The organism is Bradyrhizobium embrapense (genome assembly GCF_001189235.2).
GTDB lineage: Bacteria > Pseudomonadota > Alphaproteobacteria > Rhizobiales > Xanthobacteraceae > Bradyrhizobium > Bradyrhizobium embrapense.
Genome location: NZ_LFIP02000010.1, coordinates 225,516 through 268,598, shown reverse-complemented (window position 1 = coordinate 268,598; position 43,083 = coordinate 225,516). Strand labels below are relative to the sequence as shown.

Below are 43,083 nucleotides of genomic sequence, written 5' to 3'. Positions count from 1 at the left end.
CCTTTAGGCTCGGCACAACGGCATCGCTTTTGCGCGGGCGGCCGATCGGCCGCAGCGCTGCCGCCCCGCCTGCCCGAAATAGATCGCGCCAGGCGTAGAGATCCTTGCGCAGCACCTTCAGCTCGTCTGAAAGCGCCCTTATCCGCTCGCCCGCCAGAATGCGGCGAACCGCCTCAAGCTTGAACTCTCGGCTGAAAACACGGGGTGATTTGTTGGGCATAGGTTCTCCGTTAGAGAACTGTCCCTAATTTCCCGTGTCTCACTTTTGGGGTGCACTCCACGCCATCGGTGAAAGCTGCCCCGGATTACGCTTACGCTGCATCCGGGCTACGTACCGCGCCTGCATTCACGCTCAGACCGTCATCCCCCGCGAAAGCGGGGGACCCTGTACGCCGCGGCTTATCGGCTGAATACAAATGCCTCTGGAATACTGGATCGCGCGCTTTCGCGGGTGATGACAGCGGAGGTCGGATTGGAGAGCTTGCCTACTCCTGAATCCCGTAGCGGTGCAGGTCGTTGCCGTGGGTGTCGAGCCAGTTCTTGGCGCGCGTGACCGACGCGCAGACCCTGTCGACCACCCGCCAGAACCGCGCCGAGTGGTTCATCTCGACGAGATGGGCTACTTCATGCGCGGCGAGGTAATCGAGCACGAAGGGCGGCGCCAGGATCAACCGCCACGAGAACGACAGCGAACCCGCCGAGGTGCACGAGCCCCAGCGGCTGGACTGGTCGCGGATCGAGATCCGCCGCACCCGTACACCGAGTTCCGCTGCGTGAAGTGCAGCCGCCTTCTGCAGGTCCTTGCGCGCCTCGCGCTTGAGGAAGTCGTGCACCCGGCGGTCCATGTGCTCGACGCCGCCGGCGACGCAAAGGATCTTCTCGCCGCTGTCGCGCGTCTCGGTCCAGACCGTGCCGCGTTCGCCCGAGCGATGCACCAGCCGATGCGGCACGCCGCGGAGCGGCACCACGGTGCCGGGCTGGAACGGCGCGGCCTTCGGCAAACGGCCGAGGCGGGCGGCGATCCAGCCGCCATGAATGTTGGCGAACTCCTTCGCCTCCACGATCGTGCCGCGTGGCGGCATGGTCAGGATCGCTTCGCGGTCAGTCGGATGTATCCTGAGGGTGTAGCGGCGCGCGCGCCTGTGCCGGCGCAGCCTGACGGTGAAGAACTGGGAGCCGTGTCTGACCAATACGGTCGCGGGTTCGGCAGGCCGCCGATAGAGGAGGGCGCGAGTAGCCATTTCTGAGAGTCCGGGGAGCAGGAGTTCGCCCGAACTTTGCCATATCCGCCGCCAGGGAAAGCGCTCGGCGCAAAAACAAATCATTTGCCCAATATACAGGGGCTGGCCGTTAATTGACCTCTACAGGCTGGGGTCGGAACCGGTATTTTTGCGATGAATCAGAGTCGCAAAAAAGACCCAAGGAATGAAAATAAATTCATCACTTGAGCCTTCGCTGATTTGAGATTCTTTTAGTTAAATCAGTGACTTGCGCGACCGCAGCAATCACGGCCGGGGTGATACCTATTCGGCCGCGGCAACCAGCGAAAGCCGGGTATTGGCCGCCGAAACCATGAAATCGGAGATCCGAGGCACGATTTCGGAGCGGAAACGCGAGCCGTTGAACACGCCGTAGTGGCCGACGCCCTTCTGCACATAGTGCACGCGGCGATGGTTCGGAATCGCGGTGCAGAGCGCGTGCGTTGCCTCTGTCTGACCGAGACCGGAGATGTCGTCCTTCTCGCCTTCGACCGTCATCAGCGCGACGCGGCGGATCTTCGACGGATCGACCGGCTTGCCGCGATGAGTCATCTCGCCCTTCGGCAGCGCATGCTTGACGAACACGAGGTCGACGGTCTGCAGGTAATACTCGGCAGTGAGGTCCATCACCGCGAGATATTCGTCATAGAATTCACGGTGCTTGTCGACGAGATCGCCGTCACCCTTCACCAGATTGGCGAACAGCGCCTTGTGCGCGTCCATGTGCCGATCCAGGTTCATGCTGATGAAGCCGTTGAGCTGCAGGAAGCCCGGATAGACGTCGCGCATCACACCCGGATGCGGGAACGGCACCTTGGTGATGACATTGTTGCGGAACCATTCGATGCCGCGCTCCGCAGCCAGATCGTTGACCGCGGTCGGATTGCGTCTGGTGTCGATCGGACCACCCATCAGCGTCATCGACAGCGGCACGAACGGGTCGTGATTCGCCTCCATTACGGAGACCGCCGCAACCACCGGCACCGAGGGCTGGCACACCGCGATGACATGCATGTTGCCGCCGAGCGCATGCAGCATCTCGATCACGTAATCGACATAGTCATCGAGATCGAACCGGCCTTCCGCGAGCGGCACCATGCGCGCGTCGGCCCAGTCGGTGATGTAGACTTCATGCGTCGGCAGGAACGCTTCGACCGTGCCGCGCAGCAGCGTCGCATAGTGGCCCGACATCGGCGCCACGATCAGCACCCGCGGTTGCGGCGCGCGCAACGGGCGCGTCAGCTTGCGATCGAAATGCAGCAGGCGGCAGAACGGCCTTTCCCAGACCGTGCGAACCTCGACCGCGGTGCGGATACCGTTGACCTCGGTGGTCGGCAGGTTCCAATCCGGCTTGCCGTAGCGGCGCGTGGTGCGCTCGAACAACTCGCAGCCGGCGGCGATCGACTTGCCGAACTCGGTGTGCGTCCACGGATTGAGCGGGTTCTGAAACAGGATCTTGGTGGCGTCCGTCACGGCGCGTACCGGATTGAGCGACGCATGCGCCATCTCATACATCCAGTATAGCGGCGTCGTGAGTGCCGGGCTGCCTTCCGCCGCTAGTGGCGGGGCACCGCCAAATTCACCGATGGGCATAGTATTTTCAGACCCCTGTTTTGCGCCGCAGCAGAATGACCGCTGCGTAACAATGCGTCAATGCGCTGCGAGCCGAATCTGGGGCCGATATCGGGCTAAAACACCGAGAATCCACGTGAAAGTGACATTTATTCACCACCCGCGAGCAGCGATCCGTTGCGCTTGGCGCTCTGCAAAAGGGCAAGGAAGACCGCAAAAGAGGCAACGAACAGGATGGCATTGATGGCCAGCGCCCAGGCCATCAGGTCGGCGCGGAAGACGTGGTCGATCAGCAGCGACCGCATGCCTTCGAACACATAGGTCGGCGGCAGCGTCCAGGCGACATATTGCAGCCAAGTGGGCAGCACCTCGACCGGATAGTAGATGCAGGCGAGTGGCATCACCGCGAACATCAGCGTCCAGACGATGCTTTCCGCCCCTAACCCGTTGCGCAGCACGAGGCCCGAGGCGAATACGCCGACCGACCAGCTGGTGAAGATCAGGTTGCAGAAGAACGCGATCAGCGGCAGCCCGATGGCGTAGAAGTTGAAGCCGAAAAAGAACAGCGCCAGCAGCGTCATCGGGATCACGCCGATGGCAAGCCGGATCAGGCTCATGATCATCAGCGAGAGCAGGAATTCGATCGGCTTCAGCGGGCTCATCATCAGGTTGCCGAGATTGCGCGCCCACATCTCTTCCAGGAACGAGATCGAGAAGCCGAGCTGGCCGCGAAACAGGATATCCCACAGGATCACGGCGCCGATCAGCGTGCCGCCCGCCCTGGCGAAGAAGCCGGACGCCTGCGAGATGTAGTTCTGCAGGAAACCCCAGGTGATGATCTGCAAGGCCGGCCAGTAGACCAATTCCAGCAGCCGCGGCCACGACGACATCAGCAAATACCAATAGCGCAGCACCATCGCATTGATGCGTTGCAGTGAAATGCCGCGCGGCTGATGGCTGACGATCTCGCTCATGGTGTCCCCTCTGGCGCGCCCTCCCGGAGGCGACCGCGCGCCACGTCGAGAAACACCTCTTCCAGCGTGTCGCGGTTGTAGCGCGCCATGATCGCCTCGGGGCTGTCGTCGTCCTCGATCTTGCCGCGCTTCATGATGATGACGCGGTCGCAGAGGCGCTCGACCTCCAGCATGTTGTGCGAGGCCAGCAGGATGGTCGCGTTGTGGGTCTTGCGGTAGGTCTCGAGATGCTGCCGCACCCAGTCGGCGGTATCCGGGTCGAGCGATGCGGTCGGCTCGTCGAGCAGCAACAGATCCGGCTCGTTGATCAGCGCCTTGGCCAGCGCGACGCGGGTCTTCTGCCCGGCGGAGAGCTTGCCGTTGGAGCGGTCCAAGAATTCCTTGAGATCGAGATCGGCGGCGAGCTGGTCGATCCGCTCGCGCAGATGTTTCACGGCATAAAGTCGCCCGAAGATGGTCAGGTTCTGCCGCACCGTGAGCCGCATCGGCATGTCGACATAGGGGCTCTCGAAATTCATCCGGCCCAGCACCTCGTAGCGCTGTTCCGGAATTTTTGCGCCCAGCACCGCGACGCTGCCCGAGGTCGGCAGCACCAGCCCCATGATCATCGCGATCGTCGTGGTCTTGCCGGCGCCGTTGCCGCCGAGCAGGCCGGTGATGCTGCCGCGCGCGATGCGGAAGGAAATGTCGTCGACCGCGCGGGTGGCCTTGTAGACCTTGACCAGATGCGCAACGTCGATCGCGGCCGATCCGCCCTGATCGGCCGCGGGCGCGTGTCCCTGACCCGTCCCGCTCTGTTGCATATGGCCGTCATTGAGCCATTGCGACAATAAGCGCAAGGCTTGCCTCGCGTGCTTGCGCTAAGTCGCGAATTTGTGCGCCGCCCACGGCACAGCTAAGGTCCCTGACATGACCGACGTCGCTTCTGATTTCCGCCAACCTCGCCGCTACGTCCGCCTGGATACGATCCTGCGGCTGCGCTGGCTTGCCGCGCTAGGCCAGCTCGTCGCGATCTTTATCGTGGCCCAGGGACTGGAGTTCGACGTTCCGATCGTCCCCTGCGTCATCATCGTGGCGTTCTCGGCGCTGCTCAATCTGGCGCTGCAGATCGCCTTCAACCCGATGCAGCGGCTGGAGCCGGCCTATGCCGCGGCCCTGCTCGCCATCAACATCGTCGAGCTCGGCGGCCTGCTGTACTTCACCGGCGGATTGCAGAACCCGTTCTCGTTCCTGTTCCTGGCGCCGGTGCTGATCTCGGCCACGGTGCTGCCGATCCGGCTGACAATCGCGCTCGGCTGCCTTGCAGTCGCCTGCGCCTCGGCGCTGTTCTTCTACCATCTGCCGCTGCCCTGGGATGGCGACGATCCGCTGGTGCTGCCGCCGATCTATCTGGTCGGCGTCTGGCTCTCGATCCTGCTCGCGATCGGTGTCACCAGCCTTTACGCATTCCAGGTGACCGAGGAGGCCCGCCAGCTCTCCGATGCGCTCGCCGCGACCGAGCTGGTGCTGACGCGCGAGCAACATCTGACCCAGCTCGACGGCCTCGCCGCCGCCGCCGCGCACGAGCTCGGCACGCCACTGTCGACAATCTTCCTGATCTCGCGCGAGCTCGAGAAGACGGTGCATGATCCAGCGATCGCCGGCGACCTCAAGACGGTGCGCGAACAGGCGCAGCGCTGCCGCGACATCCTGAGCAAGATTGCGCAATTGTCATCGAGCGGCGCGCCGTTCGACACCATGAAGCTGTCGACCCTGATCGAGGAGGCGGTGGCGCCGCATCGCGATTTCGGCATCAACATCAAGGTGCGGCTTGCTGTCGCAGCAACGCGCGAACCGGTCGCGGCGCGCAATCCCGCGATCCTTTACGGCGTCGGAAACATTCTGGAAAATGCGGTCGATTTCGCGCACCAGACCGTCGAGGTGAACGCGTGGTGGAACGCCGAAACCATCGAGATCGTCGTCTCCGACGACGGCCCGGGCATCGCACCTGACATGCTGAAGCGGATCGGCGAGCCGTATTTGTCGCGCCGCCGGGGCGCAGATGAGGCCCAAAACGCCCGTGGCGGCCTGGGCTTGGGCGTTTTCATCGCAAGAACGCTGCTGGAACGTACCGGAGCCAAGGTGTCGTTTACCAATCGGCCGTTCCCCGATCACGGCGCCGTGGTGCAGATCGTCTGGCCCCGCGAGCGCTTCGAGGAAGCCGCACTGGCGACGAAGCCGAGTCCTGAGAAAGGTTCTTAATCGCACCTCCTGGCATACCGGATGCAGCGCTCTTTCCAGAGCTGCACGCGACTTTCGGCTGCCTTGGCAGCGCCGCAGTAGGCCCCCATATATTGGATGTCTGCCACAGGGAAAAATGGATCGTGAACGCCATCGCTGAACTGAATGACCATGCCGACCGCTCGCTCCTCATTGTCGAGGACGACAAGCCGTTCCTGGAACGCCTGTCGCGCGCGATGGAGACGCGCGGGTTCGCAGTGAAGTCATGCGACACGGTGTCTGATGGTCTCGCCGAGATCGGCCGCGCCGCGCCCGCTTTCGCGGTCGTCGACCTCCGCCTCGGCGACGGCAACGGCCTCGACGTCGTCTCGGCGTTGAAGCGCAAGCGTCCCGAGGCGCGCGCGATCGTTCTCACCGGCTACGGCAACATCGCGACCGCCGTCACCGCGGTGAAGATGGGCGCCGTCGACTATCTCTCGAAGCCTGCCGACGCCGATGACGTCGTTGCTGCGTTGCTTGCGACCGGCACCGAGAAGTCCGAGCTGCCGGCCAATCCGATGTCGGCGGACCGGGTGCGCTGGGAGCACATCCAGCGCATCTACGAGATGTGCAACCGCAACGTCTCGGAGACCGCGCGCCGCCTCAACATGCACCGCCGGACCCTGCAGCGCATCCTCGCCAAGCGCGCGCCGCGCTAAGCGGCATTGATATTGTTTTGCGATGGCCGGGTTACTGCCCGGCCATTTGCTTTTGCAGGATGGGTGGAAGCGGAGCGAGACCGCTTCGCTCCAGCCATCCTACGGAACCGCGCTTCTAAAATTCGTGCCCCTGCGGATCGACCAGGCGATTGATCCGCTGCGCCGCCGCCATCGCAAACCGCACCGTCATCGCCTTGCGGGTGGCCGCAGGCAGGCGATGCTCCGGCGCCTCGCAATGCAGATGCGCCCCGTAGGCGTCGGCGATGATCAGGCCGGTGTCGGCGGGGAAGATCTCGCATGGCAGATCCTGCGTGAATGCGAAGAACAGCCGGTCGCAATGCATCCGGTAGTCCTGCCATTTCTGGTCGGCGCGCAGATCCTCGAGCGATGACTTGATCTCGACGATCCAGATCTCGCCGCGTTCGTTGAGCGCGACCAGATCGGCGCGGCGGCCGGACGGCAGAGGCAATTCGCTGATGCAGGAAAAACCCAGCGATCTCAAAAGCCGCGCGGTGCCGCGCGCGATCGCAAGCGCGGTCTCCGACTGGCGTCGGTCGGGCGCGGGCACGAGCGCGATCTGGCGGGCCGATAACTCCATTCGACGAGATTAGCCGATTCCGCGCGAGCATGATCCGGAAAAGTGGAGCCGGCGCGACAAATACGTCGCCGACCACCGCAGGAGCGCGCCGAAGGCATCATCGTTCGACCGCTGGTCGAGGATACGCTGCACGGCTCATGGTGTCGGCTCATGGTGTCGGCCTGCACCTTGCGGGACGACACTTCGGGCAGGAACCCGTTGCCGCCTCGCCGCTTATCTCCGAACCGCCACGGCGGACCGGAGAGGATAGCCTCGTGATCGACGACCTCTGGTACAAGAATGGCGTGATCTACTGCCTGTCTGTAGGCACCTATATGGATGCCAATGGCGATGGCATTGGCGATTTCAGCGGCCTGCTGCGGCGTCTGGATTATCTGGATGGGCTGGGCATCACCACGATCTGGCTGATGCCATTTCAGACTTCGCCCAACAGGGACGGCGGCTACGACATCTCGGACTATTACGGCGTCGATCCGCGCTACGGCACGCTGGGCGATTTCGTCGAGTTCACCCATGGCTGCCAGCAACGCGGCATCCGCGTGATCATCGACCTCGTCGTCAATCACACCTCGGATCAGCACGCCTGGTTCAAATCCGCACGGAGCTCAAAGGACTCGCCCTTTCGCAACTGGTACGTCTGGTCGGACAAGAAGCCGGCCAACGCCAACACGGGCATGGTGTTTCCCGGCGTTCAGAAATCGACCTGGACGCGCGACAAGCAGGCAGGCGCCTGGTATTTCCATCGCTTCTACGATTTCCAGCCGGACCTCAACACATCGAATCCGCACGTGCAGGCCGAGATCCTCAAGATCATGGGGTTCTGGATTCAGCTCGGCGTCTCCGGCTTCCGCATGGACGCCGTGCCCTTCGTGATCGCGACCAAGGGCGCATCGGTCCGCAAGCCGGTCGAGCAATACGACATGCTGCGATCGTTCCGCGAATTCCTGCAATGGCGCCAGGGCAACGCGATCATCCTCGCCGAGGCCAATGTACTGCCCGAGACCGACATGGAGTATTTCGGGCGCGACGGCGACCGCATGCAGATGATGTTCAATTTCCACGTCAATCAGCATCTGTTCTACGCGCTGGCATCGGCCGATACGAAGCCGCTGGCGAAGGCATTGACGGCGACCAAGCCACGGCCTCCAACGGCGCAATGGGGCCTGTTCCTGCGCAACCACGACGAGCTCGACCTCGGCCGCCTGACCAAGGCGCAGCGCGAGACAGTGTTCAAGGCGTTCGGTCCCGAGAAGAGCATGCAGCTCTATGACCGCGGCATTCGTCGACGCCTCGCGCCCATGCTGGGCGGCGACCGGCGGCGCCTGGAGCTCGCCTACAGTCTGATGTGCACGCTGCCCGGCACGCCCGTGATCCGCTACGGCGATGAACTCGGCATGGGTGACAATCTCGATTTGCCCGAGCGCACTTGCGCGCGCACGCCGATGCAATGGTCGACCGAGCCGCATGGCGGCTTTACCGAGAGCGATCGGCCATGTGTGCCCGTGATCGACCAAGGTCCGTATGGCTATGAACACGTCAACGCCGCCAAGCAGCGACGCGACCCGAATTCGATGCTGAACTGGACCGAACGCATCATTCGCATGCGCAAGGAAGTCCCCGAGATCGGCTGGGGGGACTTCAAGGTTATCAGCACCCGAAATCCTGCCGTTCTGGTCATTCGTTACGACTGGCGCAACAACTCGGTGCTGTTCGTGCACAATTTCGCGGAGAAGCCGCTCGAGATTTCTTTCGACGTTGGGCTACCCGACGACGCCGGTAATCTCCTGGTCAACCTGCTGACCGAGGATCACAGCCGCGGCGGCGATGGCCGTCACAAGCTTCTGATCGAGGCCTACGGCTATCGCTGGTACCGGGTCGGCGGGCTCGACTACCTGCTCAAGCGCAGCGATATCGATACCAAGACGCCCCGCACATCCCGCTAATCATCCTGGTGCGGGCCGAGGATCACGCCCTCATTGCCGCGCAGGTCGAGCACGCCTTCGATCTTCTCGCCCTGCCGGTCCATGAAGGTCGAGAGCAGCACCTCGTTGCTGAAGCCGATGGCGCTGGAGGAGACCGACGCGGGCGCCGCGCCGAAATTCAGCGCAATTACGACGACGCCCTCGGCGCTGCGCCGCCGGTAGAGCAGGACATCGCCATGCGCCGCTGCCGGCTCGTAGCTGCCATGGACGAGCTGCGGCAGCTTTCGCCGCAGCGCGATCAGCGCCTTGTAGAAATTGAGGATCGACGCCCGGTCCGCCTCGAGGCTCGCGACATTGTCGCGGGCGAAATCCTGCGCCAGCGGCAGCCACGGCCGCGCGGTCGAGAAACCGGCATAGCGCTCGGCGCTCCATTGCATCGGGGTGCGGCAGCCGTCGCGGCCGACGCCAATGCCAGGCACGTTCTTCTCGAAGGGATCGCGCACCTCGTGCGGCGCGATCGCAAGCTGACGCATGCCGATCTCGTCGCCGTAATACAGCGTCGGGGTGCCGCGCAGCGTCAGCAGCAGCATCGCCGCGACCGGCGCCTGCGCAGGTCCGACCCGGCTCGCCACCCGCGGCCGGTCGTGATTGCCGAGCACCCAGTTCGGCCACGCCCCCGGCGGCAGCGCCTTCTCATAGTCGGCGATGATCTGCTCGACCGCGCGCGCACTCCACAAGGTCGACAGCAGCGCGAAATTGAACGGCATCTGCGCGCCGCGCAGATCATTGCCGTAATAGGCGACCAGCCGGTGCAGCGGCAGGTAGATTTCGCCGATCAGCACGCGGTTGTCGAACTCCTCGGTGACGCGGCGCATCTCGGTGATCACGGCGTGCACTTCGAGCTGATCGGTCGAATATTGCGTCAGCACCTTCTCGTGCGGTGGCCGGCCCTCGCGATAATGCGGGTTCGGCGGATTGTCGCGGAATTCGGCATCCTTGATCAGGTGCCAGATCACGTCGACGCGAAAGCCGTCGACGCCCTTGCGCAGCCAGAATCGCATCACATCGTAGATCGCGTCCCTGACCTCGCGATTGCGCCAGTTGAGATCGGGCTGCTGCGCGAGGAAGGCGTGATAGTAGTATTGGCCGGAGGCCTCGTCATACGTCCAGGCGCTGCCGCCGAACTCCGACAGCCAGTTGTTGGGTGGACCGCCATCCGGCGCCGGATCGCGCCAGATGTACCAGTCGCGCTTCGGGTTATCGCGCGAGCTCTTCGCCTCGATGAACCAAGGATGCTGATCCGATGTATGGTTCGGCACCAGATCGAGGATCAGCTTGAGGCCGGAATCGTGCGCGGCCGCGACCAGCGCGTCGAAATCCTCCATCGTCCCGAACAGCGGATCGATGCCGGTGTAGTCGGAGATGTCGTAACCGAAATCGGCCATCGGCGAGGTGAAGATCGGCGACAGCCAGACCGCGTCGACGCCAAGTCGCCTCAGATAAGGCAGCCGCGCGATGATCCCCCTGATATCGCCGACGCCATCGCCGTCGCTATCCCCGAACGAGCGCGGATAGACCTGATAGAAGATGCCGCGCCGCCACCAGTCCCTGTCGTCCTGGTCCATCCATTCCCCCTCGCTCGTCGCCCCCGTGTCCCCGGGGTTGTCCGCAAGTTCAGGGATGACGCATAATTCAGGACGGAAAGATGGCGGCGTAGCGCGGAGCCCGGATCGAGCGAAGCGCAATCCGGGGACCACTGGCACAACTGGCGAGATTCCCGGATTTCGCTTCGCTCCATCCGGGCTACGAGCAAGCCTAATGCCGGGCCACCGCCAGCTGATAAATGGTGATCAGCACCTCGAACAGGATCAGGAAGACAATGATCAGCTCGAGCCGCAGCGAGCGGCTGGTGTCGATGATGTCGGTCAGCACCTGCGCGGTCTCGGCGACGACTGCTAGCTTGCGGTTCAGCGATTCCGCACGCTCTTTCAACTCGTACTCGTCCTCGAGCCGGGCATAGAGGCGTTCGAGGTGCGGCTTGTCCCAGAGGATGTCGGGCTTCTCCGACACCTCGACCGGGCCGGCCACACGATGCCGCACCAACAGCGCATTGCCGATGTGCTTGAGGATCGCAACGCGGCCGCCACGGACCTGGCCGCCCTTGGCGAGCTCGCGCGCCAACGGCTCGGTGGTGTCGAACACCGCCCGGACCTCACGCTCATGCCGCGCCAGCACTACGCTCTTGGCCAGCGCTTCGCCGACCAGGATCAGCCGCTCCGGCGACAGGCTTTGCAGATAGATCGGACCGCCCGGCGGAATCTGGTCTTCCTTCTCGGCGGCGAGCTCGATGATTGCGATCTCCTCCTCGCGCCGCGTGAACAGACCGGTCATGCGCGACTGCAGGCTGCGCAGGAATTCATCTTCCTCCAGCGCATTGAGGCCGATCAGGACCACGACGCCATAGCGGAACAGGATCGCCACACCGTTGTCATTGACGCGAAACGCCAACGGCGTCGTGGCCAGCACGTCGCCGCGTTCGAGGCCGGACGTGTTGATGCGGTCCGCGACGAAGAAGGCGCGGGCGGTGGTCCGGGGTCCGCCGAGCGGTGAATTAGGGGCCTGGGTCATGAAGTTCCGGACTGCGAGGACTTAATCGGGATCGAGAGCAACTGCATGCCAGCCTGCTCACGAACCTGTTCGGCTGGAGGTGACCTTATCACGGTCCGTTTTGGGATCACACGCCGGGGCAAGCGCATTTGGCGTTTGTGTTGACGGCATTTCCCGGTAGCCTATGGTGCCCCCATGAACGAGACAACCGACACCAAACCAAAGGCCGGCGCGATCATCGTGCCGGTGACGCTGTTCGAGCAGAACTGCACCATCATCTGGGACGAGCCGACCAAGAAGGCCGTGGTGATCGACCCCGGCGGGGACGTCGCGAAGATCCAGGCCGCGATCAAGCAGACCGGCGTGACAGTCGAGAAGATCTGGCTGACCCACGGCCATATCGACCATGTCGGCGGCGCCGCCGAACTGCGCGATGCGCTACAGGTCAAGATCGAGGGCCCGCATATCGCGGACAAATACCTGCTCGATAACGTGGTCTCGAGCGGCGAGCGCTTCGGCATGACCGGGGTGCGCAATTTTGGACCGGATCGCTGGCTCGACGAGGGCGATCAGGTCTCGATCGGCGACCTCACCTTCGATATCCTGCACTGCCCCGGCCACTCACCGGGCAGCGTGGTGTTCTTCAACAAGGAGCTGCGCTTCGCCCATGTCGGCGACGTGCTGTTCGCCGGCTCGGTCGGGCGCACCGACCTGCCCGGCGGCAGCCATCCGGAACTGATCAAGTCGATCAAGGAGAAGCTGCTGCCGCTCGGCGACGACGTCGGCTTCATCTGCGGCCACGGCGCCGGATCAAGCATCGGCCAGGAGCGGATGACGAACCCGTTCCTGACCGGCGAGATGTAGTTACTTCATCAGGCCTGCGGCGGTCAGCGCCCGCGTGATGACGCCGCCAACGTCGACAGCCCTGCTCCGTCGCTTGCGCGGCCGGTCGCTCTTGCGGCCGGATGCGACCTCGGGCGCTTCGGCAGGCACCGGGATTGTCATCGAGATCGTGTCGGCGCGCTCGCGCGGGACTCCGGTCGGCGCGATATGCGGCTGACGGACCTTGTCGGTCAGGCCGAAGAAGCTCGCGATGTGATACGACGAGGAAATCCCGGCCTCGATCAGGAACGCTCCCTCCACGCCATAGCGCTCGTCATTGTCGGCCAGCCCGAGCGGCGTGCCATGCGCCATGTCGGTGATGGAGAACGATTCGACCAGCGTTTCGCCGTCGGCGTTCCACCAGACCTCGCGGGGATGGCCGTCGACATGCGCCTTCGACATTGCGGTCAGCGGCAAGCCGTGAACGTCGAGCCACTGCCGTACGATCGCATCGGCATTGCCTGGATGCACGGTGCGGTCGGCGCTGCCGTGCCACACCGAGATCTTCGGCCATGCGCCGTCATGCGTGGACGCGTTGCGGACCAGACCACCGAGCTCGGGCGCGGACAGTGCGCTCGCATGCATCATGGCATTGAGCGCCTCGCGCAGATCAGTGGCGACGCCGAACGGCAGGCCGGCGATGATGGCGCCGGCCGCGAACACATCCGGATAGGTCGCGAGCATGACCGAGGCCATCGCGCCACCGGCGGACAGTCCAGTCACATAGATGCGGCGCGGATCGATCTGATGCGCGCCGACCATCTGCGCGATCATCTGCCGGATCGAACAGGCTTCGCCCTGCCCGCGCGCGATGTCCTGCGGATTGAACCAGTTGAAACAAGTGTTGCCGTTATTGATCGCCTGCTGCTCGGGCATCAGCAGCGCAAAGCCGTAATGCTTCGCCAATGTCGACCAACCGGCGCCGAGATCATAGGACGCAGCCGTCTGGCCGCAGCCATGCAGCACCACGACGAGCGCAGGCGACCGCGCCAGTTGCGCGGGCACGAACGAGAACATCTTCAGATCGCCGGGATTGACGCCGAATTCGGTCGTCTCGACGAGCGGCGTCGGCACGGCCGGCGCAAGCGCACTGAGACCGTTGAACGCGTTCATCTTTGGCAGATGACGCAAGAATTCGACGTTGTTGACCAGGGACAACAGCAACTCCTGAGGTGATTCACTCTTCTGTGTCACCCGATCAGATAATTGCTGCACTGCAAAATGAAAAGACCGTGCGCTGTCTTTCCCTGCGGAAATGTGAGAATCGGCATTAACGCGTGATCGCGCGACGGGCTAGCCGAGATAGTTGCCTTAGCACCTTGTTCGGGCACCAACTTTTCGAAAGTCTGCGCCAGATCGCGCGGATCTATGCGCGCGCACGTCGCATCCATGACAGAAATGCGGCTGAAATAATGATCGACAGCACAAACAATGCGCATGCCGCAAACAGCGCCAGACGCGCAGATGCCGCAGTCTCGACGGCGAAGAACACTGCGCCGATCGCGGCAACGCCGGCCGCGTTGCCTATCTGCGTCGTCGTGCCGTACATGCCGGAGCCGGCACCGGCACTTGCAGGCTTCACGCTCGACAGCACCGCGCTCGACAGCGGCGCCATCACCAGACCCTGGCCGTAGCCGAAGATGACGAGCACCAGTGCGAGCAGCGGCGCCGACGGTGATGCGATCGCCTGAACCGTCGCGACCAGCACGGCGAGCCCGACGATCTGCAGCGCGCAGCCCTCGATCAGCACCAGCGTGCCGCGATGCCTCGCGCGCACGCCGCTGTGGCGCGAGGCGATCACGAAGGTCAGCGCCAGCGGCACGAACACCAGCCCGGCCTCCAGCGGCGCGATCCGCAAGCCCTTCTGCATGAACATGGTCATGACCAGGTAGAAGGACAGATTGGCGAAGAAGAAGAAAAACACCGCAACCAGGCCGCGCATGAAGGCGCGATCGGACAGCAGCGACAGATCGATCAGCGGCATGCCGCCGCCGCGGGCGACGCTGCGCTCGAAGCGCACGAAGGCGGCAATGATCGCAACACCTACCGCCATCACCAGCCAGACCCATGCCGTCCAGTCGAGATCGTGACCGAACAGCAGCGGCCCGATCAGGCACAGCAGGCCCGCAAACAGCACGATGGCGCCGGGAAGATCGAGCCGCGTGCCGGATCGGCGCGGCACCGTCGGCATGATCTTCAGCGCGGCAGCGATGATGATGACGCCGAACGGCACGTTGACGAAGAACACCGCGCGCCAGCCGAGGCCGGCGAGATCGAGCGCCACCAGCACGCCGCCAAGCATGAAGCCGGCCGCGCCGGCGAGCCCCAGCACGATGCCGTAGATGCCGAACGCCCGCGCGCGGGCGGCATCGGAGAACAAGAGATGCAGCGTCGCCAAGACCTGCGGCACCATCAGCGCCGCCGTCGCGCCCTGCGCGAGCCGCGCGACGATCAACTCGGGTCCGGACTGCGCCAGACCGCACCACAGCGAGGTCAACGAGAAGCCCGCGACGCCGGCAACGAACACGTTCCTTGTGCCGTAGATATCGCCGAGCCGGCCGCCGGTGACCACCAGCGTCGCGTAAGCGATCAGATAGATCGCGATCACGGCCTCGAGCTGCGCCGGCGTCGCATGCAGCTCCGTCGCAATGGTCGGGATCGCGACGTTGACGATGAAGGCATCCACGCCGAACATGAATTGTGCCGACACCACGATCGCGAGCACCCACCAGCGGCGGGAGGTCTCCGCCCGTGTCGAAACGATCTGGTGCATGCCCGGTCCTGCCCGAAATGACGTTATGGCGGACATCAGCAGATTCCGGTCATCAGCTCGATTACCTCGGACGTAAGCGTTGGTTCACGGGCACGTCATCCATGACCATCCCCCGCTTGCCTGCGCTCCGTCGCGCAATTTGCGTTGATGCGCTGGGAAACATTCCGGAGGACGGCAATCGCCGCCGATTTGCGCAACAACCATGCGGGCGCCGCAACCCCGGAGCATTGCCTTGCCCCGGGCCACCCCGTAGGTTGGCGGAAAGCCCCACGAAAACAATCATCCGGAGAGAACGACCCATGGCGCGCCTCAAGTTCGGAGCCTTCCTCGCCCCGCATCACCCGATCGGCGAGCATCCGATGCTGCAATTCCGCCGCGACCTTGATTTCGTCGAGCAGCTCGACGCGCTCGGTTACGACGAATTCTGGTGCGGCGAGCACCATTCCTCGGGCTGGGAGACCATCGCCTCGCCGGAAATGTTTCTGGCCGCCGCCGGCGAGCGCACCAAGCGGATCAGGCTCGGCACCGGCGTGATCTCACTGCCCTATCATCACCCCTTCAACGTCGCGCAGCGCATGGTGCAACTCGACCACATGACCGGCGGCCGCGCCATCTTCGGCTCCGGCCCCGGCGCGCTCGCCTCCGACGCACATACGCTCGGCATCGACCCGATGACCCAGCGCGACCGCCAGGACGAGGCGATCGCGGTGATCCGCCGCCTGTTCAACGGCGAGCGCGTCACCGCCAAGACCGACTGGTTCGAGATGCATGACGCCGCGCTGCAGATCCTGCCGCTGCAGGAGGACATGCCGTTCGTGGTGGCCTCGCAGATCTCGCCGTCGGGCATGACGCTCGCCGGCAAGTACGGCATCGGCATCATCTCGCTTGGCTCGATGTCGACCCAGGGCCTGATGGCGCTGCCGCAGCAATGGCAATTCGCCGAGGACGCCGCCGCGAAGGCCGGCACCACGGTGAGCCGCGCCAACTGGCGCGTGCTGCTGTCCTGGCACATCGCCGAGACCCGCGAGCAGGCGCGGCGCGAGGCCGGCGCCGGGCTGCTGCGCTGGCACAACGAATATAACGTCGGCACCCTGATGCGGCCGGGCCTGACCGCGTTCGCCTCGGCGGACGAGGCCGTCGACAAGACCGCTTTCGTCGAAGGTGCTGCGTCCACCATCGGCACGCCGGATGACCTGATCAAGATGATCAAGAACCTGGTCGACGTCTCCGGCGGCGTCGGCTCGATCATCGGCTTCGCCCATGACTGGGCCAACCCGGAGAACACGCGCCGCAGCTGGGACATGGTCGCGCGCTATGTCGTGCCCGAGATCAACGGCTATATCGACGGCCTGCGCAAGTCGCGCCAGTTCCTGGTCGACAACCGCGCCGTGTTTGAACGCGCCGGCCAGGCCGTGATGGCCAAGATCATGCAGAACGACAAGGCCGCCGCAGCGCTCCAGCATACCGGCACAGGCCGCGTCGCGATCCCGGCCGTGAATGCGCCCGATCTCGCGAAGGAAGCGGCGAAGCAGAAGGCGTGAGGGAAGAGCCGTCCTGATGTTCGTCCCGTCATCCCGGCGAGCGCGAAGCGCGTCGCGAAGGAGGCACGGCCACGGTCGGGCCGTCGTGCTTCGAGGCTCGCTTCGCTCGCACCTCAGCATGACGGAGATCGGTAGCGCGCGCGACCGCCTCCAGACGTCGTCCCGGCCTTCGCCGGGACACCGATGAGGATGGGGGCGCAGCCCAAACAGCGCGATGTCATCCGCCGACATTCCGAGACGAGCCCGCTCTCCCGACGCTAGCTCCCCTCGTGGCTCAGCGCCTGAAACTTGATCTCATCGACCCGCGAAAGCACGAACTGCAGCAACGGAGAGCGGTTCGTCTCGTTGTAGCCGATCACCAGATCGACCATCGGCGGCGCGCCCTGGATTGGGCGGGAGACGATGGTTTTCGGGATCAAGTTCTGCGCATAGAGCGGAAGCAGGCTGATGCCCCCGGTGGAGGCGATCAGTGAAACAGCCATCGCCAGATTTTCGGCCTGGTGCGCTGCCTCGATCGCCAGCCCGTGACGCTTGAAGAAGTCCTCGATCGCCGCGCGCAGCGTTGGCGCCCTTGCCAGGGAGACCCCGATGTAGGTCTGTCCCATCAGATCCTTCGGACGCACCGCGGAGCGTGCCGCAAGCGGATGATCTCGTGGCATCATGGCCAGAATCGGATCATGGCGGAGCAACTTGAACTGAAGACCCGCCGCACTCTTCTCCGGACGCATGAACGCAAGGTCGATCTTGCCCCGCGTGAGTGCCGCAGCGAGCTCAGGAGAGTCCTCGCTACGGATCGTGATTTCCGTGCTGGGCAGCTTGCCGCGCAGGATATTCATGACCGCCGGAAGCCAGTCCATCTCGTAGCCAGTGAGAAACCCGATCGAGAACGCCGATTTCGCCGGCTGGGCGGCACGCCTCGCGGCTTCCGCGGCGGCCTCGACCTGCAGCAGAGCCACCCGCGCGTGGTCGAGAAAGACGCGCCCCGACGGCGTCAGTTCGATGCCGCGCGGTCCGCGCACGAACAACTGCACGCCAAGCTCCAGTTCGAGATCGTGGATCTGACGGCTCAATGATGGCTGCGCGGTGTGCAGGCGCTTTTCGGCTGCAACCGAGAAGCTGCCCTCTTCGGCCACGGCGACGAAGTAACGAAGGTGCCGGAACTCCATAGCTATCCCTCGAAAGTATAGCTTCGACCTTACGAAGTCTTTCTCAAGGAAGCCAGCCCCAACTAGATCTCCTGTCACTGAAGCCATGCCGACGCAAACGCCTCCGAGGCCCCGCTGCGGACGGGTTGGCGAACCAGGCCGATCAAGCATATCGGCCGCACCAATTGGAGAGTGACATGAGCAAACCCGTTGTCCTGATTACAGGTGCCCTTACCGGTATCGGCCGCGCCACCGCGCTCGCCTTCGCCCGCGAGGGCGCCAGCTTGGTCGTTTCTGGGCGCCACGACGATGCAGGCCGCGAGCTGACCGCTGAACTCCGCTCGCACGGCGTCGAAGCCGAATTCGTCCGCGCCGATGTCCGGCGCGAGAGCGACGTTTCGGCACTGATCGAGCAGACGATCAAGCGGTTCGGCCGGATCGACGTGGCAGTCAACAACGCCGGCACCGAAGGCGTGCCCGGCCCGCTGACCGAGCAAACCGCCGAGAGCTACGCGGCGACGTTCGATACCAACGTCCTCGGTGTCCTCCTGTCGATGAAGCACGAGCTCCGGGTCATGCAGCCACAAGGCTCCGGCAGCATCGTGAACATCTCGTCGACCATGGGCAGCCGCGGCGCACCGAACGCTTCGCTCTACGTCGCCAGCAAGCATGCTGTCGAAGGCTTGACCAAATCCGCCGCGCTGGAGGCCGCAGCTTTCGGCGTGCGCGTCAACGCCATCGCACCGGGTCCGATCGAGACCGCGATGCTCGACCGATTCACGGGCTCCGCCGATCGCAAGGCCGGGCTGGTCGCCGGAATTCCGCTGAAGCGAGCCGGACGCCCCGAGGAGCTTGCGGACGCCATCGTGTTCGCGGCCTCGAGCAAGGCATCGTTCATCACCGGCCAGATCATCAGCGTCAACGGCGGCAAGACCGCCGCTTGACCAACCCCGACGACAATCCAATCAGGAGAAAAATCATGACCAACCTCATCAGCCGAACTGCTCTCGTCACCGGAGCTTCCCGCGGTATCGGCCGCGCCACCGCCCGCGCACTCGCTCTCGCCGGCGCCCGCGTCATCGTTCACTACGGCAATTCGGCCGAGGATGCGCATTCCCTGGTCGCGGAGATTCGCGAAGCCGGTGGGCAGGCAGACGCCGTCGGCGCCGATTTGTCCGCATCCGATGGCGCGCAGAGGCTCGCCGCCGAGGTGCGCAAGCTCGTCGTCGGCCAACTCGACATTCTCGTCGCCAACGCGGGAATTGCGGTACCTGCCACCATCGAGGCGCAGACCGTCGAGGATTTCGATCGCATGTTCGCGGTCAACGTCCGCGCGCCGTTCTTCCTGGTGCAGCAGTTGCTCCCCATATTGGGCGACGGCTCCAGCATCGTGATGACGTCGTCATTGGCCGCGCGGGCCGCTGTCGGGCAGTTGTCGGCGTATTCCGCCACCAAGGGCGCGATCGACACGATGGTGAAGCACTTCGCCTCGCTCCTTGGACCGCGCGGCATCCGCGTCAATGCCATGGCACCGGGCATCATCGACACCGACATGTCGGAATTCGCCAAGACGGATGAAGGCCGCGATTACGCGCTCAAGATGCAAGCCCTGCAACGGATCGGTCATGCCGACGACGTCGCCGACGCGGTGACCTTTCTCGCTTCGAATTCCGCCCGCTGGGTCACCGGCGACACCATCCAGGTCGGCGGCGGCTCAAAGCTTTGACTGCGGGAGATCCACCATGAAGCTCTATCAGTCCTCGGCCTCGCCCAACTCGCGCCGCGTCCGGATCTATCTCGCCGAGAAAGGCATCACGATGCCCTTGGTGCCGGTCGATCTCGCCTCGCGCGAACAGTTCTCCGACGCCTACGCGGCAATCAATCCGCGGCGCGTCGTACCCGCCCTCATGCTGGACGATGGGACAGCCATAGCGGAAGTACCGGCGATCATCCGCTATCTCGAAGAGACGCATCCGAACCCGCCGTTACTCGGAGGTTCGCCGAAGGAGAAAGCGACCGTCACCATGTGGGAGCGCCGTATGGAGCTGGAGGGTTTCGCTCCCGTCATGGAGGCCGTGCGCAACGGAGCCCCCGGCCTCAAGGGGCGGGCGATCGCAGGTCCTCATGGCTACGACCAGATCCCTGAACTGGTGGTCCGTGGCCATCGCCGGATCGCTGATTTCTACGGCGATCTCGAGGCACGGCTATCCGAAACGGCGTTCGTTGCGGGTGACACGTTCAGTATCGCCGACATCACAGCGATCGTCGCGATCGATTTCGCTGGCAAGGCCCTCGGATTATCCACGCCGGAAAAACACGGGCCGACGCGCCGATGGTACAATTCCATCGCTTCGCGCCCCAGCATGACCGCCTAGGCATCGAGCGCGATCAGATACCCTGCGATCGATTGGCGGTTCTGGTGCAATGAGAACGTTGCTGTCACTTCCGCCCGCTTGTAGCAGAAATGAGAGCTTACGCCGCCGCTTCGATCCCAACCACGTCGATGCCGTCGACGCGGCCGCGGATCGGCAAGGTGCCGAGATCGCTCACCGGAAATGGCGGCGGCGCGGCGAAGCGCGCCATCGCCGCACGCGAGGCGAGAAAGCCACCATCGACCTTGCGGCTCAGCTCCTCCAGCCGGGCTGCGGTGTTCATGACGTCGCCGTTGAACACGATCGCGCGCTTGATGTCGCCGATCTCGCCGACGATCACCGGACCGAAATGCAGGCTGCCCCGGATCTGCGGCACCGCGCCGAACTCGCGCTCGAACTGCGGCGCCGCCTTTTGCAGTGCGCGGCGCATTGCCACGAAGCAGAGCAGCGGCCGGCAATCGACCGCGCCGTGCCCCTCCGGCCAGGTCACGATGATCTCGTCGCCGATGTAATTGAGCACCTCACCGCGATAATCGACCACGGACTGCGTCAGCAGGCGGAAGGTGCGGTCGAGGAAGCGATGGATGCCGATGCCGCCGAGCCGCTCGGCAAGCCCGGTCGACCCCGCGATATCGACGAACAGCACGAAGCGGTCTTCCTCGACCGGGGTGTGATAGCGCCCGGTGACGAAGTTCATGAAGGCGCGCGGGCCGATCAGATTGGCGATCGCGAAGCCCAGGTTGATCAGCACCGAGACGCCTGCGGAGTAGGCGAAGCCCCACCAGAAATCTCCAAACGAGGCCCCCCACGGTATCCCCGCAATGCGCTCGCCTGGGTGCAACAGCTGGATGCCGATGATGATGGCGGCGTAGACCGCGCTGCGCACCGCCAGGTTGGCGAGAAAGGACAGGCGGCTGAGCCAGTCCCAATCCTCGAGCACGAACAGTTCGACCGTCCCGATGATTGCGCCGAGCAGGAAACCGTAGACGGCACCGGTGATCAAAGGTCCCGTTCCGCTGCCATGGGTGAGGCCAACCGCGATCCCGGACAGGGTGCCAACCACGATCACGGCGGCAAGACGGTGCAGCTTCCGCTCGAGCCTGGCGCTAACGCGGAGGAGCTGTTCGTGGGAGCTCGCCAGATCGACCATTTGCCATCTTCCTCCCCTCGTCGTTGCGAGATGCGAAGCGATGAGGCTTCAAGGATTGCTTCGCTTCGCTCGCAATGAGGATGGTGCTGCTTTATCCCGCCCCCTGATCGAATGCCTTGCGCAGCGCGACATAGCCCGCCTGCTGCTGGCTCCAATTGCGGCCGCCGGTGATGGCGCCGTCGACCACGAGGTCATGGCCGTTGATGAAGCTCGACTCGTCGCTCGCCAGGAACACCGCGGCATGCGCGATGTCGTCGGGCAGGCCCGCGCGCGGGATCGGCTGCGCCGCCTTGTAGACCTCGCGCATCACGGCCGGGGTCTGCTCTGCCGCTTCGGTCGACAGCCCGAGCGCCTTGCCGAAAATGCCGGTCGCAATCGCGCCGGGCGAGATCGAGTTGACGCGAATGCCGGACTCGCCGAGCTCCATCGCCACGCATTTTGTGAAGTGAATCACCGCGGCCTTCGCGGCGCCATACACCATCGACGAGGAGAAGCCGGCGAGCCGGCCGGCGATGCTGCCGTTGTTGATGATGCTGCCGGACCCCTGCTGGCGCATGATCGGCGCGACATGCTTCATGCCGAGCATGACGCTGCGCACCAGGGTTGCCATCGCGGCGTCGAACCGCTCGACGTCGAGGCCCTCAATGCCGCCGGTCTGCGCCGGACCGCCGGCATTGTTGAACAGGCAGTCGATCCGGCCGAACTTCTCGACTGCAAGCCCGATCAGCGCCTGCATCTGCTCCTCAACTGTGACGTCGGTCTGGCGAAACACGCAAGGCTCGCCGAGCCGGCGCGCCAGGGCCTCGCCCTCCGGCGCGCGGCGCCCGGCGATCACGATCCTCGCGCCCTCCGCGACAAAGATCTCGGCCGTGCGCAACCCGATGCCGCTCGTCGCGCCGGTGATCACCGCGACCTTGCCGTCCAGCCGTCCCATACCGATACCCCCTTGACGTTTGATGTTGCGGATATTCCTCAGCCGCTCCCGCCAACGCAAGCACAGGTGCGGTTAACGGCCAGCGAGGTCCATCTGTGGCCAAAAGGCCACAACTGCGGTTTTTCGGTCGCAGCGGCCTTATTTTGGATCGCCTGTTCACGTGAACTGGCGCGACCGATGGCGAAATGGATCGACGATTTCAGGGCGGTTTGGCGAGGCGATACGCAGCCATCGCTGCTGCATGCGGCGGCCTTCGCCGTGTTCTGTCTCGTTTTGGCCACGGCCGCGCGCTTCGGGCTCGCCCAGATCAGACCCGACGTGTTCTTCACGCCCTATTTCCCGGCGGTGTTCTTCGCCACCGCCTTTGGCGGCTTCCGGATCGGGATCGCGACCGCGCTGGCCAGCGGCCTGCTCGGCGTGCTGCTCAATTTCAGCAGCGGGCACGCCGATCCAGCGCGCTTTGCGCTGCTGATGATCTTCTGGGTGGTGTGCGGCATCGCGATCTGGGGGGTGGAGCACTACCGTTCCCTGGTCGCGCAGCAGCGCGAAGTTTCCAAGCGGCTGATCGAGGAGGAGCAGTACCGCAAGATCGTGGTCGACGAATTGCAGCACCGGCTGAAGAACAAATCCTCGACCATTCATGCCGTGTTGCATCAGGCGCTGCAGGACCGGCCCGACGTCTGGCAGCGCATCGACCATCGCATCCGCGCGCTCGCGGCGACCGACGACCTGATCGCGCGGGTCGATGGCTATGGCTGCGATATCAAGGATTTGCTGCGCTCGGAGCTCGGCCCCTACGGCCATGTGCGATTCAATCTGAATGGCGAGCAATTATTCCTGCCCGCCAAGCTCGCCGTTTCGCTGGCGCTGATCTTCCATGAGCTCGCAACCAACGCTGGAAAATACGGCGCCTTCTCCTCGCCGCGCGGATTTCTGCAGGTGTCATGGACGGTGGACGACGGGCGTCTCAACGTGATCTGGGACGAAACCGAGGGACCGGTGGTCGAGGTCATCGGCGAAGCCGGCTTCGGCACCAAGCTGTTGAAGTCGGCGCTGCGACCCTTCGACGGCAAGACCGAGATCAGTTACCTGAAGACCGGCGTTCACTGCATCATGCAGTGCAATCTCCCCAACTGTTGATAAGTCTGCTTTTCGGTACACGCGCTTTATTTGCGCGCGCCGATGCAACCGCGCGCGCCGCAATCGCTTTCACCGGCGCCCGATGCCGACATTGATACTCTGTTAATGACGATTGCCGCGACGGCTTGCGAAAGCAGCCCGGGTCTCTTTCTGTCACGGCATTTAGCAAGTCCGCTTAACCAAAACTACAACGGACTTTGCCAAGGTCGGCGCATGCATAGTTTCACCAAAAACGATTTTCAGGCGGGCACAGCAGGTACCGGTCAGGACGACATTTTCAGCAATGAATTGCGCATCCTGCGCGATCTTCTCCAGCTGCTGCCGGCGGGCGTCACCGTTCAGGACGAGCAGGGCCAGTTCATCCTGGTCAACGAAGCGGCGGCGAGCCAGTTGCAGCTGGCCGCCGGCGCGAGCCAGCCATCGCCGGGCGACGAACGCCACGCCGCCAATCTGGACCTGTTGCGCAGCGGCCGTCCGGTGGTGCTCGAGGAGGTCCTCGCCTGCGGCGCATCAAAATACGTGTTCCTCACCTCGCATCGGCCGGTGCAGATCGCCGGCCGCAATCTCCTGATCTCGACCTCGACCGACATCAGCGAGCAGAAGGCGTTCGAGGACCAGCTGTTCCGCTCCGCCTACTACGACGAGCTGACCGGCCTGCCGACGCGGCGGGTGATCGAGCATCGCGTCAACGGCCTGATCCGCGACGCCTCGCAGAGCCAATTCGCGCTCGCCTTCCTCGACGTCGACAACTTCAAGCACATCAACGACTATTACGGCCATGCGATCGGCGATGCGCTGCTGGTCGAGCTGTCCAAGCGGCTCGGCCACGCGCTGCGCGAGACCGATATCCTGTCGCGGATCTCCGGCGACGAATTCCTGCTGCTGCTGAACCCGATCAGCAGCAATGACGAGGTTGCCGAATTCATCCATGTCATGCAGGAACGGCTGAAGGCGCCGTTCTTCATCGAGGACTCCGAGATCTTCGCCTCGACCTCGATCGGCGTCAGCCTCTACCCGGTGCATGGCCGGAGCTACGAGGCGTTGCGCCAGAACGCCGACATCGCGATGTATCGCGTCAAGAACAGCGGCAAGGGGGCGACCGCGTTCTTCGACAACAGCATGGAGCGCGAGGCGCTGGCGCGGATGAAGATCGAGCAGTCGCTGCGGCTGGCGATCCTGGAAAAGCGCTTCTGCTGCGCATTCCAGCCCAAGGTCGATATCCGCTCCCAGGAGATCAAGGGCATCGAGGCGCTGGTGCGGCTGCGCGACGACGAGGGCGTGATCCAGGCGCCGGGCACCTTCATCAACCTCGCCGTGGAGCTCGGCCTGATCGACGAGCTGACGTTTCTGGTGCTGGCGGAGATCGTCAAGTCGATCGACCTGATCAACGACACGTTCGGCCCCACGGCGACGATCAGCATCAATGTCGCCGCCAAGCAGGCCTCCAACCTCGAGTTCATGCGCCGCTTCGCGAGTGCGATCGAGGAGACCGGCTTTCCGAAGCGATTCATGATCGAGGTGACCGAGGACGCGTTCGTGACCCGGTCGCATTTCCAGGACCAGATCGTGCCGATCCTGCGCGGCATCGGCGTCGGCATCTCGATCGACGATTTCGGCATCGGCTATTCGTCGCTGTCGGCGCTCGCCGACATCACCGCCGACGAGATCAAGATCGATCGCTCCTTCATCACCGACATCCACAAGCGGCCGCGCAGCCAGGGCATCCTGCGCGCGATCGAATCGCTGAGCGAGGCGCTCGGCATGACCGTGATCGCCGAGGGCATCGAATCCTACGAGGAGCTCACCTATCTGCAGGCGGCGACCAAGATCCGCTACGCCCAGGGCTTCTACTTCGCCAAGCCGATCTTCCTCGAGGACCTGAAGCCCGCGACGCCGGTCACCAGCGAGACTCGCGCCAGCATGGCGGCACGCCCGGCCCAGGAAGGCCGTCAGGGCTATTCCCGCGCCAGCGGTTTTCGGCGGTAGGGCAGATCAGGGGCATCGCGACGGGACTGCATTCCCTTCTCCGCAACTGACGTGCCCGCGTCGTCATGGCCAGGCTATCGAACGAGCCCGACAGCCGGATGCGATAGCGTGTCGCAGGGCGCGCGCTGCCAAAATATCGAAAACAACCCCATGCAAAGTAGCCGGCGGTTGCCGGCGTTCGATATGGCAGCTTGACTCGTCGGGCAACTCAGCGGCATTCTTCCATTATTCCGAAATTGTACAAACTCCCCCTCCGAGGCGGATTTCTCGTGTCCTGCCCGGCGGCGCGAGCTTAGTCGCGATCAAAGGAGATGCAACGCGGCGAGCCCGCGCTCCGCCCATACCTACCGCCACGCCCGACATCGGCCTATATTGGAGGCGTCGGAAGCGGCGCGAAGGTGTCAGCCATGCAGCCTGTGTCTATCCTCCTCAACATCCTCTGGATCCTGATCGGCGGCGCCTGGATGGCGTTCGGCTGGCTGATCGCCGCCGTCATCATGGCGGTGACCATTATCGGGCTGCCCTGGGCGCGGGCGGCGTTCAACATCGCGGTCTACACGCTGCTGCCGTTCGGCTCGCGTGCGGTGCGCCGCGACGAAGTCACCGGCATGTCCGATATCGGAACCGGACCACTCGGCGTGATCGGCAATCTGATCTGGTTCATCCTGGCCGGCTGGTGGCTTGCGATCGGCCACGTGATCACCGCCATCCTGCTGGCGGCGACCATCATCGGCATCCCCTTCGCCTGGGCGCATCTCAAGCTTGCCGGCATCGCGCTGTGGCCGATCGGCAAGGTGATCGTGCCGGCTTGAGGCGACCACATCGCGATCAGCGGGCTTTCGCGCGAGCTCTAAAGCATGATCCGGAAATCTGCGAAGCGGTCTTCCGAAAAGATCATGCTCAAACAAGGAGCTAAAGCGCGATGACGATTCAACCTGATCTCGGTGCGCTTTAGCGCGCGGCCTCGCAGCCGGGGATGTCGAACACCGCAGTCAGGCCGCAGGGCGAGTTGAGCATCTTGCCACCCTGGTGGCCGACGCCGGGCACGTCCCACACGCTGTGGTTCGGGGTGCCGTTGTCGCGGGCCTGCATCGCCGCGACATAGGAATGCCCGCGCGCGTAGCGATACGGCCCTTCGGCCTCCGCCATGCAGGATTTGTCGAGCGCGGGATGATTGGGGTTGGTGTCGAGCGTTCCCAAAAGATAGATCACGCGGCGTGCGACATAAGCCTGCTCGAGCGCCGCCGGTGTCGGCTCGGCGAGATAGGGCGGACGGTCGTCCATGCCGAACTTCCAGCTGTTGTAGCCTTCACACGTCGCCGCGATCGCCGGCTCCGGCCGCTGCTTGGTGAAATAGGCATAGGAGGACGGATTGGCGACCACGTAGCGCACGCCGATGCCCTCGCGCAGCAGCACCTGATCGCCCTTCACCGCGATCGCATAGCGCTGCACCACCTGGCCGCCGCCGGAATGCCCGAACACGACGACCTGCTTCAGGTTCGGAAACAGCTTGCGGTCGCCGAGTTTTGTCAGGATGGCGTCGAGCGCCTCGAACGAGCTCACAGGACCCGGCGCGACCGCGGGCTCACCGCCCTGCCAGCCATAGAGGCTCCAGCGCAGCGTCTCCGGCGGCAGCTTGAACGCGTCGACGTCGGGCTCGATCAGGAATTGCGGCGCGATCATCAGCGTGCTCTTGCCGATCTCGCCGGCCGCGGCCTGCGCGCTCAGCGCGGCGCGGAAATAGTCGTCGGCATTGCGCAGCACCCCATGCAGCACCAGCACTGCGCGGGTGACGTCCGGCAGCGGATTGGACCAGTCGGCCGAGAGGTAGACCGGGAACGTCGCGCTGCCGACGGCAATGCGACCGCTCGCGATCTCCTTGACCGGCTTCTTGTCACGCTCGATCTGCGCCTGCGTTGCCGATGCGATCGGCGCGTGAGCCGCCGTCACGGCGAGCAGCGCCAGTGCCGCAAGCCAGGCTCGATGGTGCATGGTTCAAACTCCGTTGGCGCCGCGAGGCGCGAGATCAGGCCAGATCATTGCCGGTTGGAATCCGAATTGCGCGTGAATTTTTGGAAATCTTCCTCGCATATTCGGACTGCATCTTACGCCGCGAGCCGCCCGCGATTGTTGGCGGCAAGGATCGGCCGGATCAGGCGGCCGAACCGCTCGGCCTCCTCGTCGTGCAGATAGCCGGACAGGCAGAAGGAGTGACAGCCGGCGTCGATGAACTGCTGCAGGGTCGCGGCGCATTGTTCGGGATTGCCGACCACGGCGATGCCGGCGCCGGGTCGCACCTTGGTGATCCCGGTCCACAGATGCGGCATCAGCAGGTCGCCATAGTCGCGGGCGAGCTGCTGCACGCGCTGGTTGGCCTCGGACCTGACATAGAGCGTCTTCATCTCCTGCTTCTGCCGCTCGGTGGCGTGGCGCACCAGCTGGTCGGCCGCCTCCCAGGCATCGGCCTCGTTCGCGCGGCAGATCACCTGCAGCCGCATGCCGAAGCCGATCGCGTCGCCGCGGTCATGCGCCTGCGCCATCCGCCTGATCTCGGCGATGTTGTCCGCGATCCGCTCCGGCAGGTCGCCCCAGAACAGATGGACGTCGGAGTGCTTCGCCGACACCTCCCAGGCCTGCCGCGAGCCGCCGCCGAGATAGAATCTTGGAAACGGCTGCTGCAGCGGACGCGGGCGGATATGCGCGCCCGAGATGGTGTGAAACCTGCCCTGGAAGTTCACCGGACCACGCGTGGTCCACAGCGCCTTGAGGATCGAGACCTCCTCGTCCATCAGCGCGTAGCGTTCCTCCTTGGCGTAGCGGACGCCTTCGGCCTCGACCTCGCTCTCGTTCTGGCCGGCGATCAAATTGATGCAGATCCGCCCGCCCGACATCTGGTCGAAGGTCGAGATCATCTTGGCCATCAGCACCGGGTTGATATAGCCGGGCCTTGCCGCGATCAGCGGCTTGATCCGCGCCGAGCGCGCCGCCATGAAGGCGCCGGAGATCCAGGCCTCCCAGCACACCGAGCCGACCGGGATCAGAAGATACTCGAACCCGGCATCCTCGGCCGCCTTGACCACGCGCTCGCTGAGTTCCGCCGACCCCGCGACCTGCGCCTCCATCAGCCCATAGGCCGTGGTGTCGCCATGCGTGGGCAGATACCAGCCGAATTCCAGCGGACGCATGGGCAAACTCCCTCGAAAGACGGCCTTTTCGGAAGACCTGTCATATTGGCGCAGGCAGTTTACAGCCGTTAACGGGCCGGACAACGCCGTTGCCGACCCGGAGCCAATCAGCTAAATGGTGGCCTGCACGCACCCGTAGCTCAGCTGGATAGAGCGTTGCCCTCCGAAGGCAAAGGTCACACGTTCGAATCGTGTCGGGTGCGCCACGTCGTTTTTTCTACGCGCATCGTTGTCCGGCCATGGTGCCGGCCGACCTGCCGGTTTCCGGCAGACCGGCCTCGCCTCAATGATGCGCCGACACGCTCTTCATGCATTGGGACATGAGATCGGCACCGGCAAAGTGGCCGACATCGCCGAGGCTGATCATGCCGACCATGCGTTTGCTCTTGTTGATGACAGGCAGCCTGCGGATCTTCAGCGTTTCCATGTGATGCACCGCCTTCGCCAGGTCATCGTCTTCCCGGCAACAGTGGATGCCTTCGGTCATCACATCGCGCGCTGTGGTGCGCGCAGGGTTGAAGTTCTTGCTGGCAAGACCTTTGCAGACGAGGTCGCGATCAGTCACCATCCCGATCAGACGATCGTCTTGCCCGATCGGAATGCAGCCGACGTCGTGCCCTTGCATCAATTTTGCGATTTCGGTGATCGGGGTATCGGGGCTGACCCAGTCGACACCCTTGTGCATCACTTCCTTGACTTTCATGGAGGACCTCCCTTGCGAGGCAGCAGCCCCCTCAAAACAGAACATAAGTCCTGCTGCAGGACACTGCAATTCAATCGCTAGTTCGGCCGCCGCGCCAGGTCCAGGTTCCGGGCCTTGTCCAGATTGCGGGCCCCGGCCAGCGCCGTCGCGCCGGGCAAGACGGCCGACGCTAGGTCGGCCTCGGTGAAATCGGCGCCGGCGAGATTGGCGCCGGAGAGGTCGGCTCCCGCAAGGTCAGCCTTGCTGAGGTTGCAGTTCGCCAGATTGGCGTTCTGCAACTGCGCGAATTCGAGATCGGCGCGCGCGAGATTGGCGCCGCTCAGATCCGCGTTGCGGAGATCGGCGGATTTGAGCACGCCCCGCATCAGACCCATCGACTGGTTGCGCATATCGGCGCTCAAATCCGCGCCGGCGAGCTTGGCCCCGACCAGGCTGGCACCGGATAGATCGGCGGTGATGCGAGCGCCGCTCAAATCGGCGCCGCCAAGCCTGGCGCGCTGCATCTGCGTGCCGAGCAGCGACGCCTTGACGAAAGACGCCCCCGTCAGATCTGCGTCGATGAGCCAGGCCTGATTCAGCTTGGCCTGATCGAAGCGTGCGGCTTTCAGATCGGTCCGGTTGAGCTTCACAAGATGAAGATTGCCGCCGGAAAAGTCGAGGCCCGAGAGATCGAGGCGCGACAGCCGCTTTCCGTCCAAATCCACGGTGTGTCGGTCTCCTTGAGGCGCGGCCTTGAGGAGCGCGTCGACTTCGGCGCGTGTCATCTCCGACGTCGTCATGTCGGGACTGTCGAGGTCAACGCTGCGCAACATGTCCTGCGACACGGCGGCAATCGGATTAGCGAGCAGCGCCGCCATCGATACAAAAGCAAACGCGAGACGAAACCGCATCGCCGTCTCTCCGCCCTTAAGGTATCGCCTCTCGCATCTTCGCGCCGGCCGCGCCTTGGAGGTGCGCTTCCGGCATCATAGTATGAAACGAGATCACGATCCGGGCAATGCTCGTGGCCGTTTCGCGCGCAGGAACGGGACCTGGCAGCGCGACAACGCGCCGATGCGAACCGGCCGCGCTTCTCAGCCTCGGCTCAGCAATTGCCAGGTCGATGTGGCATGCGCAATCGCCTCGCCGGCCGCGGTGGATGCCTGCGATTGCAGGAAGAAGGTCTTGCGGCCGCGCTTGAGGAAGGTCGCGTGACAGGTCACGCGCCCTTCGCGGACCGCGGCGAGGTACTGCACCTTCATCTCGAGCGTGGTGCCGGGCCCCGCGACGTGGTTGACGAGATGCCCCATCGAGATGTCGAGCGCGGTCGCCAGAACGCCGCCGTGCAAGGTGCCTTGCGGGTTGAACATGGGCTTCTCGACGTCGAAGGAGACGATGCACGCCTCGCCCTGGTAGGCGATCTCAAGGCCGAAGAAGCGCGACAGGAAGAACGAGCCGAATTCCTGCCGCTCGTCTTCGACGGCGCGGCGCATCATCTGCTCGGCGATATCTCTCATGGCGACACTCACTTGATGCTCACTTGATGCTCACTTGGGCGATCGCACGAAGATCCGTCCAAAGTCTCCGAACGCGCCGTCGCGGGCGAATCTCTCCAGCCGATCGTCGGTCCAGCCGCGCCATTCCGCAAGCACCTCGCGCGTGTGTTCGCCGAGCATCGGCGGCGACGTGGAAGGCGCCGGCGGTTCGTCGCCGAACCGTGTCGGCCGGGCAATGAATCTCACATCTCCCGCAGCGGCATGGCGGACGGTCTGCACCATGCCGCGCTGCGTGAGTTGCGGCGTCTCGCAGACTTCGCCGACCGATTTGATCGCGCCACAGGGAATGCCGGCCGCGCCCAGCGCCTGCAGCCAATCGGCGCAGCTCCTGCGGGCGAAGATGGGAGCGAGGACCGCGATGAGTTCGTTCCGGCTCGCCGCACGCTGCGGGGCGGTTTCGAAACGCGCATCATCGCGCAGATCCGGCCGGTCGATGACGTCGCAAAAGGCCGCCCAGAACTTGTCGTTCGCGACCCCGACATTGATCCAGCCGTCACGCGCCTCGAACGGTTCGTACGGGCTGATGGTCGGATGGACGTTGCCCCGGCGCCTCGGGCTTTCTCCCGTGGCGAAGTAGATGCCGGCGTTGAAGGTCAGCAGCGACGCCATCGCGTCGAGCATGGAGACGTCGACCCGACCGCCCTCGCCGGTGCGGCTCTTCCGCATCAAGGCGGCAAGCACCGAATGCGACGCATACAAGCCGGTGACGAGATCGGCGATCGAGGTGCCGACCTTGGTCGGCGGCCCCTTGGGATCACCGGTGATGTCCATCACGCCGGATTCGCCCTGCAGGATCAGATCGTAGCCCGGACGCAAGGCATCCGCACCGGTGCGGCCGAATCCCGAGATGCTGCACAGGATGATGTCGCCCTTGCGGGCCCGCAGCGCGTTGAAGCCGAGGCCCCATTTGTCGAGCGTGCCCGGGCGGAAGTTCTCCATTACGACATCGGCGGCGGATGCAAGATCGAGCACCGCATCGCGCCCCGCCGGCGACTTCAGATCGATGGCGCAACTGCGCTTGTTGCGGTTCACCGACAGGAAATACGCGCTCTCGCCGCCGATGAAGGGCGGCCCGTAGCGGCGGCTTTCGTCGCCTTGCCTGGGATCCTCGATCTTGACGATGTCGGCGCCGAGATCGCCGAGTTGCATCGTGGCGAATGGACCGGAGACCACCCGGCAGAGGTCGAGAACCCTGATGCCCGACAGCGGCTCGCGATCAGACGATCGCATCGGCGAGGTCCTTCATCGACGGCACCAGGATGTCGGGCTGGTGCGGCGTGATGCCGAACGGGCGGCTGCGCCGGTCGATGAAGGCCGTCCGCATGCCGGCGGACTTGGCGCCGATGCAGTCGAAGGCGTGATTGGCCACGAACAGCACCTGATCGGGCTTCACGCCCATGATCTCGGCCGCCTTGGTGTAGGTCGCGACATGCGGCTTGAACGAATTGGCCTCGGCCACCGAGATCACGCGATCGAACGGCACCTTGTGGTACTGCTTCGCGGTCTCGAGCATGTCCGGATCGCCGTTCGAGAGCACGACCAGCTTGTATTTGGCCTGCAGCCGCGCCAGTGCCTCCGGCACCTCCGGAAACGGCACCAGCTTCTCGATCTCGCCGACGAGGTAACGCACCTCGTCGGTCGTGTAGTCGATCCTGGCGCGGTCCATCACGTGGGCCACCGCGCGATGCCCGATCTCGCGATAGGGCGTGTGCTCGCGATGCAGCAGCGCATCGATCATCGAGTTCTCGAAATGGGTGCGACGCCACCAGGTGACGAAGGAATTCGGATCGCCCTTCCAGCCCTTCTTCTGAAGGAACGGCGTCGCGATTTTGGTCAGGCCGTCCTGCATGTCGACGACCGTGCCGTACTGGTCGAACATGCAGATCTTCACGTCGCGCTTGATGGTCTCAAAGCTCATTGATGCCTCCTAGGTTCAGCTCGACTGATACGCCTCGCATCGCCATCGATGAAATGGATTTGCGATCTCTCGATATTCACGATATGAATGACGGCATGAATCTCCGATCCATCGACCTCAACCTGCTCGTCGCGTTGGACGCACTGCTGACCGAGCGGCATGTCACCAAGGCGGCCGACCGCGTCGGCCTCAGTCAACCGGCGATGAGCAACGCGCTCAACCGGCTGCGCGCGATGTTCGAGGACGAGCTGCTGGTGCGGACGACGAGCGGCATGAAGCCGACGCCGCGCGCCACCGAACTGGCGGAGCCGCTGCGCCAGGTGCTGCGTCAGGTCGAGCGGGTGATGGCGAGCGATGCGGGCTTCGATCCGGGCCGGACCGAACGCAGCTTCACGATCAGGATGTCGGACATTCTCGCCTGCCTGCTGCTGCCGCGACTTGCCGCTGCGCGGCCGCCGCAAGCGCGGATCTCCTACAACATCATCCACCTGCCACCCGCCCTGACGATCGATGCGCTGGAGCGGGACGAGATCGACGTTGCTGTCAGCATGGGGCTCGAACATTCCGCATCGATCCGGTCCGAGACGCTGCTGCGCGACCGCATGGTCTGCCTGATGCGGAGCGGTCACCCGATCAAGCGCGGACGGCTGACTTTCGAACGCTTCATCGCGCAGGACCACATGAAGGTCTCGATGAGCCCGACCGACCTTCGCTTCGTCGACGACGTGCTCGCCGAACGCGGTCACCATAGACGCATCACGCTGAATGTGCCGCATTGGCTGGTCGTACCTCACGTCTTGAAGAGCACCGATCTGCTCGCGGTGATGCCGCGGCATCTCGCCGCAGTGCTGATGGACGACGGTCTGCGGATGGAGGAACTGCCGTTCGAATCCGCGCCGTTCGACTGGATGTTGTACTGGCATCGCAGATACGATCAGAGCCATGCCAACGGCTGGCTGCGCGATCGGATCAAGGCATCGTGCTCCGATCTGCGCTAGGCACCGATGTCCGCCGGCCTCCTCGCCATCGACGCGTGACTTGCTGCCTCGCCGTCTGGGACGGCCGAGGCGTCCTCCAGTGAGCGCCCCTTGGTCTCAAATCCGAACATCAGAAAGACTACGGCCTGGAAGACGAGGATGCCGGCCAGCGTCGTCAGCACGCCGGTCAACCCCTGCCAGGCGAAGATCGCGACCACGACGTACTGGACCAATGCGGTCGCGATCCGCCCCGACGTGGCGCAGATCGCGGTCCCGCGAAGCCGGTAGCGCGTCGGGAAAAGTTCCGGGACGTGCATCGCGAACCCGGTCGCCAGCATGACGTAGATCGCGGTGACCAGCAGGAAGCCCACGGTTGCGAGCGCGACACCATCCGGCATGGTGGGGTAGGCGATGCCGAGCACGGCTGCCGCGATCGACGAGCCGACGATCGAGAGCCGGCGCCCGAGCCGGTCCGCCAGCACGAGCCCGATCAGCGATCCGACCGGACCGCCCAGCGCCATCACGCTGGTGTAGCCCAGCGAGGAGACCACGCTGTGGCCGCCCTTGACCATGAAGGTCGGCAGCCAGCCGATGAACCCGTAGAGGCTGAAGCCGACGACGATGTGCAGCAGGCTGCCGAGCAAGGTGCGCGCAAGATATGGCGGCTGGAACAGGCGCCAGACCGCACCGGGCGATTCCTGCACCGGCGCGCCGGCGACGACGGGAGCCAGCGTTGTGTTGCGCGCGGCCTCCGCTTCGATCGCCGACAGAATCGCCTCCGCCTGGTCGCCGCGCCCGTTGGCGGCGAGCCAGCGCGGCGATTCCGGCATCGACTTGCGCAGGAACCAGACGATCATCGCCAGTATCCCGACGAGGCCGAACATGTAACGCCAGCCGAGCGTCGGGATCACCCACAGGCCGATCATGGACGACGCGAACAGCGAGAAGTTGGTGATCACGGCCAAAAGCCCGATCCAGCGTCCACGCGAGGCGGCCGGCACGAACTCCGTCAAGGTCGCATAGCCGACCACGATCTCGGCGCCGAGCCCGATGCCGATGACGAAGCGCAGGCCGATCAGCACCGTCATGCTGGGCGCGAAGGCCGCGGCGATCGACGCGAGGCCGAAGATCGCAAGATTCATCTGATAGGAGAAGCGGCGGCCGAAGCGGTCGCCAAGGATGCCGGAGAACCAGGCGCCGATCGTCATTCCGACAAAGGTCGCGGAGACGAACGCGGCGTTGAGCTCGAGTGTCGACCAGCCTTCCCTGAGCACCGCGCCGAGCACGCCGCCGGCCAGATAGATGTCGAATGCATCGAGAAACATGCCGGCGCCGATCAGGGCCAGGATGCGCCAATGGAATCGGCAGATCGGCAGCCGGTCGAGGCGCGCGCCCGCGTTGATATCGATGTCGGCGGATCGCGCCATTCAAACCTCCCTGCCCGGCCTCGTGCGGGCCGGATGTTCCGATGATCGATTGATGACGCGCAGGGGGGCATCGTCCAATTCAAATCGAAAATTCGACTATTCGGCGCAGTGATGAAGCGGGCGAGAGCGAAGCGCTCGCGTCTCGTGCTGTCTATATCCGAACTGCGAGTCGTCGTGATTTGCGTTCCATCCTGACACCGAGCTGACGCGCATTCGCTGTCGTTAACGCATTCATCGACGCGCGACCGCGAAATCATGGTGTCGGCACAAACATTCACAACGGGTTCATGTCGCGGCCACTATTCACTCCAACGCTGGGGGAAGAAGATTGGAGTATCTGCCATGCGCCGCATCGCTGGACTGCCTTTCGCCTTAGCTCTCAGCCTCTGCTGTCTCTCTCCACCCGCGCCAGCGCGCGCGCAGCTTGCCATCGGCATCAGCATCAGCGTCGATGCAGCACCGCCGCCCCTGCCTGTCTACGAGCAGCCGCCAATCCCTGGCGACGGCTACATCTGGACTCCCGGCTATTGGGCGTGGAGCGACGATACCGGTTACTACTGGGTTCCCGGCACATGGGTGCTGCCGCCCGCGCCTGAATTGCTATGGACACCCGGCTACTGGGCCTGGAACGATGGCGTCTACGCCTTCCACGCCGGTTATTGGGGAGCGACCGTCGGCTTCTACGGCGGCATCTCTTATGGCTTCGGCTACACCGGCGTCGGCTATGAGGGCGGCTACTGGCGCGGCGGCAACTTCTTCTACAACCGCTCCGTCAACAACATCTCGAATGTCTCCGTCACCAACGTCTACAACAAGACCGTCATCAACAACACGACCAACATCAGCTACAACGGCGGCACCGGCGGCATCACGGCGAGACCAACGCCGCAGCAGCTCGCCGCCGCGAACGAGCACCATGTGGCTGCGACCGCCGAGCAGACCCGGCACGCGGAAGCGGCGATGAAGGATCCGGCGCTGACGCTCGCCAACAACCACGGTCATCCGGCGGTCGCCGCGACCGCGCACGCAGCACATTTCAGCGGCGCGGGCGTGATCGCCGCGCACCCGGGCAAGCCGATCGCGGCGCCGCCGCCGCATCATGCGCAATCCGCGACAAGCCATGCTCCGCAGACCGGAAATGCCGTGCCGCCAGGACACGCTCTGCCGAGCGGAAACGCGCTGCCGCCCACACATGCAACGCCGACGGGGCACGCTCTGCCGACCGGAAGCGCGCTACCGCCGGCACACGCGTCGACAACGGGACACGCCTTGCCTGCGGCAAGCGCTTCGCCGGCTGCACATGCACCGCCGACCGGACACGCTCCGCCTGTCGCCGCCCACCATCCCGCTCCGGCACCGCACGTCGCAGCGCCAGCCGCGCATGCGCCGAGACCGCAGATCGCACAGCACGCGCCGCCTGCGCCACGCCCGGCTGCGCATCCGCCGGCGTCGCGCGTCGCGCACGCGGCTGTGCATCGTGCTCCGCCGCCGCCCCGGCGTCCGCCGCCACCGCATGTGTCGCGGCCCGCACCGCGGCCGCATCCTGCGCCCCACCCGCAGCATCCCGCAGCAAGGCCGGCGCCACACAGGCACGCGTGATCCAGCCTATCGGCGTGCCCCAACGGCACGCCGATTTTTTATGAGAACCGATCGCGTGCAGGACGGCACGCGATGCAAATCGTCAGTCACGGGCTCAGGCCAGCTCGTCGGCTGCATCGGCAATCGCGGCATAAATCTCAACGAGGTCCGCCTCCGTCACGCAGTAGGGCGGCATCAGGTAGATCGTGTTGCCGAGCGGGCGCAGCAGCAGGTTTCGACGCGTGAAGAAGGCCTGAAGTTTCGGACCGATGCCGGCGAGATAGCCTGCATCGCTGGCCTTCAGGTCAAGCGCGGTGATGGTGCCCGTGCGGCGGACGTTCTCGAAGCGGGCGTCGGCGCGGAATGGTGCGATCAGCCGCTCCTGCATCGCTGCGAGAGATGTGGCACGTTCGCCCGCGCCGTGTTGCCACAGCTCGAGGTTCGCCCTTGCCGCGGCGCAGGCGACCGGATTCGCCGTGTAGGAGCTGGAATGGAAGAAGGTTCGCGAACGATCGCTGGAATAGTGCGCATCGTAGATCTCGGCACGGCAGAGCGTCACTGCGAGCGGCAGCGATCCACCGGTGAGGCCCTTCGAATAGCAGGCGATGTCCGGCGTGACGTCGGCCTGCTCGCACGCGAACAAGGTGCCGGTGCGGCCCCAGCCGGTCATCACCTCATCGGCAATGAACAGCACGTCATGGGCTTCGCAGATGCGCTTCATTTCCTTCAGCACCCAGGGCGGATACATCAGCATCCCGCCCGCGCCCAGGATCAGCGGCTCGACGATGAACGCCGCCGCGGTTTTCTCGTTGCATGCGGCTTCGAGCGCATCGAGTGTCGCCTGCTCGTGGCCGGCCGCGGGAAACGGGATTGATGCCACGTCGAACAGCAGCGGCTCGTACGCCTTGTTGAAGACGCCGCGGGCGCCGACCGACATCGTCCCCACGGTGTCGCCGTGGTAGGAATGCTGCATGACGATGATCCGCGTGCGCGGCACGCCGATATTGTGCCAATAGCCGAGCGCCATCTTCAGCCCGACTTCCACGCTGGTCGAACCGGAGTCGGAGAAGAATACATAGTCGAGGCCAGGCGGCGCCAGCTTCACGAGCTGCGCGGCAACCGCTTCCGCCGGATCGTGGGTATGGCCGGCAAAGATGATCTGGTTGAGCTGTTCGGCCTGGTTCTGGATCGCGCGCACGATATGCGGATGGCAATGGCCGTGGGTCACGACCCACCAGGACGCGATCGCATCGATGATGCGGCGGTCATCCGCGGTGTAGAGATAGGCACCCTCCCCGCGCACGATCCTGGTCATCCGGTCGTGCAGCGCGTGCTGGGTGAAGGGGTGCCAGATCGGCGATCTCTGAGCTGATATCATAGATTGAAATCGTCGCGCTGGAACGAGGCGTTGAAAGCCGCCCGCAGCGTGTCTGCCGTGAGCGGAGACAGCCATGGCAACCGGCCGAGCCGGCGCACTTGCCCGAACGCGCAGATGGCGCGCTCGCTCTCGGGATTGCTCTCACCGATGAAGGCGATTCCGAGGATGTCGATCCGACGCCTGCGCAACGCTTCGACCGACAGCAGCGAGTGATTGATGGTGCCAAGTGCGGTGCGGGCGCACAGCACGACCGGCAGCCGCCATCGCTCGAACATGTCCATATAGAGCGTGTCGTCATTGAGCGGCACCATCAGCCCGCCTGCGCCCTCGATCACCAGCGGCCGTCCCCGCGTGTCGGGCACGTCGAGCGCGGCAGGATCGATGCGCACGCCGTCGATCGCGGCGGATTGATGCGGCGACGCCGGCGTCCGAAGGCGATAGCGCTCCGGCACGATGCGATCGGCCGCAAGGCCCGCAAGCCGCGCCACGAGTTGTGCGTCGGTCTCTTCCTCAAGGCCGGACTGGACCGGCTTCCAATAGCTCGCACCCAAGAAGCCGGCGAGGGCCGCGGAGAAGATCGTCTTTCCGATCCCGGTATCGGTGCCGGTCACCACGATCCGGCTGATCATTGCGCCCAGCCCTGCGTCTCCGCGACGAGCGCATCGAGCAGCGCGCGCACGTCGTCCTCGTCGACATTAAGGGTCAGCGCAATACGCAGCCGCGCGGTGCCCGCCGGCACGGTCGGCGGCCGGATGCCCCTGATATCGAAGCCGCGCGCTTGCAGCGCCGAGGCAAGCCGCATCGCGCGCGCATTGTCGCCGACGATATAGGGCACGATCTGCGAACGCGACGGACTGCGCCAGCCACGCCGATCGAGCTCGCGATGCGTGAACGCGACCAGTTCTGCGAGCCGTTGCTGACGCTCGGGCTCCTCTCGCAGGATCAGCAGCGCCTCGCGCACGGCGACGGCCACAAGCGGCGATGGCGCGGTGGCGAAGATGAACGGGCGGCAGCGGTTGACCATGAAGTCGCGCAGCACCGTAGAGGCCGTGACCAGCGCACCGGCGGCGCCCAGCGCCTTGCCGCAAGTATGCACGATCACGAGATTCTCGCGTCCCTCATAGCGCGCGGTCAGACCGCGGCCCTGTTCGCCGTAGACGCCGGTGCCGTGCGCTTCGTCCACCATCAGGAATGCGTCGTGCCGTTCGGCGATCGCAACGAGCTCGTCGAGCGGCGCGGCATCACCGTCCATGCTGTAGACGCTTTCGACCACGATCCAGACCCGGCCCGTTCCACCCTCGGCGCGCCAGCCGCGAATGGTGTCCTCAACCGACTGCGGATCATTGTGCGCGCTGAACCGGAACGCGGCCCGGCCGGCCCGTGCACCTTCGTGAATGCTGGCGTGCACCAGCGAATCGAGGACGAGCAGGTCGCCGCGCTGCGGCAGCGTCGTCAGCACAGCGAAGTTGGCAACATAGCCGCCGCCGAAGAACAGCGCGGTCTCGGCGCGAAAGAACGCTGCGGCCTCGGCCTCCAGCCGTTCGTGCTCCACGCAATTGCCGCGCAGCAGCCGCGAGCCGCCAGCGCCGATCGGCGTGCCGGCCTCGAGCGCGGCCAGGACGGCCTGCTTCATGCGCGGCGCGCTCGCCAGTGCCAGATAGTCGTTCGATACGAAATCGATGCCCGCACGCGGCTTGAGACCGCGCAGCCGATCGTCCTTGCTCAGGGCGTGCAAGGCCGCGGCGTAATCAGCGGCGTTGGCCGCATGGATTGCGCTCATGCTTCACTCTCAGGATGATGGTTGGTCGCGCGGCGAGTGTCGCCGCGCGCGCCGGATGATTGCGTCAGGCCAGCCGCGACGTGATGCCGAGCCGGTCCAGCAGATCGGCGTCGCGGTCGCGCTGCGGGTTCTTGGTGGTCAGCAGCACATCGCCGATGAAGATCGAGTTGGCGCCGGCGAGGAAGCACATCGCCTGCAGTTCATCGGTCATGTATTGCCGCCCGGCCGACAGCCGCACCACGCTCTTCGGCATCATGATCCGCGCGGTCGCGACCAGCCGCACCAGCGCGATCGGATCGGGCCGCTCGGCGGTGTCGTTGACCGGCACGCCCTTGACCTCGTTCCACAGATTGATCGGCACGCTTTCCGGATGGCTCGGGAGATTGGCAAGCAGCATCAGCATGCCGAGCCGGTCCTCGACCTGCTCGCCCATGCCGATGATGCCGCCGCAGCAGACCTTGATGCCGGCGTCGCGCACATGCGCGAGCGTATCGATGCGGTCCTGCAAGGTGCGGGTGGTGATGATCTTGTCGTAATGCTCCGGCGAGGTATCGACGTTGTGATTGTAGAAATCGAGCCCAGCGTCGGAGAGCCGTTCGGCCTGCTTTGGCGTCAACATGCCGAGCGTGACGCAGGTCTCCATGCCCAGCCCCTTCACCGCGCTGACCATGTCGCAGACCTGATCGAGATCGCGGTCCTTGGGAGTACGCCAGGCCGCGGCCATGCAGAAGCGGGTGGCACCGGCGTCCTTGGCGCGCTGCGCGACCGCGACGACCTCGTCCCGCGGCATCAGGCGGGTCGCCTTCAGGCCGGTGTCGTAATGCGCGCTCTGGGAGCAGTAGCCGCAGTCCTCCGGACAGCCGCCGGTCTTGATGCTGAGCAGGCTCGCGGTTTCGACGTGGTTCGGATTGAAGTTGGCGCGATGGATGCCCTGCGCTTGGAACATCAGGTCCGCGAACGGCAGGTTGTAGAGCGCCTCGGCTTCGGCACGCTCCCAGTTCTTGCGGAGCGGTGCGCTGCTGCTTCTGTCGGTCCGTTCGATCTCAACCACATCAACCATCGGGCTTGCCTTCTCGTTTGCGATGGATCATAGATAATTGGATATATTATCTATGATCATGGGTTTGAAACGATGCTACCCGAGGCCGAGCGAGGGCGCACCCATTTTTATGATAGATAATCTATGACTGACGTCGGCGAGAATTCGACGACCGCGGGACGCATTGCCGAGGCGATCGGCGAACGCATCATCAGCGGCGCCTTGCCGCCGGATGCCCCGCTCCGGCAGGACCATGTCGCGCGGGAATTCCATTCGAGCCACGTCCCGGTGCGCGAGGCCTTCAGGCAATTGGAGGCGCAGCATCTCGTCGTTGCGGTGCCCCGGCGCGGGGTGCGGGTGGCGCCGCTCGATACCAAGTCAGTGAAGGAGATCGCCGAGATGCGCGCCGCGCTCGAGGTGGTCGCGTTGCGCAATGCCGCGCCGAGGTACACATCCGCCCATCTGGCACGGATCGAGGTCGCGCTGATCGAAGGCGACAATGCCGAGACGGTTGAGGAATTCGAACTGGCCAACCGCGCCTTTCATCACGCGCTGGTGGCGCCCTGCGCGATGCCGCGTCTGCTCGCCAGCCTCGACGGATTGCAGCTCGCAAATTCACGACTGGTGTTCGCTATGGCGCGCAACGCCGGCTGGCGGCCGCGGCCGAGCCAGGATCATCGCGTGATCCTGCAGGCGCTGCGCGCGCGCAACATGGAACAGGCCTGCAGCCTGCTCGCACGGCATATTCAGACCATCGAGCGGCTTGCCCTGCCGGCGGCGTGATCGGAGCAACGATCCGCTCCACGTTAGTTTTTCTCGCACCATGGGCGAGTTCTTGAAGATTGTCCGGCTCGCAACCGGGAGATACGTTCACTCCGAACAGGAGACACACGGGCAGCATGGTGGACGACATGAAGATGCGAGTCGGCCAGTGCCATTGTGGCGCGGTGCGTTTCGAGGTGACGCTCAGCGACGACCTCAATTCGATTCGCCGCTGCACCTGCTCCTATTGCCGAATGCGCGGCGCCGTCGTCGCCATGGCAGAAATGGGCGGGATCAAGTTCCTGCAAGGCGAGGACGTGTTGACGAGCTACCGCTTCCATACCGGATCGGCGCAGCACTTCTTCTGTTCTCGCTGCGGAATATACACCCATCATCAACGGCGATCCGACCAGAGTCTCTATGCCGTCAACGTGGCTTGCCTCGACGGGGTAAGCCCGTTCGATTTCCCGGAAGTACCCGTGATGGACGGCGTCAATCATACCAACGACACCGGCAAGCCGACGCGTCGCGCTGGCACGCTGCGCTTCATCGCGGCCGACTAGTCTAACGATCGCCGTCCGCAACGACCGCGCCCCGCGAGTGCGACAAGAACCAGTCGAGCTAGGCGATCGCGACGATCTCCAGCTCCTGGGCGCCCGATCCGACGACGTCGCCCACGGCCTTGCCCATCAGCGATCGCGCCACCGGCGAGACGAACGAGATCGAGCCCGCCTTTGGATCGGCCTCGTCCTCGCCGACGATTCGATAGGTCTGCACGCGGCCATCGGCGCGGCTGAACGTCACGGTGCTGCCGAACGCAACGCTTTCGGTCGAGGCGGGGTCGGGGACGACCTGCGCGGTGCGGAGCCGTTCGGTGAGATAGCGCGTGTCGCGCAACGGCACCGCCGACTGGCGTCGCCGTTCGTTGACGTCGTCGAGCTGCTGCGCAGCCTCGTAGGCCTCACGCGCCTCCTGGAGCTGGCGCTCCAGCGCCTTGCGGCCGGCCTCGGTCACCAGATTGGGATGCG

General features: G+C 64.6%; 41 protein-coding genes and 1 tRNA gene (1 of these 42 cut by a window edge). 16 read left to right on the top strand and 26 right to left on the bottom strand.

Going from position 1 to position 43,083, the window contains the following annotated elements:
• From AKN83_RS38915 to AKN83_RS32565, 5 genes are all read right to left on the bottom strand, one after another.
• A partial coding sequence (locus AKN83_RS38915; RefSeq protein WP_157113349.1) for a helix-turn-helix domain-containing protein occupies positions 1–220 on the bottom strand: 220 nt, incomplete at its 3' end.
• A gap of 265 nt (positions 221–485) precedes the next feature.
• Entirely contained in the window at positions 486–1,325 is an 840-nt protein-coding gene (locus AKN83_RS32580) for a M48 family metallopeptidase (RefSeq protein WP_050402172.1), read from the bottom strand.
• A 198-nt stretch (positions 1,326–1,523) separates the two neighbouring features.
• A complete protein-coding gene (locus tag AKN83_RS32575) occupies positions 1,524–2,852 on the bottom strand; it encodes a polyhydroxyalkanoate depolymerase (RefSeq protein ID WP_050402173.1) in 1,329 nt (442 codons plus the stop codon).
• Positions 2,853–2,980: 128 nt separating this feature from the next.
• Positions 2,981–3,805 carry an ABC transporter permease gene (locus AKN83_RS32570; RefSeq protein ID WP_050402174.1) on the bottom strand — a complete coding sequence of 275 codons (825 nt, stop codon included), beginning with the start codon at positions 3,803–3,805 and terminating at the stop codon, positions 2,981–2,983.
• On the bottom strand, positions 3,802–4,608 hold the full coding sequence (locus AKN83_RS32565) for an ABC transporter ATP-binding protein (protein ID WP_050402175.1): 807 nt from the start codon (positions 4,606–4,608) through the stop codon (positions 3,802–3,804). The genes AKN83_RS32570 and AKN83_RS32565 overlap by 4 nt, the downstream gene beginning before the upstream one ends.
• Before the next feature lie 106 nt (positions 4,609–4,714).
• Between AKN83_RS32565 and AKN83_RS32560 the strand changes: the two genes are divergently transcribed.
• Both AKN83_RS32560 and AKN83_RS32555 read left to right on the top strand, forming a co-directional pair.
• Complete coding sequence (locus AKN83_RS32560; RefSeq protein ID WP_050402176.1) at positions 4,715–6,046, top strand: ActS/PrrB/RegB family redox-sensitive histidine kinase; 1,332 nt, start codon at positions 4,715–4,717, stop codon at positions 6,044–6,046.
• A 122-nt stretch (positions 6,047–6,168) separates the two neighbouring features.
• Positions 6,169–6,723 carry an ActR/PrrA/RegA family redox response regulator transcription factor gene (locus AKN83_RS32555; RefSeq protein ID WP_050402177.1) on the top strand — a complete coding sequence of 185 codons (555 nt, stop codon included), beginning with the start codon at positions 6,169–6,171 and terminating at the stop codon, positions 6,721–6,723.
• Positions 6,724–6,838: 115 nt separating this feature from the next.
• Here the strand turns inward: AKN83_RS32555 and AKN83_RS32550 are convergent, their stop codons facing one another.
• Positions 6,839–7,321 carry an MmcB family DNA repair protein gene (locus AKN83_RS32550; RefSeq protein ID WP_050402178.1) on the bottom strand — a complete coding sequence of 161 codons (483 nt, stop codon included), beginning with the start codon at positions 7,319–7,321 and terminating at the stop codon, positions 6,839–6,841.
• Positions 7,322–7,575: 254 nt separating this feature from the next.
• Here AKN83_RS32550 and AKN83_RS32545 point away from each other — a divergent pair, with 254 nt between their 5' ends.
• Positions 7,576–9,264, top strand: a complete 1,689-nt coding sequence (locus AKN83_RS32545) for an alpha-amylase family protein (protein WP_050402179.1) — start codon at positions 7,576–7,578, stop codon at positions 9,262–9,264.
• Here the strand turns inward: AKN83_RS32545 and AKN83_RS32540 are convergent.
• Together AKN83_RS32540 and AKN83_RS32535 are read right to left on the bottom strand one after the other, a co-directional pair.
• Positions 9,261–10,868, bottom strand: coding sequence for an alpha-amylase family glycosyl hydrolase (locus tag AKN83_RS32540; protein WP_050402180.1), 1,608 nt, complete (start codon positions 10,866–10,868; stop codon positions 9,261–9,263). The genes AKN83_RS32545 and AKN83_RS32540 overlap by 4 nt on opposite strands.
• A 190-nt stretch (positions 10,869–11,058) precedes the next feature.
• Positions 11,059–11,871 carry an RMD1 family protein gene (locus AKN83_RS32535; RefSeq protein ID WP_050402181.1) on the bottom strand — a complete coding sequence of 271 codons (813 nt, stop codon included), beginning with the start codon at positions 11,869–11,871 and terminating at the stop codon, positions 11,059–11,061.
• Positions 11,872–12,045: 174 nt separating this feature from the next.
• On the opposite strand from AKN83_RS32535, the gene AKN83_RS32530 reads away from it, so the two are divergent.
• Positions 12,046–12,714 (top strand): MBL fold metallo-hydrolase, encoded by a 669-nt coding sequence (locus AKN83_RS32530; protein ID WP_050402182.1) that lies wholly within the window; start codon positions 12,046–12,048, stop codon positions 12,712–12,714.
• Here the strand turns inward: AKN83_RS32530 and AKN83_RS32525 are convergent, their stop codons facing one another.
• Positions 12,715–13,890 (bottom strand): extracellular catalytic domain type 1 short-chain-length polyhydroxyalkanoate depolymerase, encoded by a 1,176-nt coding sequence (locus AKN83_RS32525; protein WP_050402218.1) that lies wholly within the window; start codon positions 13,888–13,890, stop codon positions 12,715–12,717.
• A 208-nt stretch (positions 13,891–14,098) separates the two neighbouring features.
• Positions 14,099–15,505 (bottom strand): MFS transporter, encoded by a 1,407-nt coding sequence (locus tag AKN83_RS32515; RefSeq protein ID WP_050402183.1) that lies wholly within the window; start codon positions 15,503–15,505, stop codon positions 14,099–14,101.
• A gap of 299 nt (positions 15,506–15,804) precedes the next feature.
• Between AKN83_RS32515 and AKN83_RS32510 the strand changes: the two genes are divergently transcribed.
• Positions 15,805–17,046, top strand: coding sequence for an LLM class flavin-dependent oxidoreductase (locus AKN83_RS32510; protein WP_050402184.1), 1,242 nt, complete (start codon positions 15,805–15,807; stop codon positions 17,044–17,046).
• Between the two features lie 257 nt (positions 17,047–17,303).
• Here the strand turns inward: AKN83_RS32510 and AKN83_RS32505 are convergent, their stop codons facing one another.
• Positions 17,304–18,212, bottom strand: a complete 909-nt coding sequence (locus AKN83_RS32505; protein WP_050402185.1) for a LysR family transcriptional regulator — start codon at positions 18,210–18,212, stop codon at positions 17,304–17,306.
• A gap of 176 nt (positions 18,213–18,388) precedes the next feature.
• Here AKN83_RS32505 and AKN83_RS32500 point away from each other — a divergent pair, with 176 nt between their 5' ends.
• The 3 genes from AKN83_RS32500 to AKN83_RS32490 are packed head-to-tail and all read left to right on the top strand — an operon-like array spanning position 18,389 to position 20,566.
• Positions 18,389–19,135: an SDR family NAD(P)-dependent oxidoreductase gene (locus tag AKN83_RS32500; RefSeq protein WP_050402186.1), complete on the top strand. Its 747-nt coding sequence runs from the start codon at positions 18,389–18,391 to the stop codon at positions 19,133–19,135.
• Between the two features lie 35 nt (positions 19,136–19,170).
• On the top strand, positions 19,171–19,917 hold the full coding sequence (locus tag AKN83_RS32495) for an SDR family oxidoreductase (protein ID WP_050402187.1): 747 nt from the start codon (positions 19,171–19,173) through the stop codon (positions 19,915–19,917).
• Between the two features lie 16 nt (positions 19,918–19,933).
• The gene (locus tag AKN83_RS32490) at positions 19,934–20,566 is read left to right on the top strand and encodes a glutathione S-transferase family protein (RefSeq protein WP_050402188.1); all 633 of its coding nucleotides are present in this window, start codon (positions 19,934–19,936) and stop codon (positions 20,564–20,566) included.
• Positions 20,567–20,663: 97 nt separating this feature from the next.
• Here AKN83_RS32490 and AKN83_RS32485 read toward each other — a convergent pair whose 3' ends face one another.
• Both AKN83_RS32485 and AKN83_RS32480 read right to left on the bottom strand, forming a co-directional pair.
• Entirely contained in the window at positions 20,664–21,713 is a 1,050-nt protein-coding gene (locus AKN83_RS32485; protein ID WP_050402189.1) for an adenylate/guanylate cyclase domain-containing protein, read from the bottom strand.
• Positions 21,714–21,804: 91 nt separating this feature from the next.
• Entirely contained in the window at positions 21,805–22,647 is an 843-nt protein-coding gene (locus AKN83_RS32480) for an SDR family NAD(P)-dependent oxidoreductase (RefSeq protein WP_050402190.1), read from the bottom strand.
• A gap of 177 nt (positions 22,648–22,824) precedes the next feature.
• On the opposite strand from AKN83_RS32480, the gene AKN83_RS32475 reads away from it, so the two are divergent.
• From AKN83_RS32475 to AKN83_RS32465, 3 genes are all read left to right on the top strand, one after another.
• A complete protein-coding gene (locus AKN83_RS32475; RefSeq protein WP_050402191.1) occupies positions 22,825–23,787 on the top strand; it encodes a sensor histidine kinase in 963 nt (320 codons plus the stop codon).
• A 213-nt stretch (positions 23,788–24,000) separates the two neighbouring features.
• Complete coding sequence (locus AKN83_RS32470) at positions 24,001–25,773, top strand: putative bifunctional diguanylate cyclase/phosphodiesterase (RefSeq protein WP_050402192.1); 1,773 nt, start codon at positions 24,001–24,003, stop codon at positions 25,771–25,773.
• Positions 25,774–26,180: 407 nt separating this feature from the next.
• Positions 26,181–26,585 carry a YccF domain-containing protein gene (locus AKN83_RS32465; RefSeq protein ID WP_050402193.1) on the top strand — a complete coding sequence of 135 codons (405 nt, stop codon included), beginning with the start codon at positions 26,181–26,183 and terminating at the stop codon, positions 26,583–26,585.
• A 139-nt stretch (positions 26,586–26,724) separates the two neighbouring features.
• On the opposite strand, the gene AKN83_RS32460 is transcribed toward AKN83_RS32465, so the two are convergent.
• Positions 26,725–27,765 carry an alpha/beta fold hydrolase gene (locus AKN83_RS32460; RefSeq protein WP_050402194.1) on the bottom strand — a complete coding sequence of 347 codons (1,041 nt, stop codon included), beginning with the start codon at positions 27,763–27,765 and terminating at the stop codon, positions 26,725–26,727.
• A 113-nt stretch (positions 27,766–27,878) separates the two neighbouring features.
• Complete coding sequence (locus AKN83_RS32455; protein ID WP_050402195.1) at positions 27,879–28,958, bottom strand: LLM class flavin-dependent oxidoreductase; 1,080 nt, start codon at positions 28,956–28,958, stop codon at positions 27,879–27,881.
• A gap of 129 nt (positions 28,959–29,087) precedes the next feature.
• Between AKN83_RS32455 and AKN83_RS32450 the strand changes: the two genes are divergently transcribed.
• Positions 29,088–29,164: transfer RNA gene (locus AKN83_RS32450), tRNA-Arg, on the top strand.
• 77 nt (positions 29,165–29,241) lie between these two features.
• On the opposite strand, the gene AKN83_RS32445 is transcribed toward AKN83_RS32450, so the two are convergent.
• The 5 genes from AKN83_RS32445 to AKN83_RS32425 all read right to left on the bottom strand — a co-directional run bounded on the left by AKN83_RS32445 (position 29,242) and on the right by AKN83_RS32425 (position 33,114).
• Positions 29,242–29,661: a CBS domain-containing protein gene (locus tag AKN83_RS32445; protein WP_050402196.1), complete on the bottom strand. Its 420-nt coding sequence runs from the start codon at positions 29,659–29,661 to the stop codon at positions 29,242–29,244.
• 77 nt (positions 29,662–29,738) lie between these two features.
• Entirely contained in the window at positions 29,739–30,551 is an 813-nt protein-coding gene (locus tag AKN83_RS32440; RefSeq protein WP_050402197.1) for a pentapeptide repeat-containing protein, read from the bottom strand.
• 183 nt (positions 30,552–30,734) lie between these two features.
• Complete coding sequence (locus AKN83_RS32435; protein WP_063695636.1) at positions 30,735–31,157, bottom strand: PaaI family thioesterase; 423 nt, start codon at positions 31,155–31,157, stop codon at positions 30,735–30,737.
• Between the two features lie 30 nt (positions 31,158–31,187).
• Positions 31,188–32,426, bottom strand: a complete 1,239-nt coding sequence (locus AKN83_RS32430) for a CaiB/BaiF CoA transferase family protein (RefSeq protein ID WP_050402198.1) — start codon at positions 32,424–32,426, stop codon at positions 31,188–31,190.
• Positions 32,413–33,114, bottom strand: a complete 702-nt coding sequence (locus tag AKN83_RS32425) for a haloacid dehalogenase type II (RefSeq protein WP_050402199.1) — start codon at positions 33,112–33,114, stop codon at positions 32,413–32,415. Before AKN83_RS32425 ends, AKN83_RS32430 begins: the two co-directional genes overlap by 14 nt.
• 95 nt (positions 33,115–33,209) lie before the next feature.
• Between AKN83_RS32425 and AKN83_RS32420 the strand changes: the two genes are divergently transcribed.
• Positions 33,210–34,112 (top strand): LysR family transcriptional regulator, encoded by a 903-nt coding sequence (locus AKN83_RS32420; RefSeq protein WP_050402220.1) that lies wholly within the window; start codon positions 33,210–33,212, stop codon positions 34,110–34,112.
• Here AKN83_RS32420 and AKN83_RS32415 read toward each other — a convergent pair.
• Complete coding sequence (locus AKN83_RS32415; RefSeq protein WP_050402200.1) at positions 34,109–35,518, bottom strand: MFS transporter; 1,410 nt, start codon at positions 35,516–35,518, stop codon at positions 34,109–34,111. The genes AKN83_RS32420 and AKN83_RS32415 overlap by 4 nt on opposite strands.
• 342 nt (positions 35,519–35,860) lie before the next feature.
• Here AKN83_RS32415 and AKN83_RS40960 point away from each other — a divergent pair, with 342 nt between their 5' ends.
• Positions 35,861–37,117: a YXWGXW repeat-containing protein gene (locus AKN83_RS40960; RefSeq protein ID WP_050402201.1), complete on the top strand. Its 1,257-nt coding sequence runs from the start codon at positions 35,861–35,863 to the stop codon at positions 37,115–37,117.
• 94 nt (positions 37,118–37,211) lie between these two features.
• Here AKN83_RS40960 and AKN83_RS32405 read toward each other — a convergent pair whose 3' ends face one another.
• The 4 genes from AKN83_RS32405 to bioB form a co-directional block, all read right to left on the bottom strand.
• Positions 37,212–38,474, bottom strand: a complete 1,263-nt coding sequence (locus tag AKN83_RS32405) for an adenosylmethionine--8-amino-7-oxononanoate transaminase (RefSeq protein WP_050402202.1) — start codon at positions 38,472–38,474, stop codon at positions 37,212–37,214.
• Complete coding sequence (gene bioD, locus AKN83_RS32400) at positions 38,471–39,103, bottom strand: dethiobiotin synthase (protein WP_050402203.1); 633 nt, start codon at positions 39,101–39,103, stop codon at positions 38,471–38,473. The genes AKN83_RS32405 and bioD overlap by 4 nt, the downstream gene beginning before the upstream one ends.
• Positions 39,100–40,254, bottom strand: coding sequence for an 8-amino-7-oxononanoate synthase (locus tag AKN83_RS32395; protein WP_050402204.1), 1,155 nt, complete (start codon positions 40,252–40,254; stop codon positions 39,100–39,102). Before AKN83_RS32395 ends, bioD begins: the two co-directional genes overlap by 4 nt.
• A 64-nt stretch (positions 40,255–40,318) precedes the next feature.
• The gene (bioB, locus tag AKN83_RS32390; protein ID WP_050402205.1) at positions 40,319–41,314 is read right to left on the bottom strand and encodes a biotin synthase BioB; all 996 of its coding nucleotides are present in this window, start codon (positions 41,312–41,314) and stop codon (positions 40,319–40,321) included.
• A gap of 123 nt (positions 41,315–41,437) precedes the next feature.
• On the opposite strand from bioB, the gene AKN83_RS32385 reads away from it, so the two are divergent.
• Positions 41,438–42,076, top strand: a complete 639-nt coding sequence (locus AKN83_RS32385; RefSeq protein WP_050402206.1) for a GntR family transcriptional regulator — start codon at positions 41,438–41,440, stop codon at positions 42,074–42,076.
• A gap of 116 nt (positions 42,077–42,192) precedes the next feature.
• Positions 42,193–42,618, top strand: a complete 426-nt coding sequence (locus AKN83_RS32380; RefSeq protein ID WP_050402207.1) for a GFA family protein — start codon at positions 42,193–42,195, stop codon at positions 42,616–42,618.
• Between the two features lie 58 nt (positions 42,619–42,676).
• Here AKN83_RS32380 and greA read toward each other — a convergent pair whose 3' ends face one another.
• A protein-coding gene (gene greA, locus AKN83_RS32375) for a transcription elongation factor GreA (protein ID WP_050402208.1) crosses the window boundary here: on the bottom strand, positions 42,677–43,083 show its 3' portion. The gene runs 76 nt beyond the window's last position; the window shows 407 of its 483 coding nt (coding positions 77–483); its start codon lies off the right edge, out of view; the stop codon is at positions 42,677–42,679.

Excerpts from the sequence above, each read along its gene's own strand:
- bioD (WP_050402203.1), bottom strand. The coding sequence starts at position 39,103 with ATGATCAGCCGGATCGTGGTGACCGGCACCGATACCGGGATCGGAAAG.
- AKN83_RS32530 (WP_050402182.1), top strand. The coding sequence starts at position 12,046 with ATGAACGAGACAACCGACACCAAACCAAAGGCCGGCGCGATCATCGTG.
- AKN83_RS32560 (WP_050402176.1), top strand. The coding sequence starts at position 4,715 with ATGACCGACGTCGCTTCTGATTTCCGCCAACCTCGCCGCTACGTCCGC.
- AKN83_RS32465 (WP_050402193.1), top strand. The coding sequence starts at position 26,181 with ATGCAGCCTGTGTCTATCCTCCTCAACATCCTCTGGATCCTGATCGGC.
- AKN83_RS32540 (WP_050402180.1), bottom strand. The coding sequence starts at position 10,868 with ATGGACCAGGACGACAGGGACTGGTGGCGGCGCGGCATCTTCTATCAG.
- AKN83_RS32445 (WP_050402196.1), bottom strand. The coding sequence starts at position 29,661 with ATGAAAGTCAAGGAAGTGATGCACAAGGGTGTCGACTGGGTCAGCCCC.
- AKN83_RS32380 (WP_050402207.1), top strand. The coding sequence starts at position 42,193 with ATGGTGGACGACATGAAGATGCGAGTCGGCCAGTGCCATTGTGGCGCG.
- AKN83_RS32425 (WP_050402199.1), bottom strand. The coding sequence starts at position 33,114 with ATGAGCTTTGAGACCATCAAGCGCGACGTGAAGATCTGCATGTTCGAC.
- AKN83_RS32565 (WP_050402175.1), bottom strand. The coding sequence starts at position 4,608 with ATGCAACAGAGCGGGACGGGTCAGGGACACGCGCCCGCGGCCGATCAG.
- AKN83_RS32500 (WP_050402186.1), top strand. The coding sequence starts at position 18,389 with ATGAGCAAACCCGTTGTCCTGATTACAGGTGCCCTTACCGGTATCGGC.
- AKN83_RS32495 (WP_050402187.1), top strand. The coding sequence starts at position 19,171 with ATGACCAACCTCATCAGCCGAACTGCTCTCGTCACCGGAGCTTCCCGC.
- AKN83_RS32575 (WP_050402173.1), bottom strand. The coding sequence starts at position 2,852 with ATGCCCATCGGTGAATTTGGCGGTGCCCCGCCACTAGCGGCGGAAGGC.
- AKN83_RS32415 (WP_050402200.1), bottom strand. The coding sequence starts at position 35,518 with ATGGCGCGATCCGCCGACATCGATATCAACGCGGGCGCGCGCCTCGAC.
- AKN83_RS32485 (WP_050402189.1), bottom strand. The coding sequence starts at position 21,713 with ATGGTCGATCTGGCGAGCTCCCACGAACAGCTCCTCCGCGTTAGCGCC.
- AKN83_RS32550 (WP_050402178.1), bottom strand. The coding sequence starts at position 7,321 with ATGGAGTTATCGGCCCGCCAGATCGCGCTCGTGCCCGCGCCCGACCGA.
- AKN83_RS32510 (WP_050402184.1), top strand. The coding sequence starts at position 15,805 with ATGGCGCGCCTCAAGTTCGGAGCCTTCCTCGCCCCGCATCACCCGATC.
- AKN83_RS32435 (WP_063695636.1), bottom strand. The coding sequence starts at position 31,157 with ATGAGAGATATCGCCGAGCAGATGATGCGCCGCGCCGTCGAAGACGAG.
- AKN83_RS32460 (WP_050402194.1), bottom strand. The coding sequence starts at position 27,765 with ATGCACCATCGAGCCTGGCTTGCGGCACTGGCGCTGCTCGCCGTGACG.
- AKN83_RS32455 (WP_050402195.1), bottom strand. The coding sequence starts at position 28,958 with ATGCGTCCGCTGGAATTCGGCTGGTATCTGCCCACGCATGGCGACACC.
- AKN83_RS32405 (WP_050402202.1), bottom strand. The coding sequence starts at position 38,474 with ATGATATCAGCTCAGAGATCGCCGATCTGGCACCCCTTCACCCAGCAC.
- AKN83_RS32490 (WP_050402188.1), top strand. The coding sequence starts at position 19,934 with ATGAAGCTCTATCAGTCCTCGGCCTCGCCCAACTCGCGCCGCGTCCGG.
- AKN83_RS32515 (WP_050402183.1), bottom strand. The coding sequence starts at position 15,505 with ATGCACCAGATCGTTTCGACACGGGCGGAGACCTCCCGCCGCTGGTGG.
- AKN83_RS32395 (WP_050402204.1), bottom strand. The coding sequence starts at position 40,254 with ATGAGCGCAATCCATGCGGCCAACGCCGCTGATTACGCCGCGGCCTTG.
- AKN83_RS32580 (WP_050402172.1), bottom strand. The coding sequence starts at position 1,325 with ATGATTTGTTTTTGCGCCGAGCGCTTTCCCTGGCGGCGGATATGGCAA.
- bioB (WP_050402205.1), bottom strand. The coding sequence starts at position 41,314 with ATGGTTGATGTGGTTGAGATCGAACGGACCGACAGAAGCAGCAGCGCA.
- AKN83_RS32385 (WP_050402206.1), top strand. The coding sequence starts at position 41,438 with ATGACTGACGTCGGCGAGAATTCGACGACCGCGGGACGCATTGCCGAG.
- AKN83_RS32440 (WP_050402197.1), bottom strand. The coding sequence starts at position 30,551 with ATGCGGTTTCGTCTCGCGTTTGCTTTTGTATCGATGGCGGCGCTGCTC.
- AKN83_RS32470 (WP_050402192.1), top strand. The coding sequence starts at position 24,001 with ATGCATAGTTTCACCAAAAACGATTTTCAGGCGGGCACAGCAGGTACC.
- AKN83_RS32505 (WP_050402185.1), bottom strand. The coding sequence starts at position 18,212 with ATGGAGTTCCGGCACCTTCGTTACTTCGTCGCCGTGGCCGAAGAGGGC.
- AKN83_RS32420 (WP_050402220.1), top strand. The coding sequence starts at position 33,210 with ATGAATCTCCGATCCATCGACCTCAACCTGCTCGTCGCGTTGGACGCA.
- AKN83_RS32535 (WP_050402181.1), bottom strand. The coding sequence starts at position 11,871 with ATGACCCAGGCCCCTAATTCACCGCTCGGCGGACCCCGGACCACCGCC.
- AKN83_RS32570 (WP_050402174.1), bottom strand. The coding sequence starts at position 3,805 with ATGAGCGAGATCGTCAGCCATCAGCCGCGCGGCATTTCACTGCAACGC.
- AKN83_RS40960 (WP_050402201.1), top strand. The coding sequence starts at position 35,861 with ATGCGCCGCATCGCTGGACTGCCTTTCGCCTTAGCTCTCAGCCTCTGC.
- AKN83_RS32430 (WP_050402198.1), bottom strand. The coding sequence starts at position 32,426 with ATGCGATCGTCTGATCGCGAGCCGCTGTCGGGCATCAGGGTTCTCGAC.
- AKN83_RS32475 (WP_050402191.1), top strand. The coding sequence starts at position 22,825 with ATGGCGAAATGGATCGACGATTTCAGGGCGGTTTGGCGAGGCGATACG.
- AKN83_RS32480 (WP_050402190.1), bottom strand. The coding sequence starts at position 22,647 with ATGGGACGGCTGGACGGCAAGGTCGCGGTGATCACCGGCGCGACGAGC.